28 protein-coding genes are annotated in these 43,336 nt (G+C 71.3%); 7 read left to right on the top strand and 21 right to left on the bottom strand.

Features of this window, described 5'->3' with window-relative positions; genetic code table 11:
- Nucleotides 1-54 precede the first annotated feature (54 nt).
- From VGX25_RS07895 to VGX25_RS07885, 3 genes are all read right to left on the bottom strand, one after another.
- Complete coding sequence (locus VGX25_RS07895) at nt 55-1,590, bottom strand: M4 family metallopeptidase (protein ID WP_326916958.1); 1,536 nt, start codon at nt 1,588-1,590, stop codon at nt 55-57.
- A 255-nt stretch (nt 1,591-1,845) separates the two neighbouring features.
- Nucleotides 1,846-4,119 (bottom strand): M64 family metallopeptidase, encoded by a 2,274-nt coding sequence (locus VGX25_RS07890; RefSeq protein WP_326916957.1) that lies wholly within the window; start codon nt 4,117-4,119, stop codon nt 1,846-1,848.
- Between the two features lie 6 nt (nt 4,120-4,125).
- A complete protein-coding gene (locus VGX25_RS07885; RefSeq protein ID WP_326916956.1) occupies nt 4,126-6,210 on the bottom strand; it encodes a M6 family metalloprotease domain-containing protein in 2,085 nt (694 codons plus the stop codon).
- A gap of 114 nt (nt 6,211-6,324) precedes the next feature.
- Between VGX25_RS07885 and VGX25_RS07880 the strand changes: the two genes are divergently transcribed.
- Nucleotides 6,325-7,473: a helix-turn-helix domain-containing protein gene (locus tag VGX25_RS07880; protein ID WP_326916955.1), complete on the top strand. Its 1,149-nt coding sequence runs from the start codon at nt 6,325-6,327 to the stop codon at nt 7,471-7,473.
- Here the strand turns inward: VGX25_RS07880 and VGX25_RS07875 are convergent.
- Nucleotides 7,448-8,194: a dienelactone hydrolase family protein gene (locus tag VGX25_RS07875; RefSeq protein WP_326916954.1), complete on the bottom strand. Its 747-nt coding sequence runs from the start codon at nt 8,192-8,194 to the stop codon at nt 7,448-7,450. The two genes, VGX25_RS07880 and VGX25_RS07875, sit on opposite strands and share 26 nt — an antisense overlap.
- Nucleotides 8,195-8,232: 38 nt before the next feature.
- Here VGX25_RS07875 and VGX25_RS07870 point away from each other — a divergent pair, with 38 nt between their 5' ends.
- Nucleotides 8,233-8,853, top strand: a complete 621-nt coding sequence (locus VGX25_RS07870) for a PKD domain-containing protein (protein ID WP_326916953.1) — start codon at nt 8,233-8,235, stop codon at nt 8,851-8,853.
- Nucleotides 8,854-8,857: 4 nt separating this feature from the next.
- On the opposite strand, the gene VGX25_RS07865 is transcribed toward VGX25_RS07870, so the two are convergent.
- Together VGX25_RS07865 and VGX25_RS07860 are read right to left on the bottom strand one after the other, a co-directional pair.
- The gene (locus tag VGX25_RS07865; protein WP_326916952.1) at nt 8,858-9,832 is read right to left on the bottom strand and encodes a hypothetical protein; all 975 of its coding nucleotides are present in this window, start codon (nt 9,830-9,832) and stop codon (nt 8,858-8,860) included.
- Nucleotides 9,829-11,319 carry a PQQ-dependent sugar dehydrogenase gene (locus VGX25_RS07860; RefSeq protein ID WP_326916951.1) on the bottom strand — a complete coding sequence of 497 codons (1,491 nt, stop codon included), beginning with the start codon at nt 11,317-11,319 and terminating at the stop codon, nt 9,829-9,831. The genes VGX25_RS07865 and VGX25_RS07860 overlap by 4 nt, the downstream gene beginning before the upstream one ends.
- A gap of 305 nt (nt 11,320-11,624) precedes the next feature.
- On the opposite strand from VGX25_RS07860, the gene VGX25_RS07855 reads away from it, so the two are divergent.
- Nucleotides 11,625-13,466 carry a cellulose binding domain-containing protein gene (locus tag VGX25_RS07855; RefSeq protein WP_326916950.1) on the top strand — a complete coding sequence of 614 codons (1,842 nt, stop codon included), beginning with the start codon at nt 11,625-11,627 and terminating at the stop codon, nt 13,464-13,466.
- A gap of 25 nt (nt 13,467-13,491) precedes the next feature.
- Nucleotides 13,492-15,228: a chitinase gene (locus tag VGX25_RS07850; RefSeq protein WP_414635727.1), complete on the top strand. Its 1,737-nt coding sequence runs from the start codon at nt 13,492-13,494 to the stop codon at nt 15,226-15,228.
- 120 nt (nt 15,229-15,348) lie between these two features.
- Here the strand turns inward: VGX25_RS07850 and VGX25_RS07845 are convergent, their stop codons facing one another.
- The 15 genes from VGX25_RS07845 to VGX25_RS07775 form a co-directional block, all read right to left on the bottom strand.
- Complete coding sequence (locus tag VGX25_RS07845; RefSeq protein WP_326916949.1) at nt 15,349-17,466, bottom strand: M14 family zinc carboxypeptidase; 2,118 nt, start codon at nt 17,464-17,466, stop codon at nt 15,349-15,351.
- A 90-nt stretch (nt 17,467-17,556) separates the two neighbouring features.
- Nucleotides 17,557-19,194 carry a thiamine pyrophosphate-binding protein gene (locus tag VGX25_RS07840; protein WP_326916948.1) on the bottom strand — a complete coding sequence of 546 codons (1,638 nt, stop codon included), beginning with the start codon at nt 19,192-19,194 and terminating at the stop codon, nt 17,557-17,559.
- A complete protein-coding gene (locus tag VGX25_RS07835) occupies nt 19,191-19,964 on the bottom strand; it encodes a cyclase family protein (RefSeq protein ID WP_326916947.1) in 774 nt (257 codons plus the stop codon). Before VGX25_RS07835 ends, VGX25_RS07840 begins: the two co-directional genes overlap by 4 nt.
- 22 nt (nt 19,965-19,986) lie before the next feature.
- The gene (locus tag VGX25_RS07830; RefSeq protein ID WP_326916946.1) at nt 19,987-20,913 is read right to left on the bottom strand and encodes a hypothetical protein; all 927 of its coding nucleotides are present in this window, start codon (nt 20,911-20,913) and stop codon (nt 19,987-19,989) included.
- Nucleotides 20,914-21,001: 88 nt separating this feature from the next.
- A complete protein-coding gene (locus VGX25_RS07825) occupies nt 21,002-21,859 on the bottom strand; it encodes a sugar phosphate isomerase/epimerase (protein WP_326916945.1) in 858 nt (285 codons plus the stop codon).
- Nucleotides 21,860-21,877: 18 nt separating this feature from the next.
- Nucleotides 21,878-22,885: a sugar phosphate isomerase/epimerase family protein gene (locus tag VGX25_RS07820; RefSeq protein ID WP_326916944.1), complete on the bottom strand. Its 1,008-nt coding sequence runs from the start codon at nt 22,883-22,885 to the stop codon at nt 21,878-21,880.
- A gap of 6 nt (nt 22,886-22,891) precedes the next feature.
- Nucleotides 22,892-27,553: a ThuA domain-containing protein gene (locus VGX25_RS07815; RefSeq protein ID WP_326916943.1), complete on the bottom strand. Its 4,662-nt coding sequence runs from the start codon at nt 27,551-27,553 to the stop codon at nt 22,892-22,894.
- Between the two features lie 276 nt (nt 27,554-27,829).
- A complete protein-coding gene (gene xylA, locus VGX25_RS07810; RefSeq protein WP_326916942.1) occupies nt 27,830-28,987 on the bottom strand; it encodes a xylose isomerase in 1,158 nt (385 codons plus the stop codon).
- 181 nt (nt 28,988-29,168) lie between these two features.
- The gene (locus VGX25_RS07805) at nt 29,169-30,224 is read right to left on the bottom strand and encodes a substrate-binding domain-containing protein (protein WP_326916941.1); all 1,056 of its coding nucleotides are present in this window, start codon (nt 30,222-30,224) and stop codon (nt 29,169-29,171) included.
- A gap of 30 nt (nt 30,225-30,254) precedes the next feature.
- Nucleotides 30,255-31,274, bottom strand: coding sequence for an ABC transporter permease (locus VGX25_RS07800; RefSeq protein WP_326916940.1), 1,020 nt, complete (start codon nt 31,272-31,274; stop codon nt 30,255-30,257).
- 159 nt (nt 31,275-31,433) lie between these two features.
- Nucleotides 31,434-32,927 (bottom strand): sugar ABC transporter ATP-binding protein, encoded by a 1,494-nt coding sequence (locus VGX25_RS07795; protein WP_326916959.1) that lies wholly within the window; start codon nt 32,925-32,927, stop codon nt 31,434-31,436.
- Between the two features lie 217 nt (nt 32,928-33,144).
- Nucleotides 33,145-34,374: an ROK family transcriptional regulator gene (locus tag VGX25_RS07790; protein WP_326916939.1), complete on the bottom strand. Its 1,230-nt coding sequence runs from the start codon at nt 34,372-34,374 to the stop codon at nt 33,145-33,147.
- A gap of 148 nt (nt 34,375-34,522) precedes the next feature.
- Nucleotides 34,523-35,683 (bottom strand): ROK family transcriptional regulator, encoded by a 1,161-nt coding sequence (locus VGX25_RS07785; RefSeq protein ID WP_414635728.1) that lies wholly within the window; start codon nt 35,681-35,683, stop codon nt 34,523-34,525.
- Nucleotides 35,684-35,728: 45 nt separating this feature from the next.
- A complete protein-coding gene (locus VGX25_RS07780; RefSeq protein ID WP_326916937.1) occupies nt 35,729-36,919 on the bottom strand; it encodes a cytochrome P450 in 1,191 nt (396 codons plus the stop codon).
- Entirely contained in the window at nt 36,913-39,420 is a 2,508-nt protein-coding gene (locus tag VGX25_RS07775) for an AMP-binding protein (RefSeq protein ID WP_326916936.1), read from the bottom strand. The genes VGX25_RS07780 and VGX25_RS07775 overlap by 7 nt, the downstream gene beginning before the upstream one ends.
- Nucleotides 39,421-39,720: 300 nt before the next feature.
- Between VGX25_RS07775 and VGX25_RS07770 the strand changes: the two genes are divergently transcribed.
- The 3 genes from VGX25_RS07770 to VGX25_RS07760 all read left to right on the top strand — a co-directional run bounded on the left by VGX25_RS07770 (nt 39,721) and on the right by VGX25_RS07760 (nt 43,173).
- Nucleotides 39,721-41,112: a sigma-70 family RNA polymerase sigma factor gene (locus VGX25_RS07770; protein WP_326916935.1), complete on the top strand. Its 1,392-nt coding sequence runs from the start codon at nt 39,721-39,723 to the stop codon at nt 41,110-41,112.
- A 104-nt stretch (nt 41,113-41,216) separates the two neighbouring features.
- Entirely contained in the window at nt 41,217-41,582 is a 366-nt protein-coding gene (locus VGX25_RS07765) for a YidH family protein (RefSeq protein WP_326916934.1), read from the top strand.
- Nucleotides 41,583-41,718: 136 nt separating this feature from the next.
- Entirely contained in the window at nt 41,719-43,173 is a 1,455-nt protein-coding gene (locus tag VGX25_RS07760) for a sialidase family protein (RefSeq protein ID WP_326916933.1), read from the top strand.
- Nucleotides 43,174-43,336 lie beyond the last annotated feature (163 nt).

Here is a 43,336-nt window from a genome sequence, read left to right as displayed (position 1 = left end):
GTCCCGGACGGTGCTGTCCGGGACAGCGGACTCCTGGCGGCTACGCGCTATCGGCTAGCAGGTCGGCTCGCCGGCCACCGCAGCCACGCTCACCGCGTTCCACGCCGCGCGGACGGCGTTAAACTCGGTGCAGCCACTGGGGAACAGCGCCCGAGCCGCCTGCAGGGTGGCCACCCGAGCCCTGGCGTGCGTCCACGTCGTGGTCTTGCGCAGCAGCCCGTTGTAGAAGATCTGGCCGGCCTTCTGTATCCCGATCCCGACCACCGTGGAGCCGTTGCAGGTCGGGCTGGACGGCTTGCCGCCACCCGGGTTGCTGCCCTCGGCGAGCAGGTAGAACCAGTGGTTCTGCGGGCCGGCCGCGGCGTGCACCTCGGTGTTGGGAATGGCCGAGCTGAAGCAGTTCGGGTGGTTGCGCAGGGAGGGGTTGTACATGAACCGGATCGGGCCGTTGCCGACCAGGTTGACCTCCTCGCCCACCTGGTAGTCCGGCGGGTCGTTCGGGTTGGCCGCGAAGTGCTCGGTCAACGCGCCGAAGATGTCGCCGGCGGACTCGTTGAGCCCACCCTTCTCGTTGCCGCCACCGCCGGAGCCGCCCGGGGTGAACTGGAAGATGCCGTGCCCGAACTCGTGGGCCACCACGTCGATCGGCACGACCTGGCGCTGGCCGTCGGAGGAGCGGCCGAAGCTGGCGGAGCTGCCGTTCCAGAAGGCGTTGACGATGGTGAGGCCGACGAGAGCGGGGAAGCCGCCGCCGTTGCCGTTGATCCCGTTGCGCCCCAACCAGGTGCGCAGCATGTCCCACTCGCGCTGCTCGGCGTAGAGCGCGTCCACGCACGCCGTCTCCAGGCTGGTGCCCGACCCGTTGCCCCACAAGTCGTCGGACCCGGTGAACACCTGCTGGTTGCTGGCTCGGGCACACCGGACTCCCGGGCGGGTGGGGTCGATGGTGCTGAACGTGCCGCCGCTCTGCTGGGTGTTGATGGTCACGGTACCGTTGTAGAAACCGTTGCCGGTGCCCGCCATGACATCGTCCCAGGAGTCGAGCACGGCGCCGGTGTGGGCGTCGACGAACACGTGCAGCCGGCTCGGCACCTGCGCCCTTGTGCCCTCCAGCAGCACCTCGTAGGCCAGCGTCGGGCGATCCACCGCGAAGACCACGAGCCGGCGGTTCACCACTCGCTCTACTGTGGACAGTTGAGCGCGGGCGATCGCCTCCGCGGCGCTCTTGGTCAGCGTCGCGCGCGTGTCCACGGCGACCGGCGCGGTCTGCGTGGTCACGGTGTCGCGCACCTGGCCATGGCCATCCGTGACGATCACGGCGTCGCCGCCGATGACCTCGAGCCCGCGGTACGTGCGCACGTATGCCGCGTAGAACAGGCCGGCGCCGCCCGGGGTGATGCTGGAGCGGAGGAACACGTCCTCCGGACCCTTGGCCAGCGCGGTGCCCTCCGCCGCCGCCCGGTCGGCGGCCTGCGCGGCGAGCACATCCGGGGACTGGTTTGCCTGAGCGGGTTGCGCCGGCACCGCCACCGTCACGGCGAGCCCGGCGATCAGGGCCAGGCTCGCGCGAAACCCTCGCTTGCGATACATAGTGTTGTCCTTCCGGGCGCACGCCACCGGGCGACGAGCCCGTGGCTCGTCGCCTGGCGCGGCCGTGCGCCGAATCAGAAGAGGTGCAGGGAAACTGAGCAGTTTCGAGTAAAGAGGTCCGGTTGGGTCAGGAGCAATGCGTCATCCGGCCTAGTTCGATAACTGTGAATCGCTATCCGGTCACCAGGAGCGGACGCGAGATCGCGGGTGGGTGGGCGGGATCGGTCTCGCGGGAGCGGCCGGAGGACACCGGCCTTACAGGCTGGCGCACTGCCCCACCCGGGGTCCGCGCACGGTGTTGGGCGCCCGCAGGTTCTCCGGTACGGGCGCGTTGCCAGCGCAGAACAGCGGGCCGGACACCGTGGCGCCGGCCAGTACGGCCGCCCGGCTGCCGGTTCGGTTGTCCGACAGCACGACCGGGCCATGCACCTGCCCGCCGACGATCGTCACGGCCACCGTCGTGCCGGAGATCGACACCGGCCCGTGCACGGTGGTGTTGAGCAGTTCCACCGTGGTGGCGCCGGAACCGACCACCGGGCCGCGGATCGTCGAGCCGGACGCCACGAGGGCGGCGCCGGGGCGGACCAGCACCGGCCCGGACACCTCGGCCCGGTCGAGGCAGGTCACCCCCGAGGAGATCACCAGCGGGCCGTCGCGGCGGCCGGTGACGGTGCCGGTGCAGGCCGGCGGCGCGGGCAGCAGGGTCACCACGAACTCACCCGGCGGGCCGATGTTGCCGGCCGGGTCGATGGCCCGGTACTGCACGGTGTGCCGGCCGTAGCTGGGCGTCGCATCGTCCCAAGGGGACAGTCGGGGCACGCCGAGCTTGCCGTACACCAGGTTGTCGATGTTGGTGCCCTCCGGTGTGAACAGGAACGGCGCGTCGGGATCTGTCGGCCAGCCGAAGTAGTTGAACCAGCCGTCGCCGTCGGTCTGGAACTCGCGCACCACGTGCCCCGGCGTGTCGTCGGCGCCGTCGAGCCGCATGGTGAACGGCCCGTTGTAGATGTACTCGGTGGGTCGGCCCGGCTTGGGCACGGTCAGCAGCGCGTCGGAAAGCTCGTAGTCGGCGCTGGGCAGGGCGGCGTCCACCGTCCACGTCAGACTCGACGAGCCGGCCGCCGCGGTGAGCGTGTGCCGCCCGCTGAGCCGGAAGTCCTTCAGGGCAAGGGAGTTGCCCGACGCGGCCACCGGGTTGCCGTCCAGCGTCCAGGTGACCGCGGGGATGTGGTCGACCGGGTGGGTCGTCTCCACGTAGACGACGTCGGCGCCGCCGACCGGACGGTCGGTCGGGGTGGACGCGGTGAACTCCACCGGGGTGGGCGCGGGCGGGGTGGTGGTCACGGCCGTGTCCACGGTCCAGGTGCGGGACCGGGTGAGCGCGGTCGAGGATCTGATCGCCGGGTCCCGGACGAACTCCGTCGGGTCCACGACCGTCGCGGTCAGCGTGTGCACGCCCGGCGTAATGTCCAATGTGGACAAGTTGAGGCTGCTGCCGGCCGCCGGAACGGGGTCGCCGTCGAGGGTCCACCGCACGTCGAGCCGGTGGCCGACGGGATGCAGCGTCTCCACCCACACCACGCGGTCGGCGCCGATCGGCGCGCCGGTCGGGGTGCCGTCCTGCAAGATGCTGGTCTTGGCCGCGATCCGCTGGGTCATCTGCTCGCGGCTCGGCTGGTCGAAGTAGTAGCCGAGCGTCTTCATCATCGAGTGCGCGCTCGGCCGCCACACGCCGCTGCCGCTGTACAGGCCGCCCTCGTACCGGCCGATCACGCCGCCGGACTCGCTGCGCTCCCCCAGCCAGCGCCACCACTTGCGCTGCTGGTCGAGCATCTGCCGCTCGGTGAGCAGCGTGTGGTGCGCCGACGACGGCTCGCCGCCGGTGTACGGCGCGCCGCGCTCGCCGCGCGCCAGGTAGTCGTACTCGTCCTGCAGCCCGCCGAGCGAGTGCCCCAGCTCGTGCGGGGTGATCAGGGCGGACAGCGCGTTGCCGCCCGACGCGGTGGCGTTGGTCCCGCCTGCGCCGCCGTAGGTGTCGCTGTTGCCGATGGCCAGCAGCTGGCGGTTGCCGCGCGTGGTGCCGGCCACCTGGTCGGCGTACCGGTTCGCCGCCGCCCCGTCCACGCCGAGCAGCCGCTGCACGCTGGACGGGTTGCAACCGCCCCAGAATCCCATGTTCAGCGGGGTGTCGCGGCGGGGCGAGGTCAGGTCCGGATCACAGTCCACTCCGGACTCGGCCGACTCAATCTCGACCGCGTAGACGTTGATGTAGCTGCGGTACGTCTTGAACGGCTCGATCGTCCACAGCACGTTGAGGTGCTTGTTCAGGTGCTCCCGGAACTTGGGCAGCTCCGCGGCCGTGTAGCCGTCGCCCATCACCACCATGTTGAAGCGCTGCGAGACCGGCCCGGTGACCTGGATCGGCACCACTGTGGCCTCGCCGGGCTCGGCCGCCGACACGGCCGGCGCCGCAAGGACGGCCGCCACGATCCCCAGCGCACCGGCGATGGCCAGCGCTCGTCGCACCACGGTTGATCACCTACCGATCACGTAGCAGGTCGCGGTGGCGGTCTTGGTCGGGTCGCTTTCCGACGTCGCGGTCAGCTTCACCCGGACGAGGCGCGAACCGGGACCGTCCTGCCTGGCGTAGACCGGCACCTGGGTCTGCTCGCGGACGTTCGCGCTCGCCAGCCGGTTGGGCAGGGAGACGGTCCAGCCCGAACCGTCCACAGTGGCCGACAGTCGGTAGACGTCGCCGCGCAGGTAGGCGCTGACGTCCTCGGGGTGCTGTGTCTGCGCCGGGTAGAGCTGACCGGTGTTGGTCAGCGGGAACGCGCACGTGTGCAGCCCGTCGGCGTCCGGCCGCCCGACGGTGGGCTGCAGCCGCACGCCGCGCAGCTGCGGCCCGGAGCCGTCAAGGGAACGGATCGCCACCGTGTAGGACAGTTGGCCGAGCTGGTCGCGGTGCACGTCGAGCACGTAGAAGTGCAGGCGGTTGGCCGCGTCGACGTACTCGAACTCGCTGCCGGAGTCGGCGCCGGCGTGGAACAGCGCGTCGGACAGCTGCCGGTAGTCGCCGATGGTGATCGGCACGCGGGTGCCGTCCGGCCGCACGAAGTCGGTCATGCCGATGTCCTGCGGGTTGGCGTCGATCACCCACTCGAACGGCGCCGCGTCCTGGTTCTTGGTCTTGGCCAGCAGCACGCCGGAGTCGGGGGTGAACGAGTCGGTGCCCATCCGGTCGACGACCTCGACGGTGTAGTTGTGGTAGCCGCGGCCGTCGCAGAACGGATCCGTGCTGATGTTGCATGCCGGGCTCAGGTCACCGGTGCCCAGCGCGATGTTGATGCCGGACAGGTCGTTCGGTCCGGGTTGGACGGCGCGGGCGGTCACCCGGGCGATCACCGGTCCGGACTGGGCAAGGGCCTCCCGGGACAGGCGCAGGATGTTGCGCTCGTCCACCATCTGCAGCTTGATCTTGTTGCGCAGCATGTGCTGCGCGCCCATCGACGCGCCGGCCGTCGGCGGGATCAGCCAGCGGCTGTGCGGGCCGCCGGGACCGTTGAACGAGCCGCGGCTGAGCATCTCCCAGATGCCGGTGTAGGCGCGGCGCACCGGTGTCCCGAACGGGTTGTTGTAGTTGTCGCCGATGCCCAGGATGTGGCTGAACTCGTGGGCGTAGACCGCCATGCCGGAGCTCTCCGCCTGCGTGGACGAACCACCGCCGGCGTTGGGCCAGATGGTCGAGCCGGAGGCCCAGGACGTCCATTCCACATACCGGGTGCGCGACCAGTTCGGCAGGCTCTCATCCGGCGGGCCGAACTCGTCGGTCACGTCCTCCTTGTTCTCGAACTTGATCGGTCCGAACTCCTGCCAGGTGGACGACTCGTCCTGGCCGGCGGACAGGAAGAAGACGAAGTCGAAGCCGGCCGACACCTCCGGGCCGACGTCGGCGACCCAGGCCGCGCGGGCGTCCGTGCGCAGGTTCCTGTTGCACGTGTCGCCCGCCGGGCAGGCGGTCCCGGCCTGGAACTCCATGGCGTACTCGTGGTCCTTGCCCGGCATCTGGTACGGGCCGAACGCGGTCAGCTCCACCCCGTAGCGGCCGCCCGAGTCCTCCATCCAGTACTCGTGCAGCGTGTGCCCGCGGTTCAGCGTGCCCGGGGTGTTGAGGAAGTCCTTGTAGAACTGGGCAACCCGGTCCCGGGGGATGTCGCTGGCCTCGGCGCTGGGGTTGCCGAACACCGTGGATCCCTGCGGCTGGGTCACGACGAACGACTGGTTCGGATAGTCGGCGAGCACCAGCGCGCCGCGGAACGTGCGCACCGAGCCCCGCCGCGCCGGGTCGGCCCAGTTGGTGTTGGGCGGCTTGCGGTAGTCCGCCCACGTCATGTGGTCGGGGTTCACCCAGCTCTGCGGGTCGATCGGCGGCGGGAAGCCGGACCGGCCCTGCAGCGTCACCCCCGCCGTCTCCTGCCACGGCTGCCGCTGCGGCCAGTGGTCGTACTGCCAGGAGTGAACCGGAACGTCCGGCGGGGCCGCGGCGGCCGGGGCCACCGTGCTGCCGGCGGCCAGCGCCGCGGCCGCGAGCAGGGCGGTCAGCTGCAGGGATGGGCGCATAGCCACGGACGCTAATTCCGGTCTTGACCGACATCATCGATCCGATGTAGGGAAGGCATGCCCACGGTTTCCGACATCTGACGAAAAGGCCTGCTCTACCCCGCGGAGGACGCTGTGTCGGACGATCTGCAACGCGTCGTCGACGAGCTGGCGCTGAACCTGGGCCGGCCGGTGCTGCTGGAAGATCACCTGCAGCGCGTGGTCGCCTACAGCGAGCAGACCGAGCCGATGGACGACGTTCGCCGGGAGTCGATCCTGCGCCGGCACACCACGCCCGAGGTCCTGCAGTGGCTGCGCGCGGCGGGCATCTTCGACTCTCAAGGGGCGCTGCGGATTCCGGCCGCGCCGGAGCTCGGCCTGCTACCGCGGGTGTGCGTGCCGGCGCGGTACGACGGCCGGCTGCTCGGCTTCCTGTGGCTGATCGACTCCGACCCGCCGATGTCCGAAGAGGACGTCCGGATCGCCGCCAAGACTGCGCCCGGGTTGGCGCTGTCGCTGTTCCACAACAGCCTCGTGGCCGGGCTCGCCGCCAGCCGGGAGCTGGAGGCGGTGACCGCGCTGCTGCTCGGGGACCGGGAGGCGGCGCGCACGCTGATCGAGACCGGAGACTTTCCGCACCGGGAGCCGGTGACCGTGCTCGTCGCCCGACCGGTCGGCGAGCCCGACGAGAACGCCCGGCTGGCCATGGAACGCGGGTTGCTCGCGGCGCGATCCCGGTTCGCGTCACGGCATCCGCTGCACCTGGTGCGCCACGACCACGGGGTGCTGCTGCTGGCGGGCAAGCCGGTGGACCTGCGCGCCGGGATGAGCGTGCCGGTGGTCGTCGGGATCGGGCGGCCGCGTCCGGCGCTGGCCGACGCGGCGGAGTCGTACCGGGAGGCGTTGCACGCCGCGGACGTGGCCGCCCGGATCCCCGGCTTCGGTCCGTCGGCGGAGTGGGCGAAGCTCGGCGTGTACCGGATGCTGAGCCTGGTGCCGGGCGGTGAGCTGCACGCCGGGGTGGAGCGGCTGCTGGCCGACCGGCAGCACCTGCCGCTGCTGGAAACCCTTGAGACATACCTGGATCTGGCCGGCAGCGCGGTGGCGACCGCACGGGCCCTTCGGCTGCACCGCACCTCGCTGTACTACCGGCTGCAGCGGGTGGAGCAGCTGGCCGAAACCGATCTGCGGAACGGCGACGAGCGGCTGGCCCTGCACCTGAGCCTCAAGCTGGCCCGGCTGTCCGGGCGGTACCGACCTAGGCTCCCGACCGCCGCGCGGTGAAGTCGAGGATGCGCTCCCACGCGTCCGCGCACGCCGCGCGGTGGTCGGCGTAGGACCGGTCGAAGAAGCTGTGCGGGGCGCCGGGATAGGTGTGCGACTCGACCTCGATCCCGTTGGCCCGCACCAGATCGGCGAACTCGTCGAACTCCTCCGGGGTGGTGCTGTCCACTCCGGCCAGCAGCATCAGCAGCGGTGCGGTCATGCGCGGCACCCACGGGCCGACCCGCTCGAGCGGACGCCCGCCGTAGAAGCCGATCGCCCCCGCGATGCCGTGCCCGTGCGCGGACTGGCGCCAGGACGCCGCGCCGCCGAAGCAGAACCCGACGGTGAAGAGGTGCTCGGCCGGGTTCGGCAGACTCCGCAGGTAGGCGATCGACGCGGCGACGTCCAGCTCGACGTGCTCCGGGGTGACCTTGGGGACGTGCGGCCGGTGGTCGAACGACTCGCCGCGCTCGTCGGTCTCCGCGGTGCGGCCGAAGTAGTCGAATGCCACGGCGTCGAACCCGGCGTCGGCGAACAGGTCGGCCAGCACCCGGTAGAACGCGTGCAGGCCGCGGATGTCCGGCAGGATCACGACTCCCCGGCCGTTGGGTCGCGCCGGCCGCGCGGCGTATGCGCCGAACCGGGTACCGTCCGCCGAGGTCAGCCGGGTTTCGCCGGACTCGGCCACGCCGGTGGAGACGGGCGGCGCGGGTGGGCGGGATTCGTCAGCGTGACACACGAAATCGAACCCTAGCGGTAACTGGTACCGTGCGCCGCGTGATACCGACCGAGGAAGGTCCGGGCCTCTCGCGGGCGCCCTATGCGGTCCTCGGCGTCGCGGGCATCGTGGTGGCCACGGTGTTCGCCGCGGTCGCCACGCTGGCGTCGAACCCCGCCGAGCAGGCGCAGCCCCTACCGGTCATCCCGGGTCCGGTCAGCACGTCCGGCACGACGAGTCGCACCGGCCCGGTCATCCCGGTGCCCACGTCCCCCGGCACCGAGGCAGCGGCGGCCTCGACCACCACGGGCCAATCCACCACCACGACCACCCGGCCGAGGCCGACCACGACGACCACCACGACCACCGAGCCGGCCCCGCCCCCGCCGCCTCCTCCCCCGCCACGGCCGCAGCCACCGGTGGCGCGGTTCACCCCCACCTGCCCACCCAACGGCCTGTCCTGCACGTTCGACGCCACCGGCGCGCACGACCCGGACGGCCGGATCATTTACTACGCCTGGGCATTCGGCGACGACAGCGGCGACGAGGGCTCGGACAGGTCGCGCACCTCCCACACCTACGCGGCGCCCGGCACCTACACCGTGACGCTGCTGGTCATGGACAACTCCGGCACGGTCAGCCGGGCCACCCGCGAGGTGACGGTGCCGCGCGGCGGATGACCGCTCAGGGATGGTGCTTGGCCAGGACGTACTGGCCGAACACCTCCCACGGCTGCACCGCGCGGTCGAGGAACATCAGGCCGTCGAACCGGCAGTTGCACGGGTTGCCCTCGCGGTTGTTCTGCGGGAAGCTCCCGGCGATCTTGATGCCGCGCGGGTCGGTCGGCGAGCTGAAATGCGGGCCAGGGGTGTCCTTGACGCCCCACGGATCCCCTGGCAGCACGTAGAACCCGTCGATCGGGCGGCCGTTGCGGTACAGCGCCATCGTGCCCTTGTCGTAGTCGAACGTGGCGGCCAGGAACACCCATTCGTTCTGCGGCAACAAGGACTGCCAGTCCTCGGTGGCGGCGAAGGTCTGCGAGCTGGCGCCGTCGATGCGCCGGCCGAGCGCCACCACCCGCATGACCCCGTCCACCTGGATCAGCTCCAGCAGCGCGCGCACGCTGTGGCCGTTGGAGTCGCCGCTGAGCACGCCGGCCAGCCCGATGGCGCCGTAGAAGTCGTTCGGGTTGGTCGAACCCGAGTTGGGGCTGGGGTTCTGGCCGGTCATCTTGAACCAGCCCATGATCGTGATCTCCCGGACCCCGTTGAACGCGCCGAGGCTGGGCACGCCGGGCTCGGCGTACAGGCCGGCCTTCCAGTCGTCGTTGCTCGGCGCGGTCGGCGTGATCTGCCGACCCTGCATGGACATCCGGCTCGACCGGTACGCGCCGTCCGGCACGCGCATCGCGGCGCCGCCGTTGACCAGGTTGATGTTCGTCCCGGATCGGCCCTGATCCCGTTCCTGGGCCGGGTTTCCGGGGACCGGGTGCTCGAAGTCGTAGAACGCCACCAGGTTCCGCGCCAGCGTGGGGAACACGTCCCCGCGGTGTCGCAGCGCCAGCTCGGCCGGGTCCGGCGGGTTCGCGGCGGCCGGAACCGCCGCCATGGTCAGGCAGCCGAGCGCCGCGATGGCGGCGGCGGCGAGCCGGCGCCTCACTGCCCCTCCTCCGCCTTGGGCGCCACGCAGCTCACGCCGGTCACCTTCCAGATCTTCCCGTTGGCCTTGGCCATGACGTACAGATCCCCGCGGCGGTCCGTGCCGAACCGCACGTCGACCCGGGTGCTGCCGGCCAGGTCCTGCATCGTCACCGGGTTTCCGGCGGCGTCGCGGATCTGCAGCTGGTACACCGTGGCCCGCTCGTGTCCCCGGCGCATCTGGAACGCCTTGGTGTAGAACAGGCGACCGTCGACGAGGTCGGCGAACACGTACTTGCCGTACAGCGCCGGGATCCTGGGGTTGCGGTAGACGAAGCCGCCGGCGATCGCGTGCCCGCTGTCCGAGGTGCACGAGTGGCCCGGCGGCGGGTCGTGGTCGAACGCGGCGACCGGGTAGGTGAAGCCGAACCGCGCGTCGTCGTCCGGCAGCGTGTACAGGTGGCAGCGATCCGCCTTGTTGAACACGAACGGACCCTCGCGTGCCGGCCAGCCGAGGTTGTCGCCGGCGCGGACGTCGTACACCGCCTCGATGGCGTGCTCGCCGATGTGGCCGAGGAGCATCCGGTTGCCCGCGCGGGTGTCCCAGCTGAACCGGTGCGGGTCGCGCATCCCGACCGCGTAGATCTCGCCGAGCGCACCGGGTTGGCCCACGAACGGGTTGCCGGCCGGAATGCCGTACCTCCCGTTGCCGCTGTTCGTCCCGAGTGGATCGATTCGCAGGATCTTTCCGTGCGGTATCGCCAGGTTCTGCGGGTCGTTGTTGCCGTTGGCCGCGCCCTGACCGCCGTCGCCGGCCGCGATGTAGAGCAGCCCGTAGTCGGGGTCGTGCGGGCGGGCGGTCGGGTTGAAGTCGATCTGCTGGATGCCGTGGATCTGCCCGGCGAAGCCCAGCCGGAGCACCTCGCGCCGGGTGCCGCTGAACGTGTCGGCCCGCGGGTCGGTGGCCGTCCACTCGTCGATCACCCCGTGGAAGCGGGTGTTCGGCTGCGCCGTCAGGTCCACCGGCTTGGTGGTCAGCGCGGCGCCCCATTCCGTGTGGACGGTGTAGAACTTCCCGTTGCGGGCGAACTGGGGGTGGAACGCCACGAAGCCGAAACCGCTGCCCAACCCGCGTCCGGAGACGAAGTCCGGTGCGAAGGTGGCCCCCACATCGAGGTACACCTGCGGCGTGCCGTTCCGGACGAGGTACAGCTTGCCGTTGAGGTCCGGCACGTACAGCCGCCCCGACCCGTCGGGGAGCTCGCCGAGGTAGTTGATCCGCGCGTGCCGCACCAGCCGTGGATCGACCGGCTCCGGCGTGGTCGTCGTCTGCGGGAACTGCGCGAACTCCTCGAGGGTCAACGCCAGGTGCGACGGCGTCGGTTTCTCGGGGATCGGATCATCGAGCGGGACCGACTCGGCCAGGGCCGTGGGGGCCACCAGGGCCATCGCCGTTCCCGCAACAACGCTCACCAGTAAGAGCCGCCGCATGCATGTCGCCGTCGACATCCGCTCACCCCGCTGCTAGGTCGAGTGGAAAGCGCTTTCCACGGAAAGCGGTTTCCGACCCTACGATCTGCCGGCCACCGAAGGCAACCTCCAATCGGCCTACGCCGCAGGTCACGTCCCGCTCAGCGGAACCCCGGCCCGTCCTGTCCACGCACGTGGACGAGTCGGGAAGTTCGGGGGCTCGCTCCGCGTAGCGGGCAGCTCGGCGCACTGGACTAGACAAGCGGCCGAAATTGGTCTAGACAATATGAAGAGTCTTCCTGACCCTGCCCCGTGCGACGACGCACGAACCCCAGGAGGCTGTCATGCGACGTACCCCTGCGCGCCGCCTGCTGGTCGGCGTCCTCACCCTCGTGCTCGGCCTCGCCGGCGTGCTTCTCGCGCCCACGGCCTCCGCGGCCGGCGAGACGGCCACGTTCACCAAGGTCCAGGACTGGGGCACCGGCTGGGAGGGCCGGTACACGATCAGAAACGGCGGGACCGTGACGATCACCAGCTGGCGGGTCGAGTTCGACCTGCCGGCCGGCACCTCGATCGGCACCCACTGGGACGCCGTCCGCGGCGGATCCGGGAACCACTACATCTTCAGCAACGCCGGGTGGAACGGGACGGTGGCGCCCGGAGCGTCGGTGTCCTTCGGATTCAACGCAAGCGGGCCGGGGGCGCCGGCGAACTGCACGGTCAACGGGCAGGCGTGCGGCGGGGGCGGCACGCAGCCGCCGGGGGTGCCCGGCAACCCGAGCGTGACCGGGGTGACCGCGTCGTCGATCTCGCTGGCCTGGGGCGCGTCCAGCGGCACGGTCAGCGGATACCGGGTGTACGAGGGCAACACCGCGGTGGCGACGTCGAGCACGACCAGCGCGACCGTGACCGGGCTGGCGCCGAGCAGCACGCACACCTACACGGTGGCCGCCTTCAACTCCGCCGGCGAGTCACCGCGCAGCGCCGGCGTCACCGGCACCACCAGCGGCGGGACCGGGGCGCCGGGGACACCGGGCAACCTCCGGGTCACCGGAGCGACCGACACGAGCATCTCGTTGGCGTGGAACGCATCCAGCGGCACGGTCAGCGGGTACCGGGTGTACGAGGGCACGACCGTGCGGGCCACCGTCACCGGCACCTCGGCCACGATCGGCGGGCTGGCGAGCTGCTCGACGCACGGCTACACGGTGGCGGCGTTCAATGGAACCGGCGAGTCGGGACGGGCCGGGCCGGTCAGCGGCACCACGACCGGTTGCCCGATCGGGCCGCTCCCCCGGCACTTCCTCACCGGGTACTGGCACAACTTCACCAACCCGGCGGTCGAGCTGCGGCTGCGGGACGTGCCGGCGGAGTACGACGTGGTGGCGGTGGCCTTCGCCGAGGCCACCGCGACTCCGGGCGCCGTGACGTTCGCCGTCGACCCCGGCCTGTCCACCGCGCTCGGCGGCTACACCAACGCCGACTTCATGGCCGACGTGCAGACCCTGCACGCGCGCGGCAAGAAGGTGATCCTGTCGGTCGGTGGCGAGGCCGGGCGCGTGTCGGTCGGCGACGGCGCCGCCGCGACGAACTTCGCCAACAGCATGCGATCGTTGATCGCCCAGTTCGGCTTCGACGGCGTGGACATCGACCTGGAGAACGGGCTCAACCCGACGTTCATGGGTCAGGCGCTGCGCTCGCTGCGCAACCAGGTGGGCGCAAACCTGATCATCACGATGGCGCCGCAGACGATCGACATGCAGTCCACCGGCGGGTCGTACTTCCAGCTGGCGCTGAACATCCGCGACATCCTCACGGTCGTGCACACCCAGTACTACAACTCCGGCTCGATGCTGGGCTGTGACCAGGCGCAGGCGTACACCCAGGGCACGGTCAACTTCATGACCGCGCTGGCCTGCATCCAGCTGGAGAACGGGCTGCGGCCGGACCAGGTGGCGCTCGGGCTGCCGGCCGGTCCCGGCGCGGCCGGCGGCGGGATCGTGGCCCCGTCGCTGGTCAACGACGCGCTGAACTGCCTGGCCCGCGGCGCCAACTGCGGCAGCTTCCGGCCGCCGCGCACATACCCCGGCATCCGCGGCGCGATGACCTGGTCAATCAACTGGGATGTCAGCAACGGCAACAACTTCGCCCGCACCGTGCGGCCGTTCCTCAACACCCTGCCCTGACCCACGGCCCCTCGGAGGACCCGCGATGAAGCGCTCCCTGCCCGCGGTCGTCGCCATCCTGGCGATGATCGCCGCCGCCCTGGCCGGCGCCACGCCGGCCGCCGCGGCCAACCTGCTCACCAACCCCGGATTCGAGTCCGGGCTGTCCGGGTGGACCTGCTCGGCCGGCTCGGTGGTGTCCAGCCCGGTGCGCTCGGGCAGCGGCGCCCTTGCCGGCGCGGCCAGCTCGTCGGACACCGCGCAGTGCACGCAGACGGTTCCGGTCGTGCCGAACACGACCTACGCCGTGTCGGCCTGGGTCCGCGGCAACTACGTGTACCTCGGCATCACCGGCGGCCCGCAGACCTGGACCCCGTCGGCGACCGCCTACACACAGCTGAGCCTGTCGTTCACCAGCGGCGCCAACCAGACCAGCGCCCAGCTGTTCCTGCACGGCTGGTACGGCCAGGGCACGTACCACGCCGACGACGTCAGCCTGGACGGACCGGGCGGCGGCACGCCGGGTGCGCCCGGCACGCCGGGAAACCCGACCGTCGGCGCCGTCACCAACACCTCGATCGCGCTGTCCTGGGCCGCGGCCGGCGGAACCGTCAGCGGGTACCGGGTGTACGAGGGCAACACCGTGCGCGCGACGGTGACCGGCACGTCGGCCACCCTCACCGGCCTCACCGCGTGCTCGTCGCACACCTACGCGGTGGCGGCGTTCAACGGCGCCGGCGAGTCGCCGCGCAGCGCGGAGGTCAGCGCGACCACGACCGGGTGCGTCAACACCGGGCTGCCAAGGCACGCGCTGATCGGGTACCTGCACGCCAGCTTCGCCAACGGCTCCGGCTACCTGCGGATGGCGGACGTCCCGCCGGCGTGGGACATCATCAACCTGGCATTCGGCGAGCCGACCTCGGTCACCTCCGGCGACATCCGGTTCAACCGCTGCCCGGTGGCGGAGTGCCCGAACGTGGAGAGCGACGCCGACTTCCTGGCCGCCATCCGCGCCAAGCAGGCGCAGGGCAAGAAGGTGCTGATCTCCATCGGCGGGCAGAACGGTCAGGTGCAGCTCACCACGACCGCGGCCCGGGACGCGTTCGTGCGGTCGGTGTCGGCGATCATCGACCGGTGGGGCCTCGACGGGCTGGACATCGACTTCGAGGGCCACTCCCTGTTCCTCAACCCCGGTGACACCGACTTCCGCAACCCGACCACCCCGGTGATCGTCAACCTGATCTCCGCGCTGAGGTCGCTGAAAGCCCGCTACGGCGCCAGGTTCGTGCTCACCATGGCCCCCGAGACGTTCTTCGTCCAGGTCGGCTACCAGTTCTACGGCGGCGCGGGCGGCGGCGACAACCGCACCGGCTCGTACCTGCCGGTGATCCACGCGATGCGCGCCGACCTGACCGTGCTACACGTCCAGGACTACAACTCAGGCCCGGTCATGGGCCTGGACAACCAGTTCCACTTCATGGGCGGCGCGGACTTCCACATCGCGATGACCGACATGGTCAAAGCCGGCTTCACGGTGGCCAACACCGGGCTCCGGTTCCCCGGCCTGCGCGAAGACCAGATCGCGTTCGGCGTGCCCGCCGCGGTCCCCGCCGGCAACGGCTTCACCGCGCCCGCCGCCGTCCAGTCCGCCCTGAACTGCCTGGCCCGCGGCCAGAGTTGCGGCGGCTACACCCTGCGCGGCGGCCGTCCTTCCCTACGGCGATCATCCCTGGGCACACGGAAGCGAAAGATCACCACTTTGGGAGTTTCCGGCCGAATATGAGCGTGACCTCCACAAACGTGGATCTTGGCCCAACCCCGACGACCCGCCGCAAGCGCCTCATCGGCGAGCAGTGTGGCATTCCTTTCCAAGGAGAAGGGAGGAATGCCACGTTGCTTCCGGCTAGTTGTGTGCGGCCGACGCGTAGTCGCGGGCCACGCGGACCAGTTCGATCAGGCCGTCGGCGAACTCCTGGGACTCGGCGTGCGCTTCGGGGAACGGGGGTTGGAAGCCGACGCCTTCCCAGCGTTGGGCCGCCGGGTTCCACAGGTCGTTGCCGACCTCGAAGTCCCAGGCGAAGACGCCGTTGTCGTAGTAGAGCTCGTCGGCGGAGTTGCCGGCCGCCGAGTACAGCACGTCGCACACCGGGCCGGTCTGCGACGGCCAGGTTACGGTGCCGCGGGCGGACGCGATCGCGCCGACGATTCGCTTGGCGCTGGTCTGGAACAGGGCCGTCTCCTCGATCGACGGCCGCGGCAGCGTGATCCGGCCTTCCGCGACGTACGCGCCGGGCGGCCACATGAAGTATCCGCCGTAGCTGTGCACGTTGAGCCCGAACTTGATGTTCGGGTGCGCGTCGGCGAGCGCGATGAGGTTGCGGCTCTCGGCCTCGGAGTGCTCGCCGGTGCCGGCGAAGGTGCCGGACAGGCAGCTCGTGCTGGCGCCGAAGTACCCGTCGAACAGCGAGCCCACCTCGTAGTTGCGGTTGACGTCGACGCCCCACGAGTTGCGCAGCCGGGGGTCGCGCAGCGCGCCGGCGCAGTGGTTGACCATGTTCTTGCGCTGGAAGTTGCTGTCGTAGAAGGAATAGTTCGCGCCGTCCGGGTTCACCGTCGGCACCACGAACACGTCGACCGCCTCCAGCAGCGCCCTGGTCTCGGCGTCGGTGGCGTAGTTGGCCAGCAGCCGCTCGGCGAACTCCATCGTCACCAGCGGTGTGGCCCACTCCCGCGCGTGCTCCTGCGAGTAGGCCAGCACGCCGACCCTCGACCCGTCCCGGTGCACGCCGATCCGCAGCGCCTGCACCGTCCACGGCCGGTGCGGCACCCCCGCCGGCGCGCGCAGCCCGTCGTCCAGCCGTGCCGGACCGGCCACCGGCATCAACATCCCTGCCGACCCGTCCTCGACGAACGCGGTGAACCGCTGCGGGTACCGGGCCGCGATGAACGCCGCGACCTGATCGGTGGTGCTGATCGCCGCGCCGGACGCGTCGGTCGCCAGTGACACGGTCAGCACCCGGTCGCGGAACCGCGCGTCCAGCGGCCGGTTCGGCGCGCCCGGATGCACCGTGCTCACCTGGATTCCGTTGGCGCCCTGATCACCGAACCGGACCGACTCCACGACGATCGCGGCCGTCGCCGGGTCGCCCAGGTAGGCCGCGGCGGTGCGCCGGTACCCCTGGGTCGGGTTCGGCAGGTCGATCCGCTCGGCCAGGTGCGGGTACTGCCGGGCGAGCCGGTTGATCCGGGCCCGGATGTCCAGCGGCGTCAGATACGCGTCGATGAAGTCCTTCTGGTACCCCGCCGGCGGCTCGGGCGGCGTCGTGCCCGGCCACGGCGCCGGCGTTGCCGGCCGCGCGCTGCCACCTAGGCTGGAGACCGCGGTCACCTGCGTCGGCGTCGCCGGAACGGGTTGCGGCAGCGCGACGTGGTACTGGTACTCCCCCGCGTCCTCGATGCGCTGCAACGGGTACGAACCGGTGGCGCCGTCCGCGGTGCGCCAGGTCACGGTGATCTCCACGGCCGGGTCGTCGACCGCCGAGGTGGCCACCTTGGTCTGCAGGAACGTCTGCCCGCCGGACACCCACCAGTGCGCGGACATGAAGTGCAGGGTGTCCACCGCGGCGACGCTCACGCCGTCGGACGTCAACCCGACCGAGCGCTGCGCCTCGGCGGCCCGCACGCTCTCGGCGTAGCGCGCCGAGCCGTCCCCCTCACGCTGCACGATCCGCACCGGCCGGGCGCCGCGCCCGACCAGCTCGGCCAACTCCTCGCCGGAGACCACCAGATCGGCGTGCACCTCGCCGTCGCGTCCGCGCGGCACGGCGGCCACGTCCGCGCCGCCGGCGATCAGGTCGAGCAGCATGTCCCGGCTCGGCAGCTGAACCTGGACCAGCGCGACCTCACCGGCCGCGAGCTGCACGGCGGGCTCGGCGCCGCTCACCCCCGCTGTGACTCCGGGCAGCACGCACACCAGCACGCTCACCGCCGCGACCGAGACCCACCGTCGTCGCTGAGTCATGGCACCTCCCAGGACAGGGAAGGGAAGTCGGATACCCTGCCAACCCTTCTCCGCCGCGGCCGGGAGTCAAGGGTCCAATGGTCTGAACCGTCAGTGGCCGCGGAAGGCTTCGGCGAGCCACCAGGAGCCGCCGTCGCTGGTGATCTTGGCGTCGAGCAGGAGGGGGCGGTCGCGCGGACCGGCCAGCCAGTCCGTGAGATGGGCGAGGTCGGAGGGGGCGCGGATGGTGGCGGCGTTGCAACCGAAGCCGCGGGCGATGGCGGCGATGTCGGTCTCCGGGAACTGGACGGTGGTCAGGTCGGCACCGTCGGGGCCGAAGTGGTGCACCTCGGCGCCGTAGGCCTCGTCGTTGTAGACCACGATGACCAGGGGTAGGCCGAGGCGGACGGCGGTGTCGAGCTCGGCGATGCTCATCAGGCAGCCGCCGTCGCCGAGGGCGGCGACCGGGAGGCGGTCGGGTTGGGCAAGGGCGGCGCCGATGGCGGTGGCCAGGCCGAGGCCGATCGACTGGAACGCCTGGGTGAAGCAGAAGCCGCGCTCGTCGGGGACGGACAGGTAGGCGCTCGGGTAGCCCATGAAGTTGCCCGAGTCGACGGCCACGATCCGTTGCGTGGGAAGCAGATCGTCCAGCAGGATGCTGAGCCGGCGCGGGTCGATCCGCTCCGCCGTCGAGGCCTCCTCGAACGGAACGTCGCGCCACCGCACCGATTCGGCGATCCGGGCGCGGACGGCCTCGGTGCGGTACCCGGTCCGGGGTTCCAGCTCGGCGAGCACGTCCCGGGCGGTCTGCGCGACGTCGCCGACCACCCCGATGGGCACGACGCGGTGCGCGCCCAGCGCCGACGCGTCCAGGTCGACTTGCGCGACGAGGGTGCGCGGGTTGATCAGCTTGCCGTGCCTGGTGGTCCACATGTTCAGCGAGCAGCCCCATGCGACCAGCATGTCGGCGTTGGAGATGAGCTCCGCGGCGAGCGGGGAGGCGAACCCGCCGGAGATGCCGAGCGACCACGGATCCCCGCTGAACAGTCCATTCGCGACAGCCGAGGTGGCCAGCAGAGCCCCGGCGGCCGCGGCCAGTTCACGCAGCTCCGGCCCGGCGTTGCGGGCGCCGCGACCCGCGAGGAACACCGGGCGCTCGGCCGTAGCGATGAACTCGGCGAGCCCCTTGACATCCGACGGGCCGGGCCGAATCGCCTGACTGGCATACGGTTTCGGCACAATTCCGTGCGAGACGGTGGGGGCGGGCTGGCGCTGGACGTCCAGCGGCAGGTTCAGCACCACCGTGCGGCGCTCGAACATGACCGTGCGCACGGCGCGCATGGTGTCGGCCTCGGCCGTCTCCGCCGAGTACACCCGCTCGGCCACCGCGCCGACCGCGGACACCGCGGCATCCTGGGCGATCCGAAAGTTGGACCGGATCGCCGCGGCCGCGGTGTCGCCGGTCAGCACCAGCAACGGGGTGCGGCTCTTGGCGGCCTCGGCGATCCCGGTCAGCGCGTTGGTCAGGCCGGGGCCCTGGTGCGTGGAGACCACCCCGAGCCGGCCGCTCATCCGGGAGTAGGCGTCGGCCATGGTCGCCGCGCCGCACTCGTGCCGGGCGGCGACGAACTCCACCCCCTCCGCGCGCAACGCGTTGGTCATCTCGAAGTTGCCGCTGCCGACCACACCGAAGGCACGCGCGACCCCGAGCTTGCCCAGCGTGCGCCCGACGAACTCGGCGACGTTCACCGCTCTACCAACGCCAATACCCGGGCCGGGCTGCCCGAACCACCGACGATCGGCAGCGGCGACACGACCAGCACCACGCCGGTGGTCGGCAGCCGGGACAGGTTCTGCAGCTGGGTCAGCCCGCATTTGCCGGCGCCGAGAAAGTAATGGTGGCACGGAAAGGGCGGGGTGAGCCCGCCCGCGCCGCCGGCGTCGGTGCCGACCGTCTCCACGCCGAGCCCGACAATCGGCGTGTCCTCGGCCAGCCAGCGCGCGCACTCGGCGGACACACCCGGCGTGTGCGAGCCGGAGTCGTCGGCGTTGAGGAACCGCTCCGCGTCGCCGGACCGCTCGTCCCAGCCGGTGCGGTAGAGCAGCCACCCGCCGTCGGGCAGCGCCCCGTTGGCCTTCTCCCAGGTCCGCACGTCCTCGATCTGCAGCAGGAAGTCCGGGTTCTCGGCCACCCGGTCGGAGGCGTCCAGCACGACGGCCGGCGCCACCAGCATGCCCAGCGGCAGCTCGGCGACGTCCGGACCGTCCTGCCCGGACGCCCAGTGCCGCGGCGCGTCGAGGTGGGTGCCGGTGTGCTCGCCGGTATGGATGTTGTTCCAGTACCAGAACGGGCCGCGCTCGTCGTACCGGCTGATCTCCTCCAGCTGGAACGGAATCGTGTTGGCGAACGGCTCGGGCAGCCGCAGCACCGGGGTGCTCGCCGAAAGCGGTGCGGTCAGGTCGACGATCTCGATGCGGTTCGCCCGTATCGCACCGAGCACGTCCTGCAACAGGGCCATGGCGGCAGCGTACCCACCCGGGTCAACCGTGCCCGGCCAGCAGCCGTTCGCACCGTTGCTGGCCGAGGGCCTTGGTCAGGGTGTTCCGAAGCTCGTCGTACAGCGCGGCGTCGAAGCGGGGAGCGGTCTGGTGCGGCGACAGCTCGAGGATCCGCCCGGTGCCCGCGGCCCTGGCGAAGATCCCCGCGAAATGCTCCTCGAAGAACTGCTTGGTCTGGGTGTCGATCACCTCGAACGCCGCCGACGCCGACCCCAGCAGCGTGAGGAAATAGAATCCGATCACCACGTCGTCGTCTTCCCGGTGGTAGGCGAAGTGCGGCACCTCGTCGTACACGCGGATGTGCAGTTGTGCCCTGGCCGGCAAGGATTTCTCGCTGTTGATCAATTCGTACAGCCGGTGGCAGATACCCAGTGAGACCGCCAGGTCGGAAAGCATGCTCTCCTCGGTCTGCCCTTCTTCATGGGCAAGCCGGGGAATGAGGTCGGATCTGGGATCGAGGAACAGGATCCGGATGGTGGAGCCCTGTTGCAGCTTGGCGAGCAGCACCTCCTCGACCGGATACATGGTGCGGTCCCGGAAGTCGGCGCGCATCCGGTGCAGCACGGAGCGGCCGGCGAAGAACAGGGCGCAGGGTTCGTTCGTCGTGGTCCAGCGGTAGTACCCGTTGTAGCCGCGCCGAACCGGGGACACGAGCCGGACGCCGCTGCCGCGCTCGGCGAACATGCGCTGGTGCAACTTGGTGGCGATCGCGTCGGTGGTCTCACCCGCCTCGAACCGAACGATGACCAGTTCCCGGAAGGCGGCGACGACGCCGGCCACGATCAGCGACAGGCCGAGCCCGTTCACAAGGGCGCCGATCTTGCCCGCGCCCGCGATCAGCACGAGCACCGCCCCGGCCAGCATCATCACGATGGAGAACAGCAGGCGCAGCACGCCGTTCTTGCTCACGGACGGCAGGCTACCCCCTCCCCGAGGGTGTCGTGAGTCTTTTCCGGGGCTATGACGAAAAGACTCACGACCCCTGCCGGGGTTGGCCCTAGAACCTGAGGTTCCTCAGGTACTCGTAGCCGATCTCCGCGGTGACCAACGCGTCGGCCGGCTCGTCGTTTTCGACGATGTACTCGTCGACCTCCTGCACGTGGTTGGCGCGGAAGATCCGCGGGAAGTCGATGGTCCCGGTGCCGGGGTCGGCGAAGCTGCCGTCCGGGGCGCGGTCCTTGACGTGATACTGCTTGACCCGGCCGAAGTTCTCCCAGAACAGCCGGATCGGGTCGGCCCCGCCGGTGACCGCCCAGTACAGGTCCACCTCCAGGTGCACGTTCTTGCGGGTGGTGCCGCGGGTGATCAGGTCCCACGGCCGGACGCCGTCGATCGGGGTGAACTCGTGCGCGTGGTTGTGGTATCCGAACTGGAACCCGGCCCGCCGGAACGCCGCGCCGGCCCGCTCCAGCCGCTCGACGAACGCCTGCCACTCGGCGATCGTGGCGAACTGGGCGAACGGGTGGACGACGTACTTGTGGCCCAGCGTCCGGGCGTCGGCGATGAGCTGGTCGATGTCGCCGTCGATGCTGACGTGGGTGGACGTCGCCCTGATCCCGACGCGGTCAAGGATCGCCCGGAACTCCGCGGCGGTCCGGCCGTGCAGGCCGGCCAGCTCCACCTTGCGGTAGCCGATGTCGGCCAGCGCCTCGAGGGTGCCCTCCAGGTCGGTGGCCAGGATGCGCCGGAGGGTCCACAGCTGAATGCTGATCTTCTCCTTCGGCACCCGGAACCGCCGCCGGAAGTCCTCTGTGGACGGTTCCGCGCCGGCCGGTGTCATCCCCACGGCACCGGCCAGGATGGCGGCGCCGGCCGCGCCGCGCAGGATGGACCTTCTCGACAGTGAGTCGGTCATGAGAGCCCCTTCCGCTGTTCAGGACTTGTCGGAGGAGAACGCCGCGTCGAACGCGGCGGCCGGCGCGTCGAAGGCCAGGTTGCGGACGAACCCGACCGCCTCTTCCGCGCCGCGGAGGCGATCCATCCCGGCGTCCTCCCACTCCACGGAGATCGGCCCGGTGTAGCCGATCGAGTTGAGCGCCCGGAACGCCGCCTCCCATGGCACGTCCCCGTGCCCGGTGGACACGAAGTCCCAGCCCCGCCGGGCATCCGCCCACGGCAGGTGCGAGCCGAGCCGGCCGTTGCGCCCGTCGAAGCGCTTCTTGGTGTCCTTGCAGTCGACGTGGTAGATGCGGTCGGCGAAGTCGAGGATGAACGCGACCGGATCGAGGTCCTGCCAGACCATGTGCGACGGGTCCCAGTTCAGCCCGAACGCCGGCCGGTGGCCGATCGCCTCCAGCGTCTTCACGGTCGTCCAGTAGTCGTAGGCGATCTCCGACGGGTGCACCTCGTGCGCGAACCGGACACCCACCTCGTCGAACACGTCGAGGATGGGGTTCCAGCGCCGCGCGAAGTCGGCGTACCCGTCGGCGATCACCTCGGCCGACACCGGCGGGAACATGGCCACGTACTTCCAGATCTTCGAGCCGGTGAACCCGACCACCGTGTCCACCCCGAGCTTGCGGGCGGCCCGTGCGGTGTCGGCCATCTCGGCCGCCGCCCGCTGCCGCACGCCCTCGGGATCACCGTCGGCCCAGATCCGCTCGGGCAGGATCGCGCGGTGCCGGTCGTCGATCGGATCGTCGCACACCGCTTGTCCGACAAGGTGATTGGAGATCGTCCAGACCCGAAGGCCGTGGGACTCGAGCATGGCGAGCTTGGCCGGCACGTAGTCGTCGTCGGCCAGCGCCCGGTCCACCTCGAAGTGATCGCCCCAGCACGCGATCTCCAGCCCGTCGTAGCCCCACTGGGCGGCCAGCTTGCACACCTCCTCGAACGGCAGGTCCGCCCACTGGCCGGTGAACAGGGTGATCGGTCGGCTCATCGGTTCTTAGCTCCTTCCGGAAGAGCTGGCTTCGGGCAGCATCGCCACCCCTTCAATGGAGTCGATCACGGCGCGGGCGTCGCGGTCGAGAACGGAGCGGACGCCGGCATCGGGCACCCGGCCGGGCTCGTTGACGAGCTCGGTGAACCGGCGCAGCTCCCGCACGGCGCGCACGTCGTTGCCGGCCGCCTCGGCCTTTCGGGCCTTGGCCAGCTGGGCGGACAGCGCGACGTGGGCCGAAAGGGACAGCCGGTTGCTGGCCCGGAACCGGTCGAGCAACTGATCGATGTCGCGCATCGACGTGGTCGTGGCGAACGTGACCGACTGCTCGGTGCGGTTGCCGGCGCGGTCGGTCGCGGTCACCAGCAGCGCCTGGAAGCCAAGCGGCAGCTGGTGCAGCGGGACCACCTGGCCGGAGGAGATCGCCGCGCCGTTGAGCGTCCCGGCCACTGAGGACAGACCGGAGGTGGCGTCCTCGGCCTGCCAGGAAATCACCAGATCGGTGGCGTCGCCGTACACCCGGCCGTTGGCCACCCCCGCCACCAGCAGCGTCGGCCGGGTGGCGTCGATCTTGATGGTGGCCGCCTTGTCCGGCTCGACATTGCCGGCCCTGTCTATTGCTCTGTACAGCAGCGTGTGCTCGCCGTCGCCGGTCACCGTGATCACGCCGGTATAGGTGGTCCAGGCGCCGCCGTCGAGGCTGTACTCGATCCGGTCGACGCCGTCGCCGACGTCGGTCGCGGTCAGCTCCACCGGAACCTGCCCGGGGTGCCAGCCGGCCGGGCCGGGATCGGCGAACCGGGCCACGGTGACCGGCGCGGTGACGTCCAGCTCCTTGATCTGGATGTTGCGGTAGTAGACGTCGTCGCCCTCGCCGTGGTTCTGGATCCCGACGAACCCCTGGGTGAGGTCGCGGGCCGGGTCGGTGCTGACGAAGTCGTTGATCAGCACGCCGTTGAGGAACACCTTGATCGTCTGACCGCGCACCACGATCTCGTACCCGTTCCACTGGCCCGGCGGGTGCAGCGCCGCGTCCCTAGCGGCCAGGTCGGCCGACTGGAACGAGTAGATCGCGCCGGTCGTCCGGTCCGGGGCGTCGGTGGCGTCGATCTGCACCTCGTAACCCTGGTTGACCGCAACCCACGGATCATTGCCGGGATCGGGGAACCCGACGAACACGCCGGAGTTGTCGTCCCCGGCGACCTTCCAGTCCAGCTTCAGGCTGTAGGCGTTGAACTCCTCGTTGAACCAGAACAGCCCGAGCCCGCCGGTGGACAGGATCGTGCAGTCGGCCTGCGGCACGAACCGGCCCGGTCCGGCCTGCCGCCACTGCGCCAGGCTGGCCCCGGAGCCGTCGTAGAGGCTGCGGTAGCCGGCCTCGGGCGGGGTCGCCGCGCAGCCGAGCCCGGGGTCGGCCATGCCGCGGCCCTCCACCCGCAGAACGTCCACATCGAACAGTCCGCCGCTGCCGGTTCCCTTGAACACCAGGTACAGCGGCGCGGTGCCGCCGGGGTTGGTGATCGGGGTGACCGGCAGGTCGACGTAGTTGTCCCAGCCGCCGGTGTTGGCCACGGCCACGGTCTGCACCAGCGGACCGTCCACGGCGCCGTGCCGCACCTCGATCGTGCCGCCGGCGCCACCGGAGGACACCCGGTAGCCGATCCCGGTGACCCCGGTCAGGTTCACCGGATCGAACTTGATCCAGTCGTTGTTGTCGATGAAGCCGACCCGCCGGCCGCCGCTGGCCCCGTCGTGCGAGACGATCTGGATCCCGTTGGCCTCGTTGAAGAACTCGGCCTGCTTCACCTTGGGCTGCAGCACCGCGCCATCGGTTCCGGTCAGCTCGGGCACGCCGGGAGCGCCGTTGTCGGTGTAGCTGGCGGTGATCCCGCCGTACAGGTTGGTGTCCTCGCCGTGCCCGCCGTCGCCCGGCGTGGCGATCTCCCCGACACAGCCGGTGGCGTCGCTGATCGGGTGGCTGTGCTCGTCGTGGCCGAGCCGGTAGGCGACTGTGACCCGGGAGCAGTCGATCTGCGCGTCCTCCGGGTCGGTGACCGACACCCGGAACGGCACGGTGTCGCCGAACCCGAAGAACCCGCCGTCCAGCGGGAACTCCAGGGTCACCGTCGGCGCGGTGTTGCCGGCGGTGATCACCAGGCTGCGCACGCCGACCAGCCCGGTGGAGTCGGTGACCTCCAGCCGCGCGTGGTACTGGCCGACCGCCGAGTAGGTGAACTCGACCGGACCCTCCACTGTGGAGTCAACGGTGCCGTCGCCGTCGAAGTCCCAGGCGTAGGTCAGCTCCTGGTTGTCCGGATCGTGCGTGCCGGCCGGGTCGAAGTGGACGGTCAGCGGCGCGGGGCCGGAGGTGCGGTCGGCCGCCATGGCGACCACCGGGGTGCGGTGGCCCCTTGTGAAGTCGATCCGGTACACCGCCGAGTCCGGCGCCCCGGAGAAGAACGGGCCGCTGCCGTAGTCCAGCACGTACAGCGAGCCGTCCGGGCCGAACTCGATGTTCATCGGCCGCTGCAGGTCCATCGAGTCGAAGAACGGCTTGATGTCGCCGCGTTCCCCGTTCGGCCCGACCGCGATCTCCTTGATCCAGCCCCGGCCCCACTCGTAGGCGAAGAACTTGCCGTCGAAGTACTCCGGGAACTTGGTGATCGACGGGTTGTCCTGGTCGAAGCGGTACACCGGGCCGCCCATCGGCGATTCGCTGCCGGTGCCGAACTCGGGAACCGACCCGCCGTCGTAGGCGATCCACGCCGGCTGTACTGGCGGCAGGTCGACCAGGCCGGTGTTGTTCGGGCTCTCGTTGCGCGGCGCCGCGCAGTTGAACGCCGAGCCCGACGCCCCGGTGCCGAAGTCGTAGTCGATGTAGGCGTCGTTGTCGCCGTGGCAGTACGGCCATCCGTAGTTGCCCGGCTGCTTGATCAGGTTGAACTCGACCTGGCCGCCGGGGCCGCGGGCCGGATCCGCCGCGCCGGCGTCCGGTCCGTAGTCGCCGAGGTAGACCCAGCCGGTCTCCCGGTCGACGGCGAACCGGAACGGGTTGCGGAAGCCCATCGCGTAGATCTCCGGGCGGGTCCGCTCGGTGCCCGGCGGGAACAGGTTGCCGGCCGGGATCGTGTAGCTGCCGTCCTCCTGCACCGTGATGCGGATCAGCTTGCCGCGCAGGTCGTTGGTGTTGGCCGCCGAACGCTGCGCGTCGAACGCCGGGTTGCGGGTGGGCCGCTCGTCGATCGGCGCGAAACCGTCGGACTGGAACGGGTTCGTGTCGTCCCCTGTGGACAGCCAGAGGTTGCCGGCGGCGTCGAAGTCGATCTCCCCGCCGGCGTGGCAGCAGATGCCGCGGCTGGCCGGCACCTGCAGGATGCGCTGCTCGCTGGCCAGGTCCAGGGTGCCCTCGTCGGTGAGCCGGAACCGGGACAGCTGGTTGTGCCCGTCGAACGGCGCGAAGTCCGCCGCGGTGCCGTTCTCCGGCGCGTTGCCGGCCGGGGTGTCCAGCGGCGGCGCGTAGTACAGGTAGACCCACCGGTTGGTGGCGAAGTTCGGGTCGATCGCGATGCCCTGCAACCCGTCCTCGTCGTGGTTGTACACCGGGATCCGGGCGGCCAGCGTGGTGGTCGCGGCCGGCGTGGTCAGCCAGACCTCGCCGTCGCGCCCGGTGTGCAGCACCCGTCTGTCCGGTAGCACCGCGAGCGCGATCGGCTCCCCGGTGACCTCTTCACCCTTCGCCAGGGTGATCTGGTCAAAATCCGAATCGACCGGGGCCCCTCCGCTTTCCGGCGTGCAGTCGCCGTCGGCCAGGCCGGCCGCGTACCGGATGCCGCCGAGCAGGTGCGCGCGGAACAACGGCTCGCTATAGGACTCGATGGTGTGGCCGAGGCCGGTGTACCAGGACCGGCCGGTGCCGTTCGGGTGGCACCAGGCGATCGGGTGGTCCGGACCCATCGCCCCCGAGCCCGGGTCGTAGCTGGACTCGTCCAGCGTGGCCAGCACCTTCACCTGGGAGCGCGGGTTGGTCCGGTAGTTGTACCACTCGTCGGTGCGCTGCCAAGGGTCCGGCAGCCCGGCGGTGGACGGGTGCTCGTGATCGGTGACGCGAATGGTGGCCGGCTGGATCTGCGGGTGGTTCTGGAAGTACGCCCCGACCAGCCGCCCGTACCAGGGCCAGTCGTACTCGGTGTCGGCCGCGGAGTGCACGCCGGCGTAGCCGCCGCCGGAGTCGATGTAGCGCTCGAAGGCCGCCTGCTGCTCGGCGTTGAGCACGTCGCCGGTGGTGGACAGCCACACGACCGCGGCGAACCGGTCCAGGTTGGCGTCGGTGAACGCCGCGGCGTCCTCGGTCGCCTCGACCTGGAAGCCGTTCTGCGCGCCGAGCTCGGTGATGGCGGCGATCCCGGCCGGAATGGAGTCGTGCCGGAACCCGGCCGTCTTGGAGAACACCAGGATCGTCGGGTCATCGGGAAGGGCGGGCTGGGCCGCGGCGGCCGGGGTGGCCGACGCACCGGTGCCGAGCGATAGGCCGGTCAGGACGGCCAGTGCCGCGACGCCGAGCCTGGCCGGAGTGCGGAATTCCGTCGTCGTGTGGTTTCGGGTTCTCTTCGGACCGTGTTTGTCGCGATTCTGCGCGCTACGCGGTTGCGCCGGCAGGGCGCGAGACATGAGCCGCCGCGTCGCACTCGGACGGCGCCCCGCCACCGCAACAGCGTGCTTTCGGCACGGGGCGCGCTCGGTGGTCACCTTGGGAGCCGCGCGATCAGTTGCTTCAGACCCACTGTGCACTGGTACTTTCTCCTTGTTCTCACGGTCCTGCCGCCGGCCGACGCCACTCGGATCCCGGCTGCAGGGCGCTGGGGACCGCGGAAGGGAACCTCCCTTTTCGTGTGTGCGACGCCGCCTGACACGTTCGCGCGGGCCGGCGGCGTCGCCCCTTTTCGGCTAACGGGCTCCGAACAGGTGCTCGAGGGCGAGCTGGTCGAGCCGCTCGACGCCCTTGCCCCGCTTCGCCGCGGTCTCGACGTCGAAGTCCTCGGAACGCAGCGCGGTCAGGCTCTCGCCCGGTGCGAGCGTCGGCTCGGACAGCTCGGCCACCTTGGTCGCGGCGAGCGCCTCGGCCACCTCAGGGTCGGCCCGGAACGCGGCCGCCCGCTCCTTGAAGATCAGGTAGTTGCGCATGCAGGCGGCGGCCGCCGCCCACACCCCGTCCTCGTCCTCGGTGCGGGCCGGCTTGAAGTCGAAGTGCCGCGCGCCGTCGTATCCCGCGCCCTCCAACAGGTCCACCAGCAGGAAGGCGCTCTTGACGTCGCCGTTGCCGAACCGGAAGTCCTGGTCGTAACGCGGGCCGGTCTGTCCATTGAGGTCGAGATGGAACAGCTTGCCGTGCCACAGGGCCTGCGCGTACCCGTGCACCACCGACAGCCCGGCCATCTGCTCGTGCCCGACCTCCGGGTTCAACCCGACGATCTCCGAGTCGTCCAGCTCGTCGATGAACGCAAGGGCGTGGCCGATCGTGGGCAGCAGGATGTCCCCCCGCGGCTCGTTCGGCTTGGGCTCCAGCGCGAACCGGATGTCGTAGCCGCGCTCCCGGACGTACGCGCACAGCACGTTGAGCGCCTCGGCGTAGCGGTCCAGCGCGGCCCGGACATCCTTGGCCACCGGGGACTCCGAGCCCTCCCGGCCGCCCCACAGCACATAGGTCTTCGCGCCGAGCTCGGCCGCCAGGTCCAGGTTGCGCAACACCTTGCGCAGCGCGAACCGGCGGATGTCCCGGTCGTTGGCGGTGAACGCGCCGTCCTTGAACACCGGATGGGTGAACAGGTTGGTGGTGGCCATCGGCACCACCAGCCCGGTCGCGTCCAACGCCTTGCGGAACGCGGCGATCCGCGCGGAGCGCTCGGAGTCGGGCGCCCCGAACGGGATCAGGTCATCGTCGTGGAAGCTGACGCCCCACGCGCCGAGATCGGCCAGCCGCTCGACGGTGTGGGCCGGGTCGAGTGGCTCACGCGTGGCCACCCCGAAGGGGTCGACGCCAAGCCAGCCCACCGTCCACAGCCCGAAGCTGAACTTGTGCTCCGGACGGGGCACGTAGTCGTTCATCGTCTTCCTTCCCGAATCTGTGAGGGCTTACCGGCGCCGAGGCCGGGCCGACGGCCCGCCGAGGGGTCGGTGACCACCGATCGGCGGCCGGCAACGGCAAGTAGTGCATCCAGCCTCGCCCTCACATTGACTCAACACTGTGTGACACCGCGCTCCTCAGCCTGACGGATTGTCACACGCGTCAGGAGTCGAACCCCACATCCATGTAGGAGTCCACGTTCTCCTTGGTCACCACCGCCGAGTAGGTGGTGATCTCCGCCGGAATCTCGTGCTCGGCCAGGTCGCCCATGCCCTTGTTCTGGCCGAGGAGCCGGGCGAGCTGGATCGCCGACGACGCCATGGACGGGCTGTAGAGCACGGTCGCCTTCAGCGGCCCGCTGTCGGCCTTGATCAGGTTCATCATGTTCTTCGAGCCCGCGCCCCCGACCATGAGGAACTCGTTGCGGCGAGCGGACTCGATCGCGGCCATCACGCCGATCCCCTGGTCGTCGTCGTGGTTCCACAGCGCGTCGAACTTGGGCACCGACTGCAGGAGGTTGGCGGTCACCTGCTCGCCGGTCTCCGCGGTGAAGGAGGCGGCGACCCGCGGCCCGACGGTGAACCCGTTCTTGGTCAACGCATCCCGGAATCCCTTGCTGCGCTCCTGGGTCAGCGGCAGCGAGTCGATGCCGGCGATCTCGCCGATGATCGGGTTGGAGACGTTGCGCTTCTTCATCTCCGAGGCGATGTAGTTGCCCGCGTTGACGCCCATCCGGTAGTTGTCGCCGCCGATCCAGGTCCGGTACGCCAGCGGCGTGTCGAAGATCCGGTCCAGGTTCACCACCGGGACCCCGGCATCCATCGCCTCCTGCGCGACGGCGGTCAACGCCTTGCCGTCGAACGGAAGGATCACCAGCACGTTCACCTTGGCGTTGATCAGCGACTCGACGTGCGAGATCTGCACGTTGGGGTCGTTGGTGCCCTCGACGGCGTTGAGCGTCACGTCGGAGAACTTCTCGGCCTGCGCGCGGGCGTTCTTGGTGATGGCGGCGATCCAGCCGTGGTCGCCCGCCGGCCCGGAGAAGCCGATGGTGACCCGCTGGCCGGGCTGGCTGTTCGCGCCCTGGGCGGCCGCGTTGTTGTCGGGGGCGGAGTTGGCCGGCTCGTTGGACGTGCAGCCCGCAAGCAGCGATCCGGCGCCGAGCGCGGTCGTGCCGAGCAGGAAGCGGCGGCGGGCCAGGGACGGGTGTTCTGACATGGCAAGGCTCCTGCGAATGTCGAAAGTGGACTAGGTCGGGGTCTTGCGGGTCCGGCTGGTGCCGTACTGCAGCAGCACCGCGGCAATGATGATCACGCCCTTGGCGATGTTCTGGATGTCGGTTTCGAGGTGGTTCTGGGTGAAGATGCTGTTCACCACGGTGAAGATCAGCACGCCGATGAGCGTGCCGATCAGCGTGCCGCGCCCGCCGGACAGCAAGGTGCCGCCGATCACCACGGCCGCGATCGCGTCCAGCTCGTAGAACAGGCCGTTGGTGGACGCGCCCGATGTGGTCCGGGCGACCACCATGATCGCTGCGATCCCGCAGCACAGCCCGGCGATGCCGTACACCAGCGCGGTGTGCAGCTTGACGTTGATCCCCGCCAGCCGGGCCGCCTCGGCGTTGCCGCCGACCGCGAACGTGCGCCGGCCGAACGTGGTGCGGTTGAGCACGACCCAGCCGATCGCGAACACCACGGCGAGAATCCAGATCAGCACCGGGATGCCGAGGAAGTCGCCGCGGAAGAAGGTGGTGAACCCGGTCTCGGTGACCACCTGGGTCTGCCGGTTGGACAGCCGCTCGGCCAATCCCCGTGCCGAGGCGTACATCGCCAGCGTCGCGATGAACGGCACGATCCGGCCGTAGGCGATCAGCACTCCGTTGATCAGCCCGGCGCCCAGCCCGACGAGCAGCGCGCACAGCACCATGATCCACGGGCCGTAGGACTGCGTGGCCAACGTGGTCATCCACACGCTGGCCAGCGCCACGAGCGAGCCGACGGACAGGTCGATGCCGCCGCTGATGATCACGAACGTCATGCCGACGCTGACCACGCCGATCGCCGCGGCCAGCCGCAGCATCGTGGAGATGTTGCTGTCGTTGAGGAAGGTCTCCGGCTGGCTGATGTAGCCGACCACGCACAGCAGCACGAGCACACCGATCAGCGCGGTGAGCCGGATGTCGAGCTGGAACCGCCGGTCGCGCTCCGTCTTGCGGGGTTCGGCCACCTCGGTTGGCGCGGCTTCCCGCTCGGTGGTCACATCACTCATAGCGTCACCTCGCAAGCTCGGTGACGGCGACCCTGCCGCCTCGTTCCTCGGCGGCAGGGCAGTGTCGGATGGTTCGCTCCGCAAGCTCCGCCAAGCCGGCATCTCCTCGCAGGCTCGGAGCTGCCGGAGTATCGATGGTTCGCTCCGCAAGCTCCGCTCTCATGCCAACACCTCCGTGGTCTCCATGATCATGTCCAGCACGGCGGCCTCGGTGAGCTCGCCGGCCGGCGCGTCGGCGAGCACCTGCCCGTCGCGCAGCACCAGCACCCGGTCGGAAAGGCCGAGCACCTCCGGCATCTCGCTGGACACCAGCACCACCGCGACGCCGGCCGCGGCCAGCTCGTGGATCAGGTGGTACAGCTCGGCCCGCGCGCCGACGTCCACGCCGCGGGTCGGCTCGTCCAGGAGCAGCACCCGGCAGTTGCGCACCAGCCACCGGGCCACGACGGCCTTCTGCTGGTTGCCGCCGGACAGCGTGCGCATGATCCGGCGCGGGTCGGCCGGCCGAAGGTCGAGGCGCCGCAACGTGGTGCGCGAGTCCTTCAGCTCGCGGCGCCGGTCGGTGAACCCGGCCCGGCTGTAGGCGGGCAGGCTGGCCAGCGTCACGTTCGTGGCCACGGTCGCGTCGAGCAGCAGTCCCTGGCTCTTGCGCTCCTCCGGCGCCAGGCCCATGCCCGCCGCGACCGCGGCGACCACGCTCCCCGGCGCCAGCCGTTTCCCGTTCACCAGCACGGTTCCCGAGTCCGGCCGGCGCGCCCCGAACACGGTCTCCAGCAGCTCGCTGCGACCGGAGCCGACCAGGCCGGCGATGCCGAGGATCTCCCCGGCGTGCACGGTGAACGAGACGTCGGTGAACTCCCCCGCCCGGCTGAGCCCCTCGACCCGCAGCGCCTCCGTCGCGTTGTCCACTGTGGACACGTCGCGGACCGGGAAGACGGTCTCCACCATCCGGCCGGACATCAGGTTGACCAGCTCGGAGGTGGGCGTGCCGGCCGCGTCCAGCCCGGCGGCCACCGTCCGACCGTCCTTGAGCACGGTCACCCGGTGCCCGATCCGGCGGATCTCGTCCAGCCGGTGGGAGATGTAGACCACCGCGACCCCGTCCGCGGTCAGCTCCCCGACGATGCGGAACAGGTTGTCCACCTCGTCGGAGGCCAGCGCCGCGGTCGGCTCGTCCATCACGATCAGCCGGGCGTCGTGGGCCAGCGCCCGTGCCATCGACACGAGTTGCTGGCCGGCGGCCGACAGCGCCGCGACCTCCCGCTGCGGCGAGATCTCCGGGTGGCCCAGCCGGCGCATCAGCGCGGCGGCCGCCGCCCGTGCCGACCGTCGCTTGCTGAACCCGAACCGGGAGCGCTCGTGCCCGAGGAAGATGTTCTCCGCCACCGACAGCGCGGGCACCAGGTCCAGCTCCTGGTACATCGTGGCGATTCCCTGCCGGAACGCGGCCACCGGCGAGCCGAACTTGGTGGGCTCGCCGCGCCAGACGATCTCCCCGGCGTCCGGCTGGTGCGCCCCGGACAGCACCTTGATCAGGGTGGACTTCCCCGCGCCGTTCTGCCCGAGCAGGCAGTGCACCTCGCCCGCGCGCACCTCGAGATCGACCCCGTCCAGCGCCCGCACACCGGGGAACGTCTTCACGATCCCGGTCATCGACAGGAGTTCCTCCGTCAAAGCATCACCTCGCAAGCTCGGTGATGGAGACCCCGTGTTGGTTGGTTCGCTCTGCAGGCTCCGCCAAGCCTGCCTCTCCTCGTTCCTCGAAGACGCAGGAGCATCAGTTGGTTCGCTCCGCAAGCTCCGCCAAGCCTGCGCCTCCTCGTTCCTCGGAGACGCAGGAGCATCAGTTGGTTCGCTCCGCAGGCTCCGCTCACACCCGCACCTCCTCCTTGATCAGGGGAACCACGGTCGGGTCGTCGAGCACCCGGCGCAGCGAGGCGAGCGCGCCGCCGGTGGTCGCCGCGGTGAAGCCCAGCCGCGAGCCGACCACCGTGACCCCACCGGCGCCCGGGGCCAGCACCCGCGCAGTCACCTCCGCGCGCACCGGCTCCACCAGCCACTCGGGCAGCGCGGCGAAGTAACCGCCGAGCACGACCACCGCCGGGTTGAGCAGGTTGACCACAATGGACACTCCCGCGCCGAGCGCCGAGCCGATCTGGTGCAGCGCGTGCAGGGTGCGCCGGTCGCCCCGCTCGGCCCTGGCCCGGATGATCGCCATGCACTCGTCGAGGTCGAGCGTCGGGTCGCGGACCGGGTCGTCCGGGTCGGCGCAGGCGTGCAGCAGCGCGCCGAGCCCGACCTGGGTCTCCCAGCAGCCGCGCCGGCCGCACGAGCAGGTCGGGCCGAGCGGGTCCATCGACATGTGGCCGATCTCGCCGGCGAACCCGAGCGCGCCGCGCACCAGCCGGCCGTCGCAGATCACCCCGCCGCCGATGCCGAAGTCGCCGGTCAGGTACACCAGGTCGGAGACCGGCATGCCGGCGTGCTCGGCCATGGCGCCGAGGTTGGCGTCGTTGTCGACGGCGATGTCCAGCAGCGCCAGCCCGGTCCGCGCGGCGAGCCCGTCGGCGACCGGCACCTCGCGCCAGCGCAGCCGCGGGGCCAGCCGCACCACGCCCGCGTCGATGTCCACCAGCCCCGGCACCGACACCGCCACCCCGGCCGGATGCCCGCCGGCCGCCCGCACCACGGCCAGCGCGTCCCTGGCCACCGCGGCAAGCTGGTCAAGCGCCAGCTCGGGGTCGACGGCCGGCACATCACAGGCCACTCTTCGACGAAACAGCACGCTTCCGGTCAGGTCGGTGACCACCCCGCCGACGTGGGCCACGTGCAGGTCCAGCCCCACCCCGCAGGCGCTGCTCGGACGCAGGTCGACCAGCTGCCCCGGCCGGCCCTGCCCGCCCGCCGACACCCCCGCCGAGTGCACCAGCCCGCGCTGCTCGAGGTCGGTGACCAGCGAGGACACCGTCGCCTTCGACAGCCCGGAGCGCACCGCGAGCTGCGCGCGGGACAGCGCGCCGTGCGTGCGCAGGGTGCGCACGAGCAGGGCGAGGTTCCCGCGGCGCAGGCCGGCCTGATCTGCCGGACGGTTGTGTCCCACGCTGCCCCACTTCGTTGAGGGCCCGATCAAAAGCTGATTGGTTGAGAGCCTGTCCCAGGGGGCACACCCAGATCAATACGCCATTCAGCCCAACGTGCCGGCCCTACTTTCGCAAAAGAGAAGCGAAAGTGTGCTCAAGCCGTGCTGGTCAGTTGAAGATGTGGTCCGTGGCCGACCAGGCGGCGCCGGTGACGCCGGCCAGGTCGCCGAGCTCGGAGAGCACGATCGGGAGGTTGCCGGTGGCCAGGGGCAGGGAGCGGCGGTAGACGGAGCTGCGGACCTCGGCCAGCAGGGGGTGGCCGAGCCGGGAGACGCCGCCGCCGATGACGACCATGCCGGGGTTGAGGAAGCTGACCAGCGAGGCGATCACGTGGCCGAGCCGGCGGCCGCCCTCGCGGACCAGGTTGGCGGCGCCGAAGTCGCCGGCCGCGGCGGCGGTGCCGACGTCGGCGGCGGTGAGCTGGCCGCGCTCCTCAAGGGTCGCGGCCAGCATGCCGGACCGGCCGCTGCGGGCCAGGGTCAGCGCGTCGCGGGCGAGGGCGGCGCCGCCGAAGTAGGCCTCGAGGCAGCCCACCTCGCCGCAGGCGCAGGCCGGACCGTAGTCGTCCAGCTTGATGTGGCCGATGTCGCCCGCGGTGCCGGCCACCCCGCGGTAGACCCGGCCGCCGACGACGATGCCGCAGCCGATCCCGGTGCCGATCTTGACGAAGATCAGGTCGTCCAGCGAGCGGGCCACGCCGGCGTGCCGCTCCCCAAGCGCCATGATGTTCACGTCGTTGTCCACCACGACCGGCCGGCCCCACTTGCCGGCCAGCTCCTCGCGCACCGGGTAGCGGTCCCAGCCGGGCATGATCGGCGGCGCCACCGGCATGCCGTCGCGGAAGCTGACCGGGCCGGGCAGCCCGACGCCGGCGCCCATCAGCCGGCCCGGCGCCTTGCCCACCACCCGGCCGGCCAGGTCAACCACCCGGCCGAGCACCTGGGTCGGGCCGAGCCGGACGTCGCACTCCTCGCGCTCGTTGGCCAGCACCTCGCAGCGCCCGTCGGTGACCGCCACCGCCACCGACGTCGCCCCGACGTCCACCGCGATGAACCGCAGGTCGTCGGCGAGGTGCACGAGCGTCGACCGCCGGCCGCCGCGGCTGGCCGCCGGGCCCCCGATCTCGACCAGCCCGGAGTCGATCAGCCGGGACAGCTCGCCGGCGAGCTTGGCGCGCGGCAGCTCCAGCCGCTCCCCCAGTGCGACCCGGGACAGCGGTCCCTCGTCACGCAGCAACTCCAGCACTCGCGACTCGTGCCGCGAGCGCACCCGCGATCGAACCTTCGGCTGCTCGCTGCCGCCCACCGGCACAATCTACCGCCGTGCGACGAGCCGGACCGGCAGGCTCTTGGCACCCCACGTGAAGTTCGACGCGGTGTACTCCGGCTCGCCGGTCAGCTCGACCCGCTCCACCCGGTCGACCAGCTCCTCGAGGAAGATCGACAGCTCCAGCCGGGCCAGCCGGGCGCCGAGGCACAGGTGCCGGCCGTCGCCGAAGGCGACGTGCTTGTTGGGGGTGCGGGTGATGTCGAACCGGTCGGCGTGGGGGAACGCGGCCTCGTCGCGGTTGGCGGAGATGTTCCAGATCGTCACCCGGTCGCCGGCGGCGATGTCCCGGTCGCCGATCCGGGCCGGCGCCATGGCGGTGCGCAGCACGTGCACGCCGGGTGTGGTCCACCGCAACGCCTCCTCGACCGCGGTCGGCAGGACCGCGGGGCCGCCCGCGCGCAGCGCCGCCCACTGGTCCGGGTGCTCGACGAGCGCGAGCACCGCCCCGGCCGCCGAGTACCGGGTGGTCTCGTTGCCGCCGGCCAGCACGCCGTTGCAGTTGACGACGATCTCCTCGTCGCTCAGCGGCCGCTCGCCGTCCGCCGTCGTCCGCCGGTCGAGGGCGATCCGGCTGACGAAGTCGTCGCCGGGGTTGCGCCGGCGCCGGGCCACCAGCTCGGTGAAGTACAGGAAGATCTCGGCGTGCGATGCGCGCCGGGTCTCCTCGTCCTCGCCCTCGAACGCGGTGTTCATGGTCCCGCCGAGCCAGTCCCACTCGTCGCGCGGGACGCCCATCAGCCCGCACACCACCCGGGTCGGGAGCCGGCGGGCCACCTCGGCCATGTTGACCTCGCCGGCCGCCAGCGCCTCGGCGAGCAGGTCCCGCACGACGTCCCGGGCCAGCCGGCCGGCGGCGGCCACGGTGTCCGGGCCGAGCCCGCGGGACAGCACGCGTTTGAGCTGCGTGTGGTCCGGCGGGTCGGACACGATCAGCATGCGTCCGGTGACCGCGGAGACCGCGGCCGGGTTGGTCTCGAGGCGCATACCGAACCGGGAGCTGAACGTCTCGGCGTCCCGGTAGACGCGCAGCGCGTCGTCGTACCGGGTCACCGCCCAGAACCCCGGACCGTCCACCCGGGTGTGCCAGTGCACCGGGTCGTTGGCCCGCAGCCACGCCATCGTCTCGCGGAACTCGTTGCGTCCGAAGGGTTTCGCGTCGGTCAGGTCGATCAGCACGGCACCGCCCCCGCCCTGCGCGGGCCGGGCAGCGGGACCCGCCGGCCGCCGAGGATCTCGCCGAGCAGCCGCGGGATGACGGCCGCCTGCTCGGTGACGAACACGTGGCTGCCTTCGAACCGCCTGCGGTGCACCGGCATGCCGAGGTATTCCGGCCACGCGTCCAGCCGCTCCGGGCTGGCGGTGTCGTCGCGGTCGGCGCCCCACACGTGCACCGCGGCGTCCACCCGCGGGTCGGCCGGCGCCCGGTAGTCGCGGATCAGCTCGACGTCGCGGCGCACCAGGTCGAGGACCTGCGCGCGGGTGTCGTGGTCGATGCCGGTCTCCAGCATGCCGTGCCGGGCGTGCTCGACCAGGCCCTCGGGCGCGTCGCGCAGCTGCGGCGGCTCGCAGGCGGCCAGCACCAGCGCGGCCGGCCACCGGCCGTGCTCCCCGAGCCGCCGGGTGATCTCGTAGCCGATCAGCCCGCCGTAGCTCTCGCCGAACACCAGCAGCGGCTGGTCCGGCTTGACCACATCGAGGACCTGCGCGGTGATCGCGGACACCATTTCGTCCAAAGTAGACGGATGGGGCTCGCCGAGCCGGTTCTCCCGGCCGGGCAGTTGCACGCCGACCACCGAGAAGTCGTCGCCGAGCACCTCCTGCCAGGCGCGGTACCGGCCGCAGCCCGAGCCGGCCGGCGGCACGCACAGCACGGTCGGGCGCTCGGCGGGCACCGCGGACCACGGCACCAGCCACCCGCCCGCGCTCCGGCCCGCGACCGGCAGCCCGGTTCCGGCGCCGCCGGCCAGCCGGTCCAGCTCGGCCGCCAGCTCCGCCGGGGTCGGGTGGGCGAGCAGGGTCTGCATGGACAGCCGGATGCCGGTGCGCTCGCGCAGCGCGCTCACCGCCATGGCCGCCAGCAACGAGTGGCCGCCGAGCTCGAAGAAGTCGGCGTCGACGTCGGCGACCGGGCGGTCGAGCACCTCGCTCCAGGCCGCGCACACCTCCAGCTCCCGCGTGGTGGCGGGGGCCCGGCCGGCCGCCGGCCGGCCACCGGCCGCGCGCCGGGCCAGCGCCGCCCGGTCGACCTTTCCGTTGGCGGTGGCCGGAAGCGCGGCGACGACGTCGATCCCGGCGGGCACCATGAAGTCGGGCAACCGGTTGCGGCAGTGGTCGCGGATCGCGGCGGGGTCGGCGGTGCGGCCGGGCGCCGGGACGACGGCCAGCCCGATCGTCTGCCCCGGGTCGGGCACGTAGGCGGCGGCCGCGGTGACCGTCTCGAGCTCCTCGGCCACCAGCTCCACCTCGCGCAGCTCCACCCGGAACCCGCGCACCTTCACCTGCTCGTCGCGCCGGCCGACGTACTCGAGCAGCCCGTCCGACCTGATCGATACCAGGTCGCCGGTCCGGTAGAGCCGGTCGCCGAGCGGGCCGGGCACGAACCGCTCCGCGGTCAGCCCCGGCCGGTTGCGGTAGCCCCGCGCGACGGCCGGCCCGCCGATGTACAGCTCACCGGCGCGCGCCGGGACGCCGTGCTCGTCGAGCACGTGGGTCTGGTAGCCGGGCAGCGGCCGGCCGATGGTCAGCACGTCGTCGCCGCGCGCGTTGTCCGCCCACGTGGCCGCGATGGTGGTCTCGGTGGGCCCGTACACGTTGAGCACCCGCCGCCCGCCGGCCAGCCGCTCGGCAAGGCCCCGCGGGCACGGCTCCCCCGCGACCACCACGACGTCCACAGTGGACAGTGCATCGACGCAGGAGGCGAGCAGGGACGGGGTGAGGCATACCGTGCGCGGCCGGACCGCGGCGATGCGCGCGGCGAGGTCGGCGTGCTCGGCGTCGCCGTCGGCCAGGTCGATGATCGCCAGCCCCTGGCCGTGCAGCAGGTACAGCAGCGTGCACCACAGCCAGCCGTCGAACCCGGGCGACAGCGGGTTGACCCCCATGCCGCCCGGGGTCAGCCCGATCCCGGCGAGTGCGGACAGGAACGTGCCGAGCCCCCGGTAGGTGATCTCCACGCCCTTGGGCCGCCCGGTGGTGCCGGAGGTGTAGATGAGGTATGCGCAGTCGTCGCCGCCGACCTCGACCGGCGCGACGGTCGCGCCGGACGCTCCCGGTGGGATTCGGCGCACACCTGGCGGAACGGCGTCGGGGTGGATCCGGTCGGCGAGCAGCACATCGACCCCGGCGTCGCGCAGCACGAAGTTGAGCCGGTCGGCCGGGAACCGGTCGTCGACCGGGACCGCCGTGGCGCCGAGCCACCACACCGCGAGCCAGGACGGGACCGACAGCCGGGACCGGCCGTTGGCCAGGCCGACGGTGCTGCCGCGACCGACCCCGGCGGCGGCGAGCGATCCGGCGATCGCGCGGGTGCGCCGGGCCAGCTCGCGGAAGTCGAGGCTCCCGTCCGGCGCGGACACCGCAATGGACGTGGGAGTACGCTCCGACCACCGGTCCAGCGCGACGAATAAGTGACCCGCTCCCGCCTCCTGTCGTTCGGCAGTCGGTGCGGCCTTGGTCATGGCGAATCCTGCCCTTCCCGGATGGGAGGAGGACATGACACCGTTCTTCCCCCGTGGTCGTCCCAAGTCGACGGCGACCACCTGCACTATGCGGTTACTTGTCCCCTCGGTCAGCTACCTGCATCGATCACGATCGACGCGGAGTGTGTCATTGATTTGTCCGTTCAGGACACCGCCAAACGGGGCACCTTGCTTGCTGCAACTGGTGTCAACTGTGTCCGGACACGTGGGCCGTTCATGTCGTAATGTTTCTAGTCGCTGTTCGATACATGAACCGTCGTACGACGCGGAGGTAAGCCGGTGACCGAGGCCCTCGAGCAGGTCCCACACGGCCCGAGCGACGCGGCGTTGATCGCCGCGGTCCGGCGCGGCGAGACCAACGCGTACGGCGTCCTGTACGAACGGCACCTTTCCGCCGCCAAACGCGCGGCCGCGTGCCTGTCGAGCACCGCCGCCGAGCGGGAAGATCTGGTAGCCGAGGCGTTCACCCGGGTGCTGCAGATCCTGCGCTCCGGCCGCGGTCCGTCCGAGGAGTTCCGCCCGTACCTGCTGGTGACCATGCGCCACCTGGCGATCAATGCCGCCCGCCGGACCCCGGCCACCGCGCTGTTCGCCGACCTGCCCGACAACTACCTGCCGCCCGCCCCCGACGACCCGGTCGTGTCCCGGCTGCACGGCAACGACGCCGCGAGCGCGTTCGCCTGCCTGCCTGAGCGGTGGCGCCTGGTGTTGTGGCACACCGAGATCGAGGGCGAGACGCCCGCGGACATCGCCCCGGTGCTCGGCATGACGCCCAACGGGGTCGCGGCGCTGGCCTACCGGGCCCGGGAGGGCCTGCGCCTGGCCTACCTGCGCCAGCACCTGCCCCCGGTCGAGCGCCGGGAGTGCCGGGCGGCGACCGCCAAGCTCGCCGGCTGGGTGCGGCAGAGCCTGTCCGTGCCGCAGCAGCGCAAGATCTCCGCGCACCTGGCCCGCTGCCCGCGCTGCCGCGAGCTGGCCGACGGCCTCGAGCGACTCAACGGCGAGCTGCGCTCGATCCTCGCGCCCATCGTGCTCGGCGCCCCGTTCGCGGCCGCCTACCTGAACGGGTCCGTGCTTGGCACCGCCTCGTCCGGCCTTGCGGGCACGATGTCGTGGCTGTCCACGGTGAAGGCCTCGGTCTCGGCGCTGGCCGCCCAGGCCGGCGCGGCCGCCGCGATCGCGGCGGTGACCGCGGTGACCGTGGTCGCGTCCGACTCGTCGCCGGTCGGCCCGGAGCACGGCGGCGGCGCGGTCGCGTCCGGCGGCCCGGCCGCACCCGTGCAGCAGCCGCAGGGATCCGCCGCGGCACCCGTCGGCGATCAGCCTCAGGCACAGGGAATGGCCGCCCCGGCGGCCTCCGTCCGCTCCAAGCCGATCCCGGCGGACAAGGTGATTGCGGGCGACAAGGCCGCCAAACCGGACAAGGCTTCTGCCGACCGGGCGGCCAGGCCGGAGGTTCGGCCCCAGCCGCCGGAACGCCGACCCGCCGTGCAAACCCCGTCGCTGCCGAAGCAGGCCCAGAGCGCCAACTTCGCGTCCAGCGGCACAAGGGGTCGGCACGCGGGCGCGCCCGGCGCGGCCGCCACGAGCGCACCGGCCGGCCACTCCGGCGCGTCCGGCCCGGCCGGCCCCGCCGGTTCGGCTCAGTCCGGCAGGCACGCCAAGCGCTGACGCTCCAAGGGCTTCCCAATAGCCCTACTAGGACAGATCGTCGTCTACATCGGACTCGGGGACCCGGCGCCGCCCGGCCGCGGGTGTAGGGCCACACTGTCCGGGTGCCTGGCTGGACACCCGATCGATCCGTGCGGGCGGTGGGCAACGAGCCGGACTACCGGTTCTCCCTCGCCAACGAGCGGACGTTCCTGGCCGGCGTCCGCACGGCGCTCGCGCTGCTGGCCGCCGGGGTGGCGGTGATCCAGTTCCTGCCCGCGGCGATCCCGCGTCCGGCGCGGCTGGTGCTCGGGCTGCTGCTGATCGGCCTTGCCCTGCTGCTGGCGGCCACCAGCCACCGGCGGTGGCGCCGGGTGGAGCGGGCGATGCGGCTGGGCGAGCCGCTGCCTCCATCGTGGACGACCTGGATCGTCGGCACCGGCCTGTCCGTGGCAGCCGTGATCACCGCGGTGCTGATGCTGGTCACCTAGTCGGAAGCGGGCCGCCATCCGTGGCTGCTCGCGGGGAAACACCTGGGGCTCTTGCCGCTCACGGCGGCGACTTGTTACATCTGATCGGCCGGCCGGCTTCCCACAAACACGCCCACAAAAGGGAAGGGGGACGCACATGCGTCTCGTCGGCCCACTTACCCGGTCATGCCTCGTCGCCCTCGCGGCCGTCACCGCCGCCGCGCTCGCGACGCCCCCAGCCTACGCCAACGTGCCGCTGACCCAGGTGAGCAATGACCCCTACACCGATGCCCAGGCACAGCACCAGACCCAGGTCAGCCCGGACACCTTCCAGTTCGGCGCCACGATCGTGTCGGCGTTCCAGACCGGCCGGGTCTTCGCCGGCGGTGCGTCCAACATCGGTTGGGCCACGTCCACCAACGGCGGCGAGACCTGGACGCGCGGGTTCCTGCCTGGGATCACCGCCAACGGCAGCCCCGCCGGCCGGTACGGCCAGGTGTCCGGCCCGTCCGTGACGTTCGACGCCCGGCACAACGTCTGGCTGATCTCCTCGCTCGGCATCACGTCGGCCAGCTCCGACGTGCTCACCAGCCGGTCCACCAACGGCGGCCTGACCTGGAGCACCCCGATCGTCACCGCCACCGGCGACCTGGACAAACCGTGGATCGTCTGCGACAACAGCGCGGCCAGCCCGTTCTTCGGCAACTGCTACACCCAGTACGACACCGTGTCCGGCAACGGAATCCGGATGAAGACGTCCAGGGACGGCGGGCTCACCTGGAGCGCCGCGCAGGCAACCGGCGACGGGGCGGTGGGGGTCGGCGGCCAGCCGGTGACCCTCAACAACGGCACCGTGATCGTGCCCTACTTCGACACGCTCACCGGTGAGATCCGCTCGTTCCGCTCGGTCGACGGCGGCGCGTCCTGGCGGGCCACGGTGTCGGTCGACTCGGTCTTCCACCGCTCCCCCGCCGGTGGCCTGCGCGAGTTTCCCCTGCCCTCCGCCGAGGTCGACGGGCCGGGCACGGTCTACGTCGTCTGGTCCGACTGCGGCTTCCGGTTGGGTTGCGCCAGCAACGACATTGTGCTGGCGAAGTCGACCAGCGAGATCACGTGGAGCCCGACGATCCGGATCCCGATCGACCCGGTGTCCAGCGGCGTCGACCACTTCGCCCCCGGCATCGCCGTCGACCGCAGCAGCGGCGGCGCGTCCGCCCGGATCGGCGTTACGTATTACTTCTACTCCAACGGCTCCTGCACGTCGTCGACCTGCCGGCTCAACGTCGGGTTCATCTCGTCGACCGACGGCGGCACGACGTGGAGCGCCCCGGTGCAGATCGCCGGCCCGATGACGCTGTCCTGGCTGCCGAACACCACCCAGGGCCGGATGTTCGGCGACTACATCTCGACGTCGATCATGCCGGGCGGCAACGCCTTCCCGGTCCTGCCGGTGGCCTCCGCCCCCAGCAACGGCCAGTTCCGCGTCCCCATGACCGTGCCAACCGGCGGCCTGGAGATCACCGGCGGCACCCTGGCCGCCGGCCAGTCCACCACCCGCCAATCCGCCCCCACCGCAACCACGACCCTCGCGCCAACGGTCATCCTCCGCTGACCCGCTAGCCTCGGGCGAAGGCCGCCTTCAGCCGCATGAAACAAAGGCGGCCTTCGCCATCCCATCCCATCCCATCGCGCCGCGCGCTTGCCCGACAAAGCCAACAAAGTCGGCACCCGCGGAAACAAGATCGCCAGACCAAAGGGAGCACCGCGCCGGGCGC

Source organism: Actinophytocola sp. (assembly GCF_035942955.1).
GTDB lineage: Bacteria > Actinomycetota > Actinomycetes > Mycobacteriales > Pseudonocardiaceae > DASYTH01.
This window is presented reverse-complemented; position numbering and strand designations above follow the sequence as displayed.

What these genes read in the sequence shown, in the direction of transcription:
- VGX25_RS07895 (WP_326916958.1), bottom strand. Translation starts at nt 1,590, where the DNA reads ATGTATCGCAAGCGAGGGTTTCGCGCGAGCCTGGCCCTGATCGCCGGG.
- VGX25_RS07885 (WP_326916956.1), bottom strand. Translation starts at nt 6,210, where the DNA reads ATGCGCCCATCCCTGCAGCTGACCGCCCTGCTCGCGGCCGCGGCGCTG.
- VGX25_RS07860 (WP_326916951.1), bottom strand. Translation starts at nt 11,319, where the DNA reads ATGTCGACGGCGACATGCATGCGGCGGCTCTTACTGGTGAGCGTTGTT.
- VGX25_RS07855 (WP_326916950.1), top strand. Translation starts at nt 11,625, where the DNA reads ATGCGACGTACCCCTGCGCGCCGCCTGCTGGTCGGCGTCCTCACCCTC.
- VGX25_RS07850 (WP_414635727.1), top strand. Translation starts at nt 13,492, where the DNA reads ATGAAGCGCTCCCTGCCCGCGGTCGTCGCCATCCTGGCGATGATCGCC.
- VGX25_RS07845 (WP_326916949.1), bottom strand. Translation starts at nt 17,466, where the DNA reads ATGACTCAGCGACGACGGTGGGTCTCGGTCGCGGCGGTGAGCGTGCTG.
- VGX25_RS07835 (WP_326916947.1), bottom strand. Translation starts at nt 19,964, where the DNA reads ATGGCCCTGTTGCAGGACGTGCTCGGTGCGATACGGGCGAACCGCATC.
- VGX25_RS07825 (WP_326916945.1), bottom strand. Translation starts at nt 21,859, where the DNA reads ATGACCGACTCACTGTCGAGAAGGTCCATCCTGCGCGGCGCGGCCGGC.
- VGX25_RS07820 (WP_326916944.1), bottom strand. Translation starts at nt 22,885, where the DNA reads ATGAGCCGACCGATCACCCTGTTCACCGGCCAGTGGGCGGACCTGCCG.
- VGX25_RS07815 (WP_326916943.1), bottom strand. Translation starts at nt 27,553, where the DNA reads ATGTCTCGCGCCCTGCCGGCGCAACCGCGTAGCGCGCAGAATCGCGAC.
- xylA (WP_326916942.1), bottom strand. Translation starts at nt 28,987, where the DNA reads ATGAACGACTACGTGCCCCGTCCGGAGCACAAGTTCAGCTTCGGGCTG.
- VGX25_RS07805 (WP_326916941.1), bottom strand. Translation starts at nt 30,224, where the DNA reads ATGTCAGAACACCCGTCCCTGGCCCGCCGCCGCTTCCTGCTCGGCACG.
- VGX25_RS07800 (WP_326916940.1), bottom strand. Translation starts at nt 31,274, where the DNA reads ATGAGTGATGTGACCACCGAGCGGGAAGCCGCGCCAACCGAGGTGGCC.
- VGX25_RS07795 (WP_326916959.1), bottom strand. Translation starts at nt 32,927, where the DNA reads ATGACCGGGATCGTGAAGACGTTCCCCGGTGTGCGGGCGCTGGACGGG.
- VGX25_RS07775 (WP_326916936.1), bottom strand. Translation starts at nt 39,420, where the DNA reads ATGACCAAGGCCGCACCGACTGCCGAACGACAGGAGGCGGGAGCGGGT.
- VGX25_RS07760 (WP_326916933.1), top strand. Translation starts at nt 41,719, where the DNA reads ATGCGTCTCGTCGGCCCACTTACCCGGTCATGCCTCGTCGCCCTCGCG.